Here is a 42064-nt window from a genome sequence, read left to right as displayed (position 1 = left end):
TTTATCTCCTTATTATTATTTACTACTGACTCTATTATATAACATCTTTTTATGAAAATCAAAAATAACCTAACGGTAGGCTTACATCCTCCACCTCCTACGGTGAGGAAGAGGAATTTCGCCTTATTAGGTTAAAATTGTTTATATTACATAATTAATAGTTAATATAAACAATTTTAATAAGATATTAGTTATTTATTTTATAGAAACTATATAAGAAAAAGGATACTGTTTAAAATCAGTATCCTTTCGTATTTTTAAATGGTGGAGACGATTCACAATAACCATACCCACTATTAAGCTACTTTATTTAAGTTGTTTTTTATTTTATTTTCTAATAAACTCATTTATTTCCATATAGCTATTACACTACTGACCGTTTACATTCAAATGTTTTAGACATATATATTTCATAGGTAATTAGGCTAAAAAACTAGTGGATTTACGCCTTAATTATTTAAAACACTCTATCAATATAAAAACATAATAATATTAACAGTAGTAATAACGTATAAAATACAACTGCCCTTCTAATATCCTTCATTAAATCACCTCTCTATCCTTTTGGTATATTTTTATTCCACCAAATATGTGATAGTTCATGTTCTATAAATTTAAAGTACTCGATTTAATTTGCATAATCATCATCAGGAGTTACTACTATAAGATTTGGTCTACTAATACCCACCACCCTCTTCTATTGGAATACTTATCTAGTCTATGTTAAAATACAATAGAAATTACAATCTAAGAGTGATGATTTCTGTACTAAGAATTAAACCTACTTCCAATCAGGAAGGAGGTGGAAGTATTGAAATATTAAAATTATTATTAAGTAACTCTGATGCTCTATTAATTAGCATATTTGGAGCTTTTATTTACGATAAATTAAAAATCACTCATACTGGCAATAAGAGTGATTCTAATAAAAAATAATTCAGTTATTTATACATAGAAATCACACTCTCTAGTAAAAGATTATAATTTCTTTTTTTATATCTATATACTTATATTATACTACTTTTCATTGAAAAATAAACCTTGAATTCATTAATCTATGAACATTATTTTTTAATATGAAGTTTATATCTAATTAAATAAGATAATTGAGCCTAATTATAACCTATCCACCATTCATTTTTTAAACTCATCAAATTTTCAAAAACTTCTTTATTTTATCATTTAGAACATCTAACGTTATAGAGTAGTTTATGTCTTCTTCCATATTATTACTTTCCTTTATAGATATAATCTTATCCCAAAGATATCCATTTCTTACAAATGACCTTAGTTGTTGTCTTAAAGTACTTTTATTTTTAGTCATATTTCCCCCTCATCAACAAAACCGTATTGCTTAAAGCAATACGGTTTTCGTGGATTTCAATGGTGGAGACGAGGGGAGTCGAACCCCTGTCCGCAAGTCTTTTCCTCGTTGCATCTACGTGTGTAGCCAACTATATTAGTATCTCATCTCTCACATCGCCCAGTGGCAGGCTATGTAATCGACCAGTCCCAATTAATCCGCTCTCGGTCGAGACAATCCCGAAAGTAGTTCCCTGCATAGATGACGTCCAGGCCTAGCCGGCAGGAGGGCTGAGGCGGGACGAGCAGAACTAAGCTGCTATTGCGTAATTATCGTTTGCGTTTGTTTTAAGTCCCCAGTTTTTACGTGACCCAGAGTAACACGACACGCAGCCCCAAGTGCCAAACCCACGTCGAAACCTTTACGCCCCCGTGATAGTTTATAGTCTTTGAGACTTTCTTCGCAAACTTTTTTCACCATTTGTTCTATTCAGTTGTAAGTGTATATATAATATAATACTTTTCAGTATTAAAATCAATGTAATTAATTGGCTTAACCTAAATAGTTTACCAATGTTATTAGTATCTAACTTTCATTTCTCTTTCTACATTTCTTTGAGCGTCTTTTTTAGCTATATCTTGACGCTTGTCGTATAGCTTTTTACCTTTTGCTAAAGCTATTTCTACTTTCACTTTACCATTTTTAAGGTATACACTTAAAGGAATTAATGAGTATCCTTTTATAGTAGTTGCCCCTATAAGCTTTCTTATTTCATGCTTATGAAGTAATAACTTTCTTGTTCTAAGAGGATCTGCATTAAATCTGTTGCCTTGCTCGTATGGGCTAATATGAACCTGTTTTAAAAATACTTCGCTATTATCTACAGATGCAAATCCATCACTTAGGTTTAATTTACCTTGTCTTATAGACTTTACTTCTGTACCTTTTAGTTCTATTCCACATTCATAAGTTTCTTCTATAAAATACTCATGTCTTGCTTTTCTATTTGTAGCTAATACTTTTGTTCCTGCCATACTTTTCACCTTCTTACAATATTATTAGTAAAAATATACCATATATTTCTTTATTAGTCAATACTACTAAGGTAATCCTTCGTATGTATTTATGGGAGGTCGCTCTTTGGACCTCCTTATATAATACCCTGCGTCATATTTGCTAACCATGGGTAAAACTTCAACTTAAATAATTATTCCTCTGTATTTTCTATTACTACATCATCTTCTAACTTATAAAGTAACTCAAAGTCAATTTCTCTAAAGTCTACATTTACATTATCAACTTTAATTCTAACAGGATCGCCTATTCTAAAGCTCTTTTTGGTTCTTTCTCCTCTTATTGTGTAAGTTGTTTCATCGTAAATGTAATAGTCATCTCTCATGTTAGCAAGTCTAGTTAATCCTTCAACAGTATTAGGTAACTCAATAAACATCCCAAATGATGTTACACTTGATACGACACCATCGAATTCTTCACCTATTCTATCTAACATATACATTGCTTTGTAGAAATCATGAACATCTCTTTCTGCTAATTCTGCTGCTCTTTCTCTCTCTGAAGATTGAGTAGAAGAATATTCTACTAGTGTTGCAAGTTGTTCTTGTCTCTTTTGATTTATCTTGTTGTTTAATTGTTCTTTTATTATTCTGTGTATTTGAAGGTCTGGATATCTTCTTATTGGAGAAGTAAAGTGGCTGTAATACTGTGCTGCAAGACCAAAGTGTCCAGTACAATTTGGTGAGTATCTTGCTTGCTTTAGAGAACGCAGCATTATTGTACTTATAGCTTCTTCTTCTCTCTTACCATGTATTTTTTCTATTATTGCTTGTAGTGCTTTTGGATGTACTTCTTCCATGTCGCCCTTTATAGTGTAACCAAAAGTAGCTACAAACTTACTTAACTCTTCCATTTTTTCGCTAGATGGAGTCTCATGAATTCTGTAAACAAATGGTAGGTTCATCCAGAAGTAATGTTCCGCTATTGTTTCATTACTTATTAACATGAATTCTTCTATCATTTTGTTTGAGATTCTTCTTTCGTAGTGTTTAATATCCACTACTTCTCCTTCTTTGTTTAAGATTATTTTTGCTTCAGGGAAATCAAAGTCTAGCGCTCCTCTTCTTTCTCTTCTACCCATTAACATTCTAGCTAGTTTTTCTGCAATTTTAAATTCTTCTACTAAGTTAGCAAAAGTTTCTTTTAGTTTTTCATCATCTTTTTCTAATATGTCCGATACTTCTGTGTATGTCATTCTAGCTTTTGAGTTTATTACTGTTTCTTTTATATCGTATTTAGCTACATTACCATTAGAGTCTATTTCCATAAATATTGATAATGTAAGCTTATCTTCAAACGGATTTAAACTACACACTCCATTAGATAATGTTCTTGGTAACATTGGTATTACCTTGTCTACTAAATATACTGATGTTGCTCTTTTTAAAGCTTCTTTGTCTAGTTTACTTTTTTCTTTTACGTAGTGTGTAACATCTGCTATATGAACTCCTAATTTGTAGTTTCCATTATCAAGCACTTCTATAGATATAGCATCATCTAAGTCCTTAGCATCTTCTCCATCTATTGTAAATGTTTTTAAATCTCTTATATCTAGTCTTCTATCTATTTCTTCTGATGGTATTTCTACAGCTACGTTTTCAGCTTCATCTAATACCTTCTTAGGGAATTCTTCTGGTAGTCCATGTGCTCTTACTATAGAGTCTATTTCTACGCCTCTTTCACCCTTTTGACCTAGTATTTCAATTACTTTACCTTCTGGCTTTCTATCTTCTTGTGGCCATACTGTAATTTCAACAACTACCTTGTCATTTTCTCTAGCACCACTAAAAAATTTTTTAGGTATATATATATCCTTGTTGAATTTTTTATTGTCTGGCACTACAAATCCGAAATTTTTACTTGGTTGGAAGGTTCCTACTACTGTACTTATTTCTCTTTTTATTATTTTTACTATTCTACCTTCTGCTCTTTTATCTTCTTTTGCTGGCGTTACTATTTCTGCCATAACTCTATCATTGTGCATAGCACCGTTTATATCACATGCAGGTATAAATAAATCTTGAGTGTATTCTTCATCAGATTCTACAAATCCAAATCCTTTTCTGTGTGATACAAATTTACCTGCATAGTATCCCATTTGATTTGGTGAAATTATTTTTCCTTTTTTAGTTTTGCATATATAACCGTCTTGCTCTAATTCATCTAAAAAATTATAGAACATAGGCATCTCTGTGTGATGTATATCAAATATCAATGCTAGTTCTTCTTTTTTTAAAGGATTGTACGCCGATTCGCTTATTAAGCCTATTACACGTTCTTTAAGTCCTGGTAACATACGAAGTCCTCCTAATTTTATTTTCTATATTAAGCTTGTTTGTGAGCTAATTAAATCCTTATTTATTATAGATATTCATTATTTTATCTATTATTGCTATGAATAATACATTTATCCATTATATAATAATAACATAATTATACATTTTAGTAATTACATGGTCAAAAAAATATAAGAGCGCCCTTTAAAGCGCCTTTATATTTAATCATATAATCCGTTTAATACTCTACTTATTGTAGCTTTACTCCATCTAGTTTTATTGGAAATTTCACTATAACTTAATCCGTTGTCTCTGAAATCTTTTATGCTTTTAATATCTTGGTCTGTAATTTGTTTTTCTTTTGGCTTGAGGTTACTTCTAGATTCTTTTAGGGTCTGTATTTCTGATTTTAGCATATCTATTTCTTGCTGCTTTTTTCTTAGTTTTTCTTCATAAGCGTCTCTCATTTCATTGAATTCTAATATGTAACCTTTTTTCCATTCACTTTCTGTTTTTACCTTAAACATTGCCATAAAATTACCTCCCTTGTTTCCTTAGTATCTTAACTACTTAAAATTTAAAATTCTTTAAATCCTCTTCTAAATCCTTTTAAATATGATTTAATTTTTCCATAAAATTAACCTGTTTTTCGATAAAAAAAACAACTACGTTACACGTAGTTGCTGTTTAAAAACTAAATTTAATTTTTAAATGTCAAAATTTATTAAATAATGGCCAATTATTTAATATTACTTAATTAAAAGCATTACTAATGCATTTATAAAGAATAACACTGCTGTTATTTTAGTTACTCTCGCTAAGAAAGCTTGCTTACCTTTTGGTTTAAAGTAACTTTGGTTACCTTCCCCACCATATTGTGAAGGAACAGCGCTTTTAGTATCTTGAGGCATTATGCTTCCTATAAGAACTACTCCTAGTACTACTTGTACTCCCATTAATATCATTCCTATATCCATATGTACCCCTCCTATCTATTGGTTTATTGTCAAAATTTACTCACACTTTAATATATCACAATAAACTAGCTAATTCAAGGTATTAGCTTAAATTCTAAATATATCAAAAGCTATCTTGTTATCAAGATAGCTTCACTGTTTTGAATTTAATTTTATTATAATTTAGTTATTTCATCTGTAGCTTTTTGAGCAAATTCATTTGCTTTTGTTGATGCATTGTATAGCACTTGATTTTTTTGATAATTCTTATCATTTAAGTTTTCTATTTTTATTTTATATTATAGGTAATAAGTCTTAGGATACGTTTAGATAAAGATTAAAATTAGATTAAAAAATCGAAGTATTTGCTCCTATACCTTTAGTTCTTAATATATTAATAATGCAAATTTAAGTCATCTTTGATACCATATAAATAAACACCTCCTTTGCGGGCTACATATAAAGAAAAAAAAATCACATCTAAAAATCTTACGATTTCAGATGTGATTTTATTAATTTAAAATTATTTCTTTAAGTTATAGAAAGAATTCATTCCACAGTATCTAGCTGTGTCACCTATCATATCTTCTATTCTTAATAATTGGTTGTACTTAGCAACTCTATCAGTTCTTGATGGAGCACCAGTCTTTATTTGACCAGCATTTACAGCTACTGCTAAATCAGCTATTGTAGAATCCTCAGATTCTCCTGATCTATGAGATATAACTGCAGTGTATCCAGCTCTTTTCGCCATTTCTATAGCATCTAAAGTTTCAGTTAAAGTACCTATTTGGTTAACTTTTACTAATATAGAGTTAGCAACACCTGACTCTATACCTCTTTCTAATCTTTCAGTGTTAGTAACAAATAAGTCATCTCCAACTAATTGTAACTTATGTCCTAATCTTTCAGTTAATACTTTCCATCCATCCCAGTCTTCTTCATCTAATCCATCTTCTATAGTAACTATTGGGAAGTTGTTAGCCCAATCTTCATATAAGTCAACCATTTCCTTAGCAGTTAACTCTTTACCTTCTCCAGCTAGTACATATTTCTTAGTTTCTTTGTTGTAAATTTCTGTAGCAGCAACGTCAAGTCCTAATCTTATGTCATCTCCTGGCTTGTATCCAGCTTTTTTAATAGCTTCAACTATTAATTCTAAAGCAGCTCTGTTTGAAGTTAAGTTTGGAGCGAATCCACCTTCATCACCTACACCACAAGCTAATCCGTTGGCAGCTAATACTGACTTTAATGCATGGAATACTTCTGAACCCATTCTTAAAGCTTCTTTAAAAGTCTTAGCTCCTACTGGTAGTATCATGAACTCTTGAACATCAACATTGTTATCAGCATGCTCTCCACCGTTTATTATATTCATCATTGGTACTGGTAATTGCTTAGCATTAACTCCACCTATATATTGGAATAATGGTAATCCAACTTCATCAGCAGCAGCTCTAGCTACAGCCATAGAAACAGCTAGTATAGCGTTAGCTCCTAACTTACCTTTGTTTGGAGTTCCGTCTAATTCTATCATTAATGCATCTAATCCTGGTTGGTCAAATGCATCCATTCCTTCTAATTCAGGTGCTATTATTTCATTTACGTTGTTAACTGCATTTTCAACACCTTTTCCTAAGTATCTTTCTTTGTCACCATCTCTTAATTCAACAGCTTCAAAAGCTCCTGTAGAAGCTCCTGATGGAACTATCGCTCTACCTTGAGATCCACTTTCTAATGTTACTTCAACCTCTACAGTTGGGTTTCCTCTTGAGTCTAATACTTCTCTTGCGTATACTAATTCGATTACTGACATAATATATCTCCTCTCGACTTTTAGTAGGTGACTTTATCACCTAGATTTTTTATTTTTTAATATAGAAAAGTCATCTAAGATAACTCTTCTATATTAACCATTTTATTTTAAACTTATAATGTGTGAATCTTTATTAAGTTAGTAGTTCCACTTACTCCAGCAGGTACTCCAGCTGTTATTACAACTAAATCTTCAGCTTTTAAATAGTTCTTATCTTTAGCTACAGCTATTGATTTTTCTATTATATCATCTGTACTACCTACATTAGATGTTTTAACTGGGTATACTCCCCAAGTTAATGCAAGTCTTCTCATTACACCTTCATCTACTGTTGTTGCTATTATTGGGCACTTAGGTCTAAATTTAGAAACCATTCTTGATGTGTGTCCACTTGTAGTAAATGTTATTATTGCTGATGCATTTAAATCACTTGCTGTGCTACAAGTAGCATGACTTATCGCGTTAGTTACTGTTATCTCTGACATTTTTCTTTGATCTAATAGTTCTTTGTAATCTAGCGTTTCTTCTGCTCTTTTAGCTATTGTTGACATAATTTTTACAGCTTCTACTGGATATTTACCAGCAGCAGTTTCTCCTGATAACATTATTGCATCCGTTCCATCATATATAGCATTTGCAACATCTGTTACTTCTGCTCTTGTTGGTCTTGGATTTCTCATCATAGAGTCTAACATTTGTGTAGCTGTTATAACTGGCTTTCCTACTTGATTACATTTTCTTATCATCATTTTTTGTGCTATTGGAATTTCTTCTGTTGGTATTTCAACTCCTAAATCTCCTCTAGCAACCATTATTCCATCAGAAACTTTTATTATATCATCTATATTTTCTACACCTTCTTGATTTTCTATTTTCGAAATTATTTGTATATGTGTAGCATTGTTTTTTTCTAATATTTCTTTTATAGCTAATACATCTTCCGATTTTCTTACAAATGATGCTGCTATATAATCTATCCCTTGAGATATACCAAATTCTATATCACTTATATCTTTATCTGTTAATGCTGGTAAGTTTATTTTTACTCCTGGTACGTTAACTCCTTTATGATTTTTAACGATTCCTGAATTTTCTACCTTACAATGTATATCTTCACCATTAACTTCTTCAACTCTTAATCCTACTAATCCGTCATCTATTAGAATAAGGTCTCCTTTTACAACATCTTTAGCTAATCCTTTGTAGCTTACCGTACACATTTCTTTAGTTCCTACAACATCTTTCATTGTTATAGTAAACTTTGTTCCTTCTTCTAATAATACTTCTGGATCTGCAAAGTTTCCAGTTCTTATTTCTGGACCTTTAGTATCTAATAATATTGCTATTGGTTTGTCTAAATCCGTTCTAACTTTTTTTACTAAATCCATTCTTTGCTTATGTTCTTCATGTGATCCATGAGAAAAGTTGAATCTACATACATTTAATCCGTTAACTACAAGTTCTCTTAATACTTCCTCTTTATCTGTTGCAGGTCCTAATGTACATACTATTTTAGTTCTTTTTATATTATTTAACATGATTACCTCCTAAGTATCGCGCTTTATTTGATGTCTATTTTTTATAATTTTGCTCTTTACTAAACAATTATTCCCCATATTATTGTAGATACTATTGTCATTGAAAGTCCTACTAAAGTTTCATATGGTATTAATTTTAAACGTTGTTCGATGCTCATGTTTGTCGCTCCTGCTGTTGCATGGAAGAATGATCCATGTGGTAAATGGTCAATTACTGTTGATCCTGCATGTACCATTGCTGCTCCTGCTAATGGAGATACTCCAGATGCTATTATAGCTGGTGCAAATGTTGCTGATGCTATAGTTGCTCCTGCTGTTGTTGATGCTGTTGCTGCTCCCATCAATGCTCCTGCTATTGGTGCTAATAAAAATGCTGGCATATTCATTGCATCAAGTAAACTTATTGTTGTTGCTTGTAATGTTGATGCTTTTATTATACCTGCTACTGTTCCTGTTCCTATTAAAAGTATTGCAACTGGCATCATTTTAGAAAGTCCAAATGTTATATATTCATTAAGATTTTTAAATTTACCCATTGCTATGGCTCCAACTATACCACCAACTGGTAGTGCTATAAGTGGATCTATTGCTATTCCTGCAATTGGTCTTAATGCAAGTAATGCTATTGCTACTATTGGACCTATTATTGATGCAAAGAATGAGGGTAATTGTACATTTTCATCTTTTTCTTTTGCTTGTTCTACCTTTGCTACTTTATATTTTTTAGCTAACATCTTTGCTAAGAATATTGCAACTGTCAAACCTACTATAGAAGATATTACGTTGGCTGCCATTACAGAAGATAAATCTACTCCAAAATTTTCTGCTACTGATATAGTATTTGGATTTGGTGACATTATATTACCAGCTTTTCCTCCACCTATCATTGCTAAAAGTATTACAATTGGTGCATATCCTAATTTCTTAGCTATTGCTAATGCTATTGGTGCAACTGTTATTACTGCAACGTCAACAAACACTCCTACTGAAGTTAATATCATTGTTGATAATGCCAGTGCAAATAGTGCTCTTTTTTCACCTAAGGTTTTTATAATTTGATCTGCGATTTTAGCTGCAGCTCCTGTTTGTATAAGTACTCCTGCTAAAACCCCTGATGTTACTATTCTAAGTATTGCTGGCATTATATCCTTAGCTCCACTCATCATTACATCAACTGTACCAGTAAGTCCCGCTCCACCAACTAACCCTCCCACTACAGCTCCTAATATCAAACTGTAAGCTGGATGTATTTTTTTGATGATTAAAACTATTGCTACTGCAAGACCTAATAGGGCTCCTAATGTTGTTATTTGTACATCCATTTTTTCCACCGCCTATTTTATTTCTAAGTAATTAACTAATCTAACGATACTATTTTTAACTTTTTATTGTAGAGCTTTTATTAAGTTAAATATTTGAGTAGTTGTTTGTATCATATTTTTAGATGCATTATCTTTATTCATAGCTTCATCTAATGACATCGATCTATTTACTATTGAGAAATATGCATCTATTCCTTCTTCGTTACATTTAACTGCATCATCTGTTGTACATCCAGCTATTGCTATAACTTTAGCTCCATATTTTTTAGCAAGTTTTGCAACTCCTATAGGTGCTTTACCCATAGCTGTTTGATTATCTAATCTACCTTCTCCTGTTATAACAATGTCTGCATCTTTTATTACATCTTCTAATTTTATTTCATCTAATATTATCTTTATTCCTGATTCTAATTTTGAATTTAAGAATGCTAAGAATGCAAATCCTAATCCTCCAGCTGCTCCAACTCCTGCTATATTCGCAATATCTTTGCCTAAGTCTTTTTTAACTACTTCTGCAAAGTTTATAAGGCCTCTATCTAGTTCTTCAACTATTTCTGGTGTTGCTCCTTTTTGAGGTCCATATATATGAGCCGCGCCATTAGTTCCGAATAACGGATTATTAACATCACATGCTATTTTGAAATTACATTCATCTAATTCTTTTAATCTATTATCTATTTTTATACTTTTTATTTGGTTTAGTACTTTTCCACCTAATCCAACTAAGTTGTTGTTTTCATCGTAAAACTCAAATCCTAATGCTTGTAGCATTCCTATACCACCATCATTAGTTGCACTTCCACCTATACCAACTATGAAGTTTCTGCATCCTTTGTCTATTGCTTCTTTTATTATTTCTCCAACTCCATAAGTTGTAGTATTTAAAGGATTTCTAAGTTCTGTTGGTACTAATGGTAATCCTGATGCTTGAGCCATTTCTATTATTGCTGTATTTGTTTCTTTTAATATTCCATATGTTGCATTTACTTTTTCATTTATTGGTCCTGTAACAGAGATTATTCCTTCTTCTCCATTCATTCCTTCTACTAAGGCCTCTACAGTACCCTCTCCACCATCTGCTAATGGCATTATCTTTATGTCTGCTGTATTGTATACATTTGTTATTCCTGTTTTTATTGCGTTAGCCGCTTCTATTGAAGATAAACTTCCTTTGAATGAATCTATTGAAATTACTACTTTCATGTTCATCGCCTCCCTTTGTTAACATTATACCAAATACAAATTTCGACATATATGTTACATGTACCATAATTAACATATTTTTAATAGTTTTTTTTATTATGTGTAACATTGATAAATATTATGTTTTGTTAAATCAAATACTTTTTTATAAAAGTATATTAAAAATAAGTTTATTTTTAGTTATTTTTTATACTGATAGCCTTATAGCTATTGCTATATATAATATTACGGAGTCATTAAAAGCCCTAGGATTTAATCCACATTTTTGTTGTATTTTTTCTAACTTATATTGTAGTGTGTTTTTATGAATATATAAATCCTCTGATGTTTGCTTTAATGACATATCATTTTTGTAATAAATATCTAATAATTCAATTTCACTTTCATCTAAAGATTTTAAGGTTTTATCTATATATTGATTTTTTATATCTATGTCTATACTTTCTAAAATCAACTCTAAATGCAGTGAATCTATATAAGTTAAAATTGTTTGATTTTTAGTTGAATGTTTAAGTGCTATTCTTGCTTCTTGATAAGACCTATGACTTTCATATAAATTTTTAAGTCTACCAACTCCACCACTTAAATTACCTTTATATTTTTTTAGAATATCTCTATATACATCCTTTAATTTTTCATATCTTTCTTCATTTACAAGTGCTATAAACTCATTTGGATAAATGTATATTTTGAATACATTTCCAATAGTATCAAAAACCTTTTTTATATCATTTTCTATTATTTCTACTTCTGATGTAGCATGAGTCTTGTTTATTTTCATAATTACTATTGCAAATTTTTGATTAGTTGAGATATTAAAATCCTGCAAAATACTTTCTATTTCATTTTTATCTTCTACATTGTCATAACTTAAAGATTTTACTACATAGTTTATTCTTTGCTTGTCTGCTTCATGTTTATAATTTAATTGCTGTTCTTTTATAAATATTTCAGTTATTTTTGTTACTAAAAATCCATATTTACTTATTTCACTAGGTTCTCCAGTAATACCTATTGATCCTATTGCTATTCCATTCATTTTGATTGGATAGTTTATTCCTTTTTTACTTCCTTTGTATTCATCGTTGCCTTCAACTACTATATTGTTTGAACTTTTTATTGATTCATATCCAGCCTCGTGAAAAGTATTTATTCTATTTTTATCTGTGCTTCCTATTATAATTCCATTTTTATCAATAAAGTTTATATTTTTATCTACTACTTCTTTTACAGCATTTACTATCTCTTGAGCTAAATTAGGATTTATTGTAACTGTTGGCATATATTTATATCCTTTCTTTTGTTTATTTTATATTTTATGATATAAACTGATTTTTAACAAAAAAAAATCACATCTAGAAATCTTACGATTTCAGATGTGATTTTATTAATCTTAAATTATTTCTTTAAATTGTAGAAAGAGTTCATTCCACAGTATCTAGCTGTGTCACCTATCATATCTTCTATTCTTAATAATTGGTTGTACTTAGCAACTCTATCAGTTCTTGATGGAGCACCAGTCTTTATTTGACCAGCATTTACAGCTACTGCTAAGTCAGCTATTGTAGAATCTTCAGATTCTCCTGATCTATGAGATATAACTGCCGTGTATCCAGCTCTTTTCGCCATTTCTATAGCATCTAAAGTTTCAGTTAAAGTACCTATTTGGTTAACTTTTACTAATATAGAGTTAGCAATTCCACCTTCGATTCCTCTTTCTAATCTTTCAGTGTTAGTAACGAATAAGTCATCTCCAACTAATTGTAACTTATGTCCTAATCTTTCAGTTAATAATTTCCATCCAGCCCAGTCTTCTTCATCTAAACCGTCTTCTATAGTAACTATTGGGAAGTTGTTAGCCCAATCTTCGTATAAATCAACCATTTCAGCAGCAGTTAATTCTTTTCCTTCTCCAGCTAAAACATATTTTTTAGTTTCTTTGTTGTACATTTCTGTAGCAGCAACATCAAGTCCTAATCTTATGTCATCTCCTGGCTTGTATCCAGCTTTTTCTATAGCTTCAACTATTAATTCTAAAGCAGCTCTGTTTGAAGTTAAGTTTGGAGCGAATCCACCTTCGTCACCTACACCACAAGATAATCCGTTAGCACCTAAAACTGACTTTAATGCGTGGAATACTTCTGCACCCATTCTTAAAGCTTCTTTGAAAGTCTTAGCTCCTACTGGTAATATCATGAACTCTTGAACGTCAACGTTGTTATCAGCATGCTCTCCACCGTTTATTATGTTCATCATTGGTACTGGTAATTGCTTAGCGTTAACTCCACCTATGTATTGGAATAATGGTAATCCAACTTCATCAGCAGCTGCTCTAGCTACAGCTATAGAAACAGCAAGTATTGCATTAGCTCCTAATTTACTTTTATTTGGAGTTCCGTCTAATTCTATCATTAATGCATCTAATCCTGGTTGGTCAAATGCGTCCATTCCTTCTAATTCAGGTGCTATTATTTCGTTCACGTTAGCAACAGCAGTTTCAACACCTTTTCCTAAGTATCTTCCTTTGTCACCGTCTCTTAATTCAACAGCTTCGAAAGCTCCTGTAGAAGCTCCTGATGGAACTATTGCTCTACCTTGAGATCCACTTTCTAATACTACTTCAACCTCTACTGTTGGGTTTCCTCTTGAGTCTAATACTTCTCTAGCGTATACTAATTCGATTACTGACATTTTATATATCTCCTCTCGATTTTTGTTTTTTTATTATAATTAATTTAATAACTACAAATAGGTAAAATTTATTGATGGGTAAATTTCAAAACGCATGTAATTATTATTTTATTATTAGAGAGTCCCCAGTCATTTGTTCTGGTTTCTCTAAATTCATCATACCTAAAATTGTAGGTGCTATATCACTTAATCTTCCATCTTCTCTTAGCTTAGCAGTCTTTAATTCTTCTCCAACTACTATGAAAGGTACTGGATTAGTTGAGTGAGCAGTTATAGTTGTTTTAGTTTCAGGGTCTTGCATAAGTTCTGCATTCCCATGGTCAGCAGTTATTAATGCGCAACCACCCTTAGCAAGTATTTTTTCAACTATTTTACCTACACAAGTATCAACTGTTTCAACAGCCTTAACAGCTGCTTCTACAACTCCTGTATGTCCTACCATATCAGGGTTAGCATAGTTTAATACGATAAAGTCAAATTTATCTTCATCTATTCTAGCTAATACTTTTTCTGTTAATTCATTAGCATTCATCTCTGGTTGTAAATCATAGGTTGCAACCTTTGGAGATGGTACTAGTAATCTTTCTTCACCTTTATTCGGCTCTTCTACTCCACCGTTAAAGAAGAATGTAACGTGAGCATACTTCTCAGTTTCTGCTGTTCTTAGCTGAGTTTTTCCATTTTGCGCTAAGTATTCTCCTAAAGTTTTTTCTAAGCTTTGTGGTTTGAAAGCTACATGTACATTTTTTATAGTTATATCATATGTTGTTAAACATACGAAGAACGTCTTCATGCATGGTCTTTCAAATCCAACAAATTCATCACATACTAAAGCTCTAGTTATTTCTCTAGCTCTATCTGGTCTAAAGTTACCAAATATGATTGAATCATTTTCTTTTATAAGACCTACTGGTTGACCATTTTCTTCAACTATTACTGTTGGTACTACGAATTCATCTACCTTATCATCAGCATAAGATTTTTCTATTGCTTCTTTAGCACTAGTTGCAGTATTTCCTTTTCCAGCAACCATTGCATCATATGCAAGTTGAACTCTTTCCCATCTCTTATCTCTATCCATAGCGTAGTATCTACCAGAAACTGAAGCAAATTTACCTACTCCAACTTCTTTCATGTAGTTTTCTACATCTTCTATGAATCCTAAAGCACTAGTTGGTGCAACGTCTCTTCCATCTGTGAAAGCATGAACAAATACATTTTCTACACCTTGTTCTTTTGCCATTTTTATAAGAGCTTTTAAATGTTCTATGTGAGAGTGAACTCCACCATTAGATAATAATCCTATTACGTGAAGAGCACTGTTTTTAGCGTTGTTCATTGCTTCTACTAATATTTCATTAGTGAAGAAATCTCCATCAGCTATAGACTTACTAACTCTAGTTAAGTCTTGGTATACTATTCTACCAGCACCTATGTTAGTGTGTCCTACTTCTGAGTTACCCATTTGACCTTCTGGAAGGCCTACATCAAGTCCACTTGCGTTTATTAATGTATGAGGATATTCAGCTACTATTTTATCTATGTTAGGAGTGTTGGCATTTAAAATAGCATTTCCTTCTACTATCTTACTTTCACCAAATCCATCCATTATTATTAATGCTATTGGTTTTTTCATGTATAATTCTCCTTAGTAGTTAACTAATTGAGTGTAGTCACTAGCAGCTAAACTAGCTCCACCAACTAAAGCTCCATCTATATCACTTTGACCCATTATTTCAGCTACATTTGAAGGCTTAACACTTCCACCGTATTGTATTCTAACGTCATTAGCTAATTCTCCGTAAAGACCAGCTATAACTTCTCTTATATATTTTATTACATCATTAGCTTCTTCACTAGTTGCAGTTTTTCCAGTTCCTATAGCCCATATTGGTTCGTAAGCTATAACAACCTTAGCTAAATCTTCATCTGATACATCTTTTAAACCAGCTTCAACTTGTACTTTACAAACATTCTTAGTTTCTGAAGCTTCTCTTTGCTCTAGAGTTTCTCCACAGCATAATATTGGATCTATTCCAACTTCTAGAGCTTTTAAAACTTTTTTGTTACAAGTTTCATCAGTTTCATTGAAGTATTCTCTTCTTTCAGAATGTCCTATTACTACATAGTCCATGTCTAATTCTTTTAACATTGATGCAGAAACTTCACCTGTAAAAGCTCCACTTTCTGCAAAGTGCATATTTTGTGCAGCAACTTTTATGTTAGTTCCTTTAGTTGCTTCTTTTAAATCTCTTAATAATGTAAAAGGTGCACATATTACTGCTTCTACCTTATCATTATTTACTTTATCTTTAACTTCATTCACAAATTCTACAGCTTCAGCTATAGTTTTGTTCATTTTCCAGTTTCCTGCTATTATTGGTTTTCTCATTATTTTTCCTCCCACTTTGAGTAAAAATTACTTATTATCTAAAGCTACTATTCCTGGTAACTCTTTACCTTCTAAGAACTCTAATGAAGCTCCTCCACCAGTTGAAACGTGAGTCATATTGTCTCCGAATCCTAATTGGTTAACAGCCGCCGCTGAATCTCCACCACCTATTACAGTAGTAGCATTTTCTAATGCAGCCATTGCTTTAGCAACTGCAAATGTACCTTTGTTAAAGTTTTCGAATTCAAATACTCCCATTGGTCCATTCCATACTATTGTCTTAGACTCATTTACAGTGTTTAAGTATAATTCTATAGTCTTAGGTCCTATGTCTAATCCCATGAATCCTACTGGTATATCAGCACCTTCAGTTATAACCGGCTCAACGTCAGCAAACTTGTCAGAAACAGCATTGTCTATTGGTAATAAGAATTTAACACCCTTAGCTTTTGCTTTAACCATCATTTCTTTAGCATACTCTACTCTATCTTCTTCAACTAAAGAAGTTCCTATTTCGTGACCTAAAGCTTTTAAGAATGTATAAGACATTCCTCCACCTATTATGATGTTATCTACTTTTTCTAATAACTGTTCTATAACAGCTATTTTATCCGATACTTTTGCTCCACCTAATATTGCAGTGAAAGGTCTTACAGGATTAGCTACTGCTTCTCCTAAGAACTTTAACTCTTTTTGTATTAAGTATCCGCAAACTCTCTCATTTAAGAATTCTCCAGCACCTACTGTTGAACAGTGAGCTCTATGAGCAGTTCCGAATGCATCATTTACATATACATCTGCTAATGAAGCTAATTCTTTAGAGAAGCTTTCTTCGTTCTTAGTTTCTTCTTTTCTGTATCTAGTGTTTTGTAGTAATACTACATCACCATTTTCCATTTTTTCTACAGCTGTCTTTGCATTTTCACCAACAACGTTGTCATCTGCTGCAAATACTACTTCTTTGTTTAACATTTCTGATAATCTCTTAGCTACTGGGGCTAAAGATAATTCAGGCTTAGCTTCTCCCTTTGGCTTTCCTAAGTGAGAACATAATATTACTTTTGCTCCATTTTCTATCAAGTACTTTATAGTTGGTAGAGCACCATTTAATCTATTTTCATCAGTTATTGCACCATCTTTTAATGGTACATTGAAGTCACATCTTACTAAAACCTTTTTCCCGTTCACGTTTATATCTTCTATTGTTTTTTTATTAAGCATTGACATTGTCATCTCTCCTCTCAAAAAGAAACTCTTAGTTATAATTTATATATTTTATACTCTTCTAAAAAAGTCCGTAGTTTGTAGCTAAGAACTACAAACTCGGACTTATATGAAATTACTTAGCTAATGAAGCGAAGTATCCTAATGTTCTTATTAATTGAGCAGTATAAGACATTTCGTTATCATACCAAGAAACAACCTTAACTAATTGCTCTCCGTTAACTTCCATAACTTTTGTTTGAGTTGCATCAAATAATGATCCGAAATCTATTCCTATTATATCAGAAGATACTAATTCTTCTTCAGTGTATCCAAATGATTCAGTTGAAGCAGCTTTCATAGCAGCATTTACTTCTTCTACTGTAGTTTTCTTTCCTAATGTACAAACCACTTCAGTTAAAGAACCAGTTATAACTGGAACTCTTTGAGCTCCTCCGTCTAATTTACCTTTTAATTCAGGTATAACTAAACCTATAGCTTTTGCAGCTCCTGTAGTATTAGGAACTATGTTTGCAGCAGCAGCTCTACCTCTTCTTAAATCGTTCTTCCCGTGAGGACCATCTAATGTATTTTGATCATTAGTATAAGCATGTATAGTAGTCATGAATCCTTTTTGTAATTCAAATTTATCATTTAATACTTTAGCCATTGGCGCTAAACAGTTAGTTGTACAAGAAGCTCCTGATATAACTGTTTCAGACCCATCTAATATATCATGGTTTACGTTGAATACTACTGTCTTTAAATCTCCTGTAGCTGGTGCAGATATAACAACTTTTTTAGCTCCAGCTTCTAAATGTAATCCAGCCTTCTCTTGAGAAGTGAAGAATCCAGTACATTCTAATACTATATCTACCCCTAATTCAGCCCATGGTAAGTCAGCTGGGTTTCTTTCAGCAGTAACTTTTATTTCTTGTCCATTAACTACGAAACCACTATCTTTAACTTCTATTTGTCCATTGAATCTACCTTGTGCAGAGTCATACTTAAATAAGTGAGCTAATGTTTTAGCATCCGTTAAATCATTTATAGCAACTACTTCAAACTTATCTGTTTGTTCCATTAATTTTCTTAGGGCTAATCTACCTATTCTCCCGAAACCGTTTATAGCAACTTTAACCATTGTGTTACCTCCTATTTTATGTAAAATATATATATTATGACTAGCAATGCTAGTTATTAACCTTTGTTGTTATTGTTTTAATTCTAAAATTTTACGAGCACTGTCTTCATCTGTTACGAGAACAATATTTTTATTTATCTTAGTCATAGCTATTAGTGCATTTACTTTTCTGCTTCCTGCAAATATGGCAATGTTTTCTTTAAGATTTTTAAAAGTTTCTAAATCAATACCTACTGTATTTAATTTAAATACTATTTCACCTTTTTCATTAAAGTAATGACCAAAAGCCTCTCCTATTGCACCTTTTTCTTTAATCTGTGATACTTGTTCTTTGGTAAACTTTCTTCTAGTAGCCATTTCATCAGCTTTACCTATTCCAAATACTAATACATCTGTCTTTTTAATATAGTCTAAAGTCTTTTTTATTTCCGGCTCTTGAGTAAGTGTTTTCATAGCTTTTTCGCCTAATGCATCTGGTACATTTAATAACTTGTACTTTGCATTTAATTTTTTGCTAGTTATTGCGACAATATTATTCGACTGAGTTTCAACATCTTTCCCCATACTTCCTCTAGCAGGCGCTACAGTTACACGGTTATATTTCTTATCAGTTTTTATATTATTAGCAAACTCTAACATTGTACTTCCACCAGTAATTGAAACTGTATCTCCATCTTTTAAGATATTTAGGAAATATTCTGCTCCACACCTTGCTACATCCTTTAGTAAACTTTCGTTGTCATCAAAGCTTCCCTGAACTACTAAAACTTTTTTAATTCCTAGCTTTTCTTTCACTTTATCTTGAAGTGTTGACAATCCCATAATATCATCCATGATATCTTTAAGTTGTTCTAAAAGTAAACTACCTTCTTTAGTTATGGTCATTCCAGATACTGCTACATCTATAAGCTGTTGATCTTTTAAGAATTCAGTTTCTGACCTTACTATTCTCTCGCTAATTCCCAGAAGATTAGATAAAGTTCTTCTACCTACAGGCTCACTTAAAGATATTTGTCTTAATATAGAGTATCTTCTTTCCATAAGATCAATAACTTGTGGAATTAACTTTTGCTGAATTTTTAATAAGTTTTTCATTGTCTACTCCTTATTATTTCATATAGGGGACACTTTGAGTCCCTATTGTTTTTTTTGTTCCCACAAGATAATTTTATTGTATATTAATTACATCTTTTTTTCAATAGTTTTTATAATATTTTTATTTTTATTTTCTTTTTTATAGTATATTTTAAAAAGTTTTTCTTCTACTAGACGACAATATCCCTAATTCTTCCCTATACTTTGCAATCGTTCTCCTAGCTACATTAATACCTCTATCCTTAAGCATCTTAGCTATATTGTCGTCACTAAGGGGTTTTTTCTTATTTTCCATGTTTATTATTTCCTCTATTATCATTTTTATGCTAGTGCTAGAGGTAGTGCTATTATCACTGTTTTCTAATGCACTACTAAAGAAATATTTAAATTCAAACATACCTAATGGAGTTAGCATGTATTTCCCATTTACAGTCCTACTTATAGTAGATTCGTGAAACTCTAATGTTTCTGCAATATCTTTCATTCTCATTGGTTTTATGTGTTTTTTCCCTTTTATGAAAAAATCATTTTGGAACTTTACTATTTCCTCTGCAACTCTTAATACAGTTGTTTTTCTATTTTCTATATTTTTCATTAAACCTGCCGCTGAGTTTAATTTTTCTTTTATAAAGTTTTTCGCACTTTCATCTGATTGAGAGTTTTTTAATATTTCTTTATAGAAATTATTTATTCTCAATTTAAAACCATCATTTTCATTTATATATACTATAAATTCATTGTCAATTTTTTCTACTATAGCGTCTGGATTTACATACACACTTTTTTCTATAGAACAACATCTTCCTGGCTTAGGATCTAAGCTTTTTATTAATCTTATTAGGTTTGAACACTGTTCTATAGATATGTTATATTTTTTGCTTATATCCTTATATTTATTATTAGCTATTAACTCTAAATCATTAAATACTATATTTTCTAATATGTCATTGTATAGCCCTAATTGATTCATTTGTATTATTAAACATTCTGATAAAGTTCTTGCACATACTCCACTAGGCTCTAATTGTTGTATATTTGCCATACAATCTTCAAACATATCTTTATCTATATCTAACTGTTTAATTATTTCCTTTTCATCTACTCTTAAGTATCCATCCTCATCTAAGCTGTCAATTATATATTCGCAAACTTCCATTTCTTTTTTATTAAGTTTATATAGACTAATTTGTAAATGTAAATGTTCATATATATTATTTGATTCTTTTATTATATTTTCTAAATCAATATCATTATCAGGATTATAGTTTACTTCCATTCTATTTTTTTGATTATAGTTATCCATATCTTTAATATATGCTTCCCAATCTATTTCACTAGTCTTTTCATATTCTAACAAAGGATTTTCTTCAGCTTCTCTTTTTATTTCTTCTTCAACCTCTAGCCTATTCATATTTAATAAACTTAGAGACTGCTTTAATTGAGTTGTCATTACCAGCTTTTGAGATTGAGTCAATTCTAAGTTTTGATTAAAGTTCATACCAAAAACCCCCTACTAATTATCATTGTGGAATTTATATAAAACCCCCTTTTAACAAGTCTATTTTAACATTTTTAGGTAAACTTGTCTAAAAGGGGGTTTAAAATTATAATTTATTGAATTACATTTCTTTTAGCATTTCTAAAAGTTCTTCTTCAGTGTAAGTATATTTAGAGTTGCAGAATTGACACCCAATCTCTGCTTTTTTATCTTCTTCTACTACTGCAGCTAGTTCATGCTTGCCTATCGATACTAAAACTTCTTTTCCTTTTTCATGAGAGCACTCACATTCAAATCCAACATTTGCTTTATCTAGTATTTTAGGATTTAATCCTTCTAGTACAATATTTAAAATATCTTCAGGTGTTTTGCCCTCTTTCATCATATTTGTTACAGATGTTAATTGACTTACATTTTTCTCTAACTGACATATTGTCTCTTCTGTTGCGTCAGGCATTAGCTGTACTATAAGTCCTCCTGCATGTTCTACTTTAAACTTAGATAAGTCTATTTCATACTCTTCATCCTCAGCTATCTCTTCTCCATTATTATCTAATTCAATCGGCGTTGTAAGCACACCTAAAGCCACTATTGAAGGTGTTTGCTCAGATAGTGCAAAGTAGTGTGTGAAGTCTTCTGCTATTTCACCACTTACTAATGGATATGCTCCATTATAAGGTTCTCTTAGACCTAAATCCTTAATTACCTTTACCACTCCATCATTTCCTACTGCCGCTGCTACATTCAGTTTTCCATTTTCATAGTTAGGTACTTCTACATTAGGTTTTTCAACATATCCTTTTACTGTTCCCTTTACATTTGATGTTGCTAATATTGTACCTATCGGTCCGCCACCTTTTATAATAACCGTTACTTTATCTCCTTGATTTTTCATCATAAGACCCATAATCGATGTTGCTGTTAATGTTCTTCCAAGTGCTGCCGTTGCAACCTTAGATGTACTATGTAGTCTTCTTGATTCTTCTACCATTTCTGTAGTTGTAGCTATAAAAGCTCTTACTTGTCCTTCTCCACCTGTTGCTCTTATTACATAATCCGTCATAGCTATTCCTCCGAAATCTTGTTATTTTTTGCAGACAAAGAATATTCTTTGACTATCTTTTTTAGGTTTTTCAAAAGTAAAGTCTCCATAAGACTTTATATCTGTAAATCCTGCTATTTGTAAGCTTTCTATTATTTCCTCTTCTGTGTAAGCTCTTTGGTGATGCACTTCTTCAAATTTATTATATCTTCCATCTTCACCTTTTACAAAGAAAGCTAATTCCATTTCAACTAAGTTTTGTTCTTCATCAAAATCATTTTGCCACATGTAAGTTATGTCATCTCTATTTTCTCCATACATGTTGTTTCCAAGTATTTTTGATAACTTGTAGTGTGAACTTATATCAAATATAAATAATCCACCTGACTTTAATAATTCATGCGTTTTTTTAAATGCATTTTCTAAATCATCATCGTAAGTTACGTAGTTAAACCCATCACAAGCACATAGTACACAGTCTAAATTTGTTACATCAAAGTCTAACTCAGCTATATCTTGTTGAAGCAATACTAATTCTACGCCTTGTTTTTCTGCTTTTTCTCTAGCTACACTAAGCATTTCTTCTGATATATCAATACCTGCTATATCATAGTTTTTCTTAGTTAAAGGTATTGTTAAATTACCTGTTCCACAAGCTAATTCTAGTATATTTTGTACCTGTGTATTTTCACTTTTTATTACGTCTTCTATATATTTAACCCATCCATTATAATCAACTTCATTCATAAGTTCATCATAAATGAACGCAAAATCACTATACTGTTCCATCGTCTTTATTTATTTCCTCCATCATCTTTTTCTTTTGTTTTTTACGTGATGTAAGTGTACCACCAATTCTTCCAGCTTCCTTAGCTGTAAGACCTGCCCATCCGAACTCACTTACCTTATCTAGTAAGCCTAATTCTGATGCTATTTCATATTTCATTATATCATTATCTGTCAATATTTTCTTTTTGTTATTGTTATTTGCTTTACTCTTTTTTCCTGGTTTATTTAAAAGCTCATTATTCATAAAAACACCCCTTCTAATTTGTATTTTTATCATATAGATAAAATTTATACAAAAACTTAAGGGGTATAGATTCTTATTCTATAGATTTTTTGTATTTTAACAAGTCAATGTATATATTTAAACCGCTTATTAAAGTTTCTTCGTCAAAGTTAAAGTTTATATTATGAAGTCCGTCTACAAATCCTTTTTCTTCATTTTTTGAACCTAACATGAAAAATAATCCTGGTACTTCTTTTTGATAATATGAAAAATCTTCTGATATCATTAAAGGTTCTAGTTCAAATATTTTTTCATCATCTATAGCCTTCATAAATTCCTTATATAGATTCTTATCGTTTTTAACAGCTGGGTAGTCATCTTTTACATGTAAATTGATTTTACAATTGTAAGAAATCTCTATCCCTTTACATATCTCAGACATTCTAAGCTTTAGGTTATCATAAACTTCTGGAGCAAAAGCTCTTATTGTACCTTCTAGTCTTATATTTTCTGCTATTATATTTCTTCTTGAGCCGCCTTCAATTTTTCCTATTGTTAAAACTGCATTATCTATTGGACTTGTGTTTCTTGATATTATAGTTTGTAAGTTGTTTATAAGATTGGAGGCTACTACTATGCCATCTATTCCATTTTGAGGCATTGCTCCATGACCACTTTTTGCTATTATATCTATATCAAAATCTCCTACATGTGCCATAAAATATCCTGATTTTAATCCAACAGTACCTTGAGGTAATTCTGGATAAATATGTAGTCCATAAATTTCATCTATTTTATAAATTTCCATTATGCCTTCATTTATTAAATCTTCAGCTCCACCAGGCCCCTCTTCTGCTGGTTGAAAAATAAATACTATATTATCATTTAAACATTCTTTGTTACTATTTATAAATTCTACTAATCCAAGAAGTACGCTCATATGCCCATCATGTCCACATAAATGTTTTACTCCATCCTCTGTTGTTAATCCGTCCATATCTGCTCTAAAAGCTATAGTCTTCTTTCCAACTCTACCTCTAATTTTTCCAACTATACCTGTTTCTAAATAAGTTTCATACTTTACATTTATTGATTCTAGATAGTTCTTTATATATGAATATGTATTAAATTCTTTTCTTCCAATCTCTGCTATACCATTTAATTTTTTTCTATGATTATATACTTTACCCCTAAGTTCATGAACTTGTATCATCTCTATCTCCTCCTTATTTTTTTGTCGAAATTTTCTTATATTTAACCTATATTATATATTTTTATTTTTTTATTTCAACTATTTATTTTTAATTGGCTTTATATAATTAACTTATTTTTTTAAATTTTTTAAATTTTAAATTGATTTTCACCTTATCTTGTACTAGAATTATAATAATTAAATTTAAATATCCTATTTTTAACCTATGGTAGAGGTGCCATAATTAATAGTACTCATTTGGAGCTGACGGGCTTTGATATTTGAAGAAAGGAATTATGGCCGAAGATAATATCTTGGTAAAGTTATTATCTGGGCTTGCATAAAATATATGTAAGACTGTCATTTATTTTATATAAATGGTGAGCTACAAGGTTTACTTAATGTACTCTAATTTAGACGTGCCAAAGTATACCTTTGCACGTCTAATTTTGTAATATTTTAATATTATTAGAAATAAGCTTTACAAATAATGATTATAACTAAATTAATTGGGGGGATTTTTAATGAAAAAAGTAAATTTAGCAATAGTTGGTGCTACAGGAATGGTAGGCAGAACATTCCTTAAAGTATTGGAAGAAAGACAATTTCCAATAGATAATTTATATTTATTCTCATCTGCTAAGTCTGCAGGTTCTAATGTTTCTTTTAATGGTAAAGATTATATAGTAGAAGAATTAACTGAGCAAGTATTTGATAGAGATATACAAATAGCTTTATTCTCTGCTGGTGGAGAAATAAGTGCACAGTTTGCTCCTATAGCTGCTTCTAAAGGTGTAATAGTAGTAGATAACTCTAGTCATTGGAGAATGGAATCTGAAGTTCCGCTAGTAGTTCCTGAAGTTAATCCTGAGGCTGTAAAAGCTCACAAAGGTATAATTGCTAATCCTAACTGCTCTACAATTCAAGCTGTGGTTCCACTAAGACCACTTAATGATAAATACAAAATAAAAAGAATAGTTTACTCTACTTATCAAGCAGTATCTGGATCAGGTGTTAGAGGTATACAAGACTTAGAAACTGGTGTAGAAGGCGGAGCTAATAGCTTCTATCCACACCCTATAGCTTTCAACTGTCTTCCTCATATAGATGTATTTACTGACAATGGTTATACAAAAGAAGAACTAAAAATGATAAATGAAACTATGAAAATCTTCAATAACTATAATATGAAAGTAACTGCTACTACGGTAAGAGTTCCTGTTAAAAATAGCCATAGTGAATCTATAAACATAGAGTTTGAAAATCCATTTGAGCTAGAGGATGTAGTAAATGAATTGAAGAATGCAAATGGTGTTGTTGTTGTAGATAATCCTCAAGCTAATGAATACCCTACAGCTATATCTTGTGATGGTAAGGATGAAGTATTTGTAGGAAGAATTAGAAGAGATTTCAGTATAGATAATGGACTAAATATATGGGTCGTTGCTGATAACATCAGAAAAGGTGCAGCTACTAATGCAGTTCAAATAGCAGAATTATTATTAGCTTATAATTTAGTTTAATAATTAGCCAAGTATTAGTAACTATACGTTTATTATTCTCATACAATTTAGTATCAAATTATTTAATCATAATAAATAAATTATATAAGGGGGATTTTTTCATGATATTTAAAGGGGCTGCTGTAGCTTTAGTTACGCCATTCACCCAAAAAGGTGTTGATTTTGAAAAATTAGGTCAATTAGTTGAATACCATATTGAAAACCATACAGATGCATTAGTAGTTTGCGGTACTACAGGTGAAGCAACTACTATGAGTGATGATGAGCAACTTTCTGTTATTAAATATGTAGTTGATAAAGTAAAGAAAAGAATACCTGTTATAGCTGGTACTGGTTCTAATGATACTATGCATTCTGTTCATTTAAGCCAAAAGGCTGAAAGATTAGGTGCTGATGCTCTATTAATAATAACACCTTACTATAACAAAGCTAATGCAAAAGGGCTTAAGTTACACTTCGAAACAATCGCTAATAGTGTAAACTTACCAATCATACTTTACAATGTTCCTGGAAGAACTTGCGTGAATTTAAAACCAAGCCTTGTTGCTGAATTAGCTAAAATAGAAAATATAGTAGCTCTTAAAGAAGCTAGCGGTGACTTAGCTCAAGTTGCTGAAGTTTGCAGATTAGTTCCAGACGGATTTGCTGTGTACTCAGGAAATGATGATTCTATACTTCAATTACTATCTGTAGGTGGAAGTGGAGTTATCTCTGTACTTGGTAATGTATGCCCTAAAGAAACTCATGATTTAGTTCAAAAGTTCTTTGATGGAGATATTGAAGGTTCTAGAAAAATACAATTAGAACTAAAACCATTAATAGATGCTTTATTTATAGAAGTAAATCCAATTCCAGTAAAAACTGCTATGAATTTATTAGGATTTGAAGTTGGAAATTTAAGACTTCCTCTTGCAGAAATGGATGAGAAAAATTTAGAAGTGTTAAAACAAGAATTAGTTAATGCAGGTTTAAAATTAGCGGAGGATTTATGCTAAAAGTAATAGTAAACGGATGTCTAGGTAATGTAGGAAAAATATTAACTAGATTAATTATAGAAGATGATGAATTAAAATTAGTATGTGGTGTTTCTAAACATCCAACTGATAATAATCACTTTAAAATATATCCTAAAATGGTTGATGTAATAGAAGATGTTGATGTAATAATAGATTTTTCTCATCATTCTTGCTTAGATGATGTTTTAAACTTTGCTCTTAATACTAAAACACCATTAGTAATTGCCACTACTGGCTATAATGATGATGAATTAAATAAAATAAAAGAAGCGTCTAAACTTATCCCCATTTTCCACTCTTATAACATGTCTTTGGGGATAAATGTTCTTCTTAAATTAGTAAAAGAAGCTACTAAAATGCTTGCTAACTTTGATATTGAAGTTATAGAAAAACATCATAATAAAAAAGTAGATGCTCCAAGTGGAACTGCTGTTATGATAGCTAATGCCGTAAAAGAAGTTTTACCTAATATAGAATATAATTATGGAAGGTACGGTCGTGAAGCTAAGAGAAGTGACAATGAAATAGGTATTCATGCTGTAAGAGGTGGCACTATAGTTGGTGAACACAATGTTATATATGCAGGTCATGATGAAGTTGTTGAATTAAAACATATAGCTCAATCTAAAGATATATTTGCTAAAGGTGCTATAGCTGCTGCTAAATATTTGGTACACCAAAATATTGGATATTATAATATGGACAATATGCTAAGTTAATCAAAAGGGAGGGACTGTCAAATGATAAATCTAAACGATGCTTATGAAATTGCAAAATTCATAAAAGATTCTAAAAAGAATACACCTGTTAAAGTGTATGTAAATGGAAAACTATTAAATATAAAAAGAAATGAAAGTTTTAAGGTATTTGGAACACAAGGTTCTTATACTTTAATAGGTGACTACGAAGAAATAATGAAAGAACTTGATGATAAGAAACATCATATTGATGAAATTCATATTGAATATGATAGAAGAAATTCAGCTATTCCTTTATACAACTACTTGCATGAGCATGCAAGAATAGAACCTGGCGCTATAATAAGAGACATGGTTACTATAGGTAAAAATGCCGTAGTAATGATGGGAGCTGTTATAAATATTGGAGCTATAGTTGGTGATAATTCTATGGTAGATATGAACGCTGTCATTGGTGCTAGAGGTATTATAGGTAAAAACGTACATCTAGGTGCAGGTGCCGTAGTTGCTGGCGTTTTAGAACCACCTTCTGCAACTCCTGTCATTATAGAAGATGATGTTCTAATAGGTGCTAATGCCGTAATACTAGAAGGTGTAAAAGTTGGAAAAGGTTCCGTTGTTGCTGCTGGAGCAATTGTTACACATGATGTTGATCCGGGTACTGTAGTAGCTGGTTCTCCTGCTAGAGTAATAAAGCTAAAGGATGCAAAAACTAGCGATAAAACAAAACTAATGGAAGGTCTAAGGGACTTAGACTAAGCTTATATAAAAATAAAGCATCTATACCTCAATATAGATGCTTTATTTTTATGTTTTTTTATATTTTTTCCAACCTAGTTCTTAATAGAAATGTTTACTTATATATAGATTCTGAGCGAAGATGGTTAATTATATAAGTTGCACCGACATTGCGAATGCCTGGAGGAAAACTTATATAATTAACCCTCGAGCGGACTATATATAACTAAACATCTAAATTAAGAACGTCGCTCCATCTACAGACTGTATAACATCAAAATTCGGTGCATCTCCTAGAGCATAAAAGGTATATATTCTATTTGGATTTACCTTTATTTTGTCGCTATTTATCAACATATTATTTTCAGATACCGCTACGTCAACCTTATATTCCTTCGGTTCAACTTCTAAATATGGTGTTGCCTCTCTAAATTCCACATTGCAAAATTCTGTTTTATTATCTAATAATATGTTCACTTCCCTTCCATTAGGCACTAGATGTACAAATCTTATTTTTGATTTTTTTCCATCAGCTAATTCTTTAGCCTCTTTTATTGGCAATAACTTTATATTATTTACATTTCCAGCTATTGCTATTGTAGAAAGTTCATCTTTAGTTACTTCTATTTGCTGGCTTATAATAGGCTTCTCTACTTCCCCCTGAGGATAAATTGTTAATGTATATTTTCCTTCTGGAACATAAATATATGGAGTAAATTCAGTAAAATCAAGTTCTTTAAAAAATGGTTTATCATTTAAATATATATCTACATCATCTCCATCTGGAACAGCATGCAAAACTCTTACAAGAGAATAATTTTCATTAAATTTTCTCAATTTAAATCCCCCTTTAAAAGTATATTTAACTCTACTACTATAATATTGATGTAGACACTATTTTGATACTCCTTCAACCTATAATTTCTTGTCACATATATTGAATGCTCTATTCATCTATACTTGAAAACTTATTTATCTCAACCCAACCTTTTTTATTAGCTACAATGTTGACAGGAAATTTTTTAATTCCTTTGTTAAATGACTTTGTATATATTTCATTATGTTCCTCCATAATCCCGTGTACAAGATTATCTAGTCCTTCTATATTCATAATTTCATTAGATATATTCATATTCTTTTTCATATTTTCATCATTATTGTATATATCTATCATTTTGTCAATTTCTTCATTTAATAAATCTAATTGTGCTAGGTTAGCATTTAATTTGCTTTCATCCTTATAGTTATTTAGCTCTAAGTCTGCTATTATTGCATCTATTTTTATTGTTTTAGCCTTGTCTTCATTTAACTTCATCATATTGTTTTGAAGTGATAATAATTCCGTTTTACTATCTAATATATTATTCTTAATATTGTATTGAACAGATTCAATTGAAGAGTAATCATTTTGTGCTGTATTTACTTTTGAATATAATACGTTTATTACTATAACTGTCGCTACAACTATACCAGCTATTGCTAATCTAACCTTTTTTTCTTTTAAGTTTATTTTCATTTTTAATCTCTCCCTATTTTATAAATTTAAATATCTTACATACATATATTCGTTTCTCCAAATTGTATATCTATCATTTTTTTATAACTTTTTATTTATTTTTATCCCTGTATAGCTTTTATTGGGTCTAATTTAGCAGCTTTTGATGCTGGTATAGCTCCAAATATAGCTCCTGTAAGTATCGATACTACTAATGCTTTCATATATATTCCTGGACTTGGTACAGCCGGTATTCCTAAGTATGGAGCTACTTGTCCTGCTGCTATTGTTCCAACTATCATACCAACTATACCTCCTAGTATTGTTATTACTATTGTTTCTATTAAAAATTGTATAAGTATATCCTTCGGCTGCGCTCCTATTGCTCTTCTTATACCTATTTCTCTTTTCCTTTCAGATACTGACATATACATTATGTTCATTATACCTATACCACCTATTACTAAAGATACGTTAGATAGTATGGATGTAAATCTATTTATAGTGTCTCTCATACTCAATAACTCAAAATCTCCTGAGTCATCTCCTCCTAGTCCATACTCACCGTTTTCTTTATCCTTGCTTTCTTGAATTTTCTTTAAAACTTTTTGAGAAACTTCATCTTTATTATAATTTTTTTTAACCAAAACTTCTAATCCTGTTACAGTTCCTCCAAATGATTTTCTGTTTTCTATTTCAGTAAGTGCTTTTTTAGGTAGATAACTTTCTGATTCTCTGTAGCTACTACCAAACTTTTCAGTTGATTTAACTTCTTTCAATACACCTATAACTTCAAATGCCTCACCCTCAATATCAATCTTTTTGCCTACTGCATTTTGAGGTATAGAATCAGCTAACGAATAAGCTATATGATAATCTAGAACTATAGTTTTTCTTTCTAAGTCTTCTATAGAAAATTTTCTACCATATACTATATCTATATCGCTATCTTCTTTATACTCTGAAGTTTTCATAAATGTATAACTTCCGCCAGCATATACACTTACCCCATAACTTCCACCACTAACATCTCCATATTTTGGTGTAACTCTCTCTATCTCTGGTATTCCAGATAATATACCTATATCTTGTTGAGTAAATGGTTCATAAAATGTTGAGTCTTGCTTACTTGTATAATCTGGTGTAAATACTATAGTACTTTTTCTATACTCTTCTTTTTCACTAGTTTTTTTGCCTTGTTCTTCTATTCCATTTCCAATACTAGATACAACTATTACTGATGTAATTCCAAGAACTATCCATATCATTGCAACTGCTACACGCAGCTTATTAGTTTTTATATTTTCTAAAGCATTATTTATCATTACTAACATGATTACATCTCCTCTACTACAATACCATCATTCAACCTAATTACTTTTGTTGCATATTTTAAAAGACCTGTTTCATGTGTAACCATTATTATTGTTTTACCTTGCTGACTTAGCTCTTTTAATAATTCCATTATATCTTTTGTTGTATTTATATCTAATGCCCCTGTTGGCTCATCAGCAAATATAATATCCGGGTCATTAACAAGAGCCCTTGCTATTGTTATTCTTTGTTGTTGTCCACCAGATAGTTCTAGTGGTTTTTGATGTATCTTATCTAACAAACCTACTTTTTTTAATCTTTCTTTTATTCTCTTATCTTTTTCTTCCTTTGAGTATCTATTATTGTATATCATTGGAAGTTCAATATTTTTGTATATATCTAACGTTGGTATTAAATTAAACTGTTGAAAAACAAATCCTATGTTAGTATTTCTAAATTTTGATCTTTCTTTCTCACTTAGATTTGTTACATCCTCACCTTTATAAAAATAATTTCCTTCATCAAATTTATCCAAAAAACCTAATATGTTAAGTAATGTAGTTTTTCCACTTCCCGATTGTCCAACAATCATTATAAAGTCACCTTTTTTTATTTCTAAATCTATAGATTTTAGTACATGTAGTCTACTATCTTTCATTGGATAGTATTTTTGTATATTTTTAAGTTTTATTATATTTTCACTCAATTATCTTTCCTCACCTTCTAATTTAACATGTTTTCTCCTGTGTAAACTTTGTCCCTATCTTTTATATCTCTACCATAAATATCTTTTATTATTTTATCATTTTCATTTATTCCGTCTTCAACTAAGTAATAATCATCTTTCTTTTCTTTTACTTTTATTTCTGTTTTGTATGCTATGTCATTTTTTACTTTAAATACATAATATTTATTTGATTCTTCTAATACTGATACGTTTGGTACTTTTTTGTCTGTTGTTCCACTTAAAGCAACTATTTGAGCATTTAGTCCATTCTTTAAATTTTCTTGACTATCTAAGCTCATTTTTACTTCATATTTAGTCATTCCTGAATCTGAACCCATATTTTGACCTAAGTCTTCACCTTCATAAGGTCTATCACTTATCTCTATTATTTTACCGTTATACTTATCACTAGTCGCTAAAGCTGTAATTTCTACACCTTGATTTAATCCTATTTTATATGAATCTCTTTCATTTATTTGACCTTTTACATAAAACTCTGCTGTTTCTAATATCATTACATAAGCTTTCTCGTCACTATTTTCATTTAAGTACACATTTCCACTAAAAGGTGCATATACTGTTGAATATGCAGTTTTATTTAGTTCTGCTATTTGTTTATTCAATTGCTTTATTTCTTTATCTATCCCTAGTTTAGTTTCTTCATCTGGTGCATTTGCCTTTTCTTCAGTTTTATCTGATACTTGTGACTTTAGTGACTCTATTTCTTTTATTTGTGAGCTATTTTTACATGTAAAAAGTGGTGCTCCTTTTTCTACATAAGAATTATTTTCTACTTTTATTTGACTTAGTTCACCCTGTTCTTGGTTTATTACTATTTTTTCCGATTTTATTGGTAGTATCTTTCCATTCATATATATTTTTTCTCTACCTGGTATTTGATATATCTCTACTACACTTTCTTCAAGTTTTTTCTCTTGAATATAGTGGCTTATAGTACTAAATCCATATATTCCTCCTCCAAGTAAAGCTACTACTGTTATACCTATTATAATCTTTTGTTTTTTCCCTAATTTATTTTTAAAACTTATTTTCTTCATACTAAAATTCCTCCAATTGTTCATCACTATTATCATAATTTTATTTATTTCACTTTATACTTCGTAATAGGATTTGCTATATCTATCATTTTTACATTTTTTTTATATCAAGTTTTATTGTTGTTGAAATATACACAAACATAGACATAAAAACAAGATTATTTTTTAATAATCTTGTTTTTATGCCTATTTCGTATTTAAAGGTAAATATTATTTACTAACAGTAGTTAAGTCTATTTTAATATCTTTTTCAATTTCTTCTAGCTTCTGTTCAGTACCACCATCCTCTTTGAATATATAACTTCTTTTATATGCTGTAAGAGTTAGATATTTTGCAGATTTATCAACTTGTTTTCCACTTAGATTAGTAATTAAAGTTCCTGTTCCATTACCCTCAATATTTCGCTCAAATATTACTTCATTACCTAATTCATCAACACCTTTTAATACTAACTCTATTTCATTATTAAATTCCTCTTTATTTTTTGTGTAGTATACCTTTTGAGTTAAAGGTGTATATACAAATTTATCTAAACTAATTTTTTGATTATTACCAAGGTCTATTTCCTTATTCATATCTACATTTTTTATATTTTTACTTATTTTACTAGTATCAAAGTCAAATTCAAACACAAAAGGACCTTTTACCGTTTTTTCTTTTATAAGTTGATTATTTATCTCCCTATATATAGTTAAATCTTCTAATTCTATTTTAATATCTATTACACTGCTGTATTTTGATGTATCTACGTTAAAAAATAATACTTCATCTATATTTTTTTTACTTGCATCTATTCCAGAACTTGAATTTGCATTATCTATAAATTCTCCATTTATATATAGTTTTTGCTTAAGCTCTCCTTCTATTCTAATATCTCTTGGAATTTTTTCTTTTGATTTAGTTGTCATTGATACAATAAGTTCACCATCATTTAATACTGCTTCATTTAATCTTAGAGTTACATCATCTTTTGTTATAGACTGATTGATAACCTTTATATAATTACCATCATCCACCTCTAGATTTAATACTGATTTTATATCAAATACTAAATCTGAAATCATTTTAGATGCATATGTTCCAAGTGGTGTAACTGATACTATTGCAATACTCAGTATAGCTACTGAAGCCACCGATATATATTTTTTGTAATTACTATTTGTATTTTTTTTTCCTATAGACTGTCTAAATTTTTTCTTTATTTTTATCTTTTCTATATCATTGAAATCTTCTCTCTCATATTCACTCAAGTCTACTTCAATGTCATTTAACATATTATATATATTTTTATCATTGTTATCTTTCATAATGACCCTCTACCTTTCTCCAGTTTTAAATATATCTCTTAACTTTTTCTTACTTCTTGATACTCTGTTGTAGATTACATCTCTATTCATTCCTGTTTCTTCACTTATGGTGTCAATATCCTTTTCTTCTACATACAGCTTTAGAAATAATTCTTTGTCTTTGTCTTTTAAGTGACTTAACATATTTTCTAATTCCTGGCTAATCTCGTTTTCAATAAGCTCTTTACATGTGTTATCTTCTGTTTTTATTTCCATATTGTCTATGTCTTCATATTGTAAATTTTTTAGGTATTTTCTTCTATAGTCAATGGTTTTATATTTAGATATACCTGCTATCCAGTTTTTAAAAGTACTTCTTTCTTCATCAAAACTTTCTATATTATTCCATAAACCTAGAAGAATATCATTAATACATTCATCTTGGTACATTTCAAGATTATATAGATTTTTTTTAACTATAGACTTTATTATCCATCCATAGTTATCTATTACATATTCTAAAGCCTTATCATCCCTTTGTTTTAGTTTTAGAATAAAATTTTCTTCTGTTATTTTCATTTAATTTCCTCCAATAGGCCAATTCCTTAAACTTTATTCCTATATATTACTTCGTAGTATTTATATGGTTATCTATCAAAATGGAGATATATTTTATTAATTTATACTGTTTTTTTATTCATATGCTCCACACACCTTTATATTATTAAAGGTAAGCTAAACTACTATCTTACAAATTTATCTGTAAACGCTTAAAAGGAGTCGTATTTTATAACGACTCCTTTTCTTTATTATCTGTCTTCATTTGTTACGTTAAATACGTAAGGTATATTTCTGTAATAATCTCCAAAGTTTAATCCATATCCTACGACAAATTTGTCTTCTATTTCAAATCCACAGTAGTCTGGTACTAACTCAACTTTTCTTCTGCTTGGTTTATCAAGTAATACACAAGATTTTACGCTATTTGGATTTTTGGCTTTTAAGTGTTCAACAACATGACTCATAGTGAAAGCTGTATCTGTTATGTCATCTACTATTAATACATCGTATCCTTGTAAGTCACTATTTACATCAGAAACCACTTTTACCATACCTGAACTTTGTTCTCCGTGTCCATAGCTTGAAGTAGTCATGAATTCAATTTTAACTGGTACAGTTATGTTTCTTACTAGGTCTGCACAGAATATAAAACTTCCTTTTAGTAAAGATATTACTAAAAGATTTTTTCCTTCGTAATCTTTAGATATTTGAGCTCCTAATTCTTTTAGCTTACTGGCTATTTGCTCTTCGGAACATAAGATTTCCCATTTTTTAGTTTCTATATTCATAGTTTAATCCTCCACTTTATATAATGATACTTTCAATTTTATAGGAGATTAACTTCTTTTGCAAGGAGAATTAGTCGACCTTGTTCATATCATCCATTACACTTATTATAACCTCATCTGTAACAGACATTCCTTTGTCGCTTACCTTACCTAAGTTTTGTATACTTTGCTCTACTTTTGCTCCAACTATACCGTTCATCGGAGGTACAAAACACTCATGTTTAGCTATTATTGCACTTTGTACTGCTGCTGATGCTGCTGATGCTAGTTTTAAAGCACATCCAGCTTTTGCTCCATCACAAATCATACCACTTAAGTTTGCTATCATATTTTCTATAGCACCCTCTATTTGTCTTTCATCTCCACTCATTAACCATGATATACCTGCTGTTGCTCCAATAGATGCAGCAACTCCACATCCACAAACTGCAGATAATCTTCCTGTGTAGTTTTTAACATATGCTGTTACTAAGTGAGATATTGCTAATGCTTTTACTAATTTTTCATCAGTTTGAGGGAATTTTTTATTGTAAGCTACTATTGGAAGTATAGCTGTTATACCGTGGTTTCCACTACCATTAGAGCTCATAACTGGCATCTTAACTCCAGCCATTCTAGCATCTGAAGCTGCTGCTGTTATCATCATTGCGTAGTTCATTAAGTCATCTCCTAATAAACCTTCTTCCATTGATTTTTTGATTCCGTAACCAACACCTATACCAGTTTTTTGTTGTAATCCGTAGTTAGCTATTTCTTCATTCATAGCTATTCCTTCTAATAAAAATTCTATATCTTTAAGTTCTAATGCTTCTATATTTTGAACTAACTCTTTTATTGTTACTGTATCCATTAGATTTTCTTGATGAGTTGCTATTGTATTATCTACTTTTAGTTCTTCATTTAATAATACTTCTCCATTAGATTCTAAGTACACAAAGTTATCATGTTTAGTTCTTATAGCTACTTTAGATGTTCTAGTAGTTCCTTTTAAAGTTACTTCTATATATACTTTTTCTTTAGTATCTGCTGGTGAAATTGATATTGGATTTTCATCCATATATTTTTCAGCTATTTTAACTTCTTCTGGTGTTAATGTTTCTAGAACTCTTAAACCATTTTCAGAGTGGCCACCAATAAATCCTAAGGCTGCTGATATTTTAAGCCCTAATCTTTCAGTTCCTGGTATTCCAACACACATTCCATTTTTATATACATTCGGACTTACAAGTATTGTATTTTTTACTACTTCTTCACCTAGTAATTCTTTTGCTTTAGCACAAGCTAATGCTACTGCTACTGGTTCTGTACATCCTAGTGCTGGTTTTACTTCTGCTTTCAATATATCTATTAATTGTTTTCTTATATCCATCATATTCGTTACCTCCAAAGTGTTTTTATATACTTTATAGAAGCAACTATTATGCCAACTTTTATTTTTATATACATTTTTTTATTTTTATATACAAATAAGCTATTCTCTATATTTTTTATATTTTCTTTCTTATTTATTCTATATATAATAATTGTTTTTTATAATAGCTTCAAATATTATCTCAAATTGATACAATATTATCTCAAAATGACATTTAGTATCATTTTGAGATAATATTGTACTTTTCCAATTTTCTATATAAAGTAGCTCTAGATATTCCTAGAATTTTAGCTGCTAAATCTTTATCCTTTTTATAATTCTTGTATTTATTAAGTGCTTTTATTATTTCTATTTTTTCTAATTCTTCTAAGGTTCTAATCTGTGAATCATTTTCTATACTTTTTTCTATTTCTATATTTTGTAGTCTATTTGGTATTACATCTAAGGTTATAGTAGGCATTGAAGACATATTAATTCCATACTCTATAACATTTTGTAGTTCTCTTATATTACCTGGCCATTTGTAATCAATAAATGTTTTTATAACACTTTCATCTACATCAACTACTGGCTTATCTAATTTCTTAGCATATTCATTTACCATAAATTTAGTCAATAAAGGTATATCATCTTTACGTTGTCTTAAACTAGGTAAATTTATTGGTATTACATTTAACCTATAATATAAATCTTCTCTGAAAGTTCCTTTTTTAATCATACTTTCCAGGTCTTTGTTTGTTGCTGCTATCACTCTTACATCAATTGATATATTTGATTTAGAACCAATTTTATTTAATTCTTTTTCTTGTAGTGCTCTTAGTAGTTTAGCTTGAAGATGAAGGCTCATATCTCCTATTTCATCTAAGAAAATACTCCCCTTATGTGCCAATTCAAATTTACCTAAATTCCCACCTTTTTTAGCTCCTGTAAATGCCCCTTCTTCATATCCAAACAATTCACTTTCTAGTAGATTATCAGGAATAGCTGCACAGTTTATAGCTACAAAAGGTTGTTCACTTCTATTGCTATGATTATGTATTGCTCTAGCAAATAATTCTTTTCCTGTTCCGCTTTCACCAGTTATTAAAACCGTAGAAGTAGACCTAGATGCTATAAATGCTTCTTTTTTTACATTTTTTATAGGTTTACTTTCTCCAATAATATTTTCTAAAGTTATTTTATATTCTTTATTAATCTTATTGTAGTTTTTTATTGCATCTCTTTTATCTATAAAGTCTATAACATATCCTTTTAACTCACCATTTAGAACTATTTGATTTATATTGTATATACCTCTTAAACTATACCCCTCTTTTTTATAATAAAAACTATGAGATTTTTCATTTTTAGTTTCAAATATTAAAGTTTTTTTTATAAAGTTAAGTATTTCAAATATATTTTTATTATAAAGTTCCCCATTCAGCTTAAAACTTTCTTTGAATTTAGAGTTGAATTTATCAATTTTACCATTTATATCTATTGATACTATAGCTTTGTCTATACTGTCTACCAGTGTTTCAAGTTTTTTCTTTTCTAACTCCAATTCATAAGCTTTAATTTGAGCTTTTAATTTACTTGAAATTAAGTCCGCCATTTTACCTAAAAAATTTATAAGATTGTCTTTTCCCTTTTTTATAATTTCAGCTTGTCCTTCATTAAAAGCTATTAATCCAATTACTCCATAGGTTTCTCCATCGCACACTATAGGGCAACACATCTCTGCGAATTCTTTGCATTCTTTCTTAGAATAACATTCCTTACAAATACTATTGCAACTTGGGTCATCTATAAGTATTGTACTTTGTTCTATCATAGATTTTTTGAAAGCAGAGTATCCTTTTACTTTTTGACCTATTTTATCTATATATATTCCTGTTCCAGCAGTTCTGATTAGTTCTTCATCTACTATAGTTACATCTATACCTAAAACTGCTTCTATTGCCTCTGCAATCTTTTGTATATCCTCTTTTATATATTCTAAACTTATCATATTTATCAATCCTTAATTTTTTTTAGATTAAGTATTTCTTTTATTTCTTTTAAAGTAACATATATTTTATTCAGTGTAAATTGAATAGACATTAATATAATAAATAGCATAACTACTATAATAATAGTATAATTTATACCCATCTCTATTTTCTCCTTTTTATATATTTTTAAGTAAATATAATTTCCTTAAGCGTAAAAAAGACCAGGCATAACCTAGTCTTCTATATTTGTTTCATATTCTTAAATTATTACTTTCTTTTCCCAATATAAATGTATCTTTTACTCTCAAATTCTTTAATATTTCCATCAAAGTTTAATTTTGAAAATAAACTTATAATTTCATCAGGATAGTAATAATTCACATTTTCACCTAAAAGCTTCTGCTTAAAATTCTTTAACTTTACTTTTAAATTCTTTAAATTTAAGTCTTCTAATACAACTTCACCATCTTCTTTTAAAACTCTAGTTATTTCCCTTAAAGCTTTTTTACAATTGTTAGTATTATTAAAGTGATCTAATATTATTACTTTGTCAAAGTGTTCATCTTCAAATGGTAATAACTCTAGGCATCCTTTTATAACATTACAATTTGAATTGTGTATTAGAGAGTAACATACATCTTCATAGTGGCTATTCTCTAATATTGTAACGTACACACCGAGCATTCTCAATCTATTTCCTAAGTTGCCTATGTTTCCTACAAGTAGTATCTTATTTCCTACATCATACTTGATTGTATCCAAAAAACATGTTACATCATCAGATTTATACGTCAAGTCAGCATTAGGTTCGTAGTCATGATATAATACGCTTTTCATAGTGCTCCCCCTCTTGTTCTTTACATTATAATAATTGCATCATAAGGTAGATTATAATAAATCTTAGGCAACTATTCAATGACAATTTATAGATATTAACATAGAAAATCCTATTCCTCGATATTTTCTATGTTTTTTTTGATTTTTGATATAGATACTTCATAAGCTACTTTCTTTGTTGCTTCTCCATCCTCTGATTTTTTTTCATATTCTCTACTTTGTACTCTACCCCATATTTGTATTCTATCCCCTACATTTAAGTTTTTTGCAAACTTAGCATTTCTTCCCCATACTATAGAAGGTATATAATCGGATTTATTATACGGTCTATTTATAGCTACTAATAAATCAGTTATCTCTCTTCCTAAAGGAGTCTTTCTATATACTGGGTTTTTGCATATATACCCATCTAAGAATATACTATTAGGATCTTTATTATCTTCATCTTCATCTATAACTTTTAATTCTCTCACAAAAATCGTAAGTACTAATCTATTTTTATTATTAATACTTTTATTATATGATCTTAATTGGCCCACTATCTTTACAAACTTATTATTTTCAAAATCTACTTCCTGTAAAAGTCTATCTGATACAGTTATAGGCAGTATATCGTATGAGTTACTTAGCCTATTTATTTTTATCTTGGTATTATAGAATTGCTCTCCAAAAATTTCATGGCTAAATTCTAACTCACTGTCTAATTCTCCCCTTAAATTTACTACATTAGTATCATCCTTAACAGTTATCATCTTTTATCCCCCCATAATTGTTAATTCATCAGCTTTATCTTAATTTATAAACTTATATAATAAATATATTTATGTTATTATTCTTTTATTACAGTTTATTGATTTATCTTTTGAATCCCATTATTATCTATAGTATAATTTTCTTTGTAAATCAGCTCTGATACTGGAACTATTTTATATTTTTTATTTTCTAAATCATTAAGTATATCATCTAAATAATACTTCACACCATTTATATTTGAATGAAATAACACTATAGATCCTGGTGATGAATTTCTAATTACTCTTTCTCTAACATAATATGGTCCTATTTCCTTCCAATCTAAAGAATCAATACTCCATCTTATAACTTTATATCCTAGCGATGAACAAACTTCCATAGTTTTATTATCTATTTTCCCAAAAGGAGGTCTATATAAACTTGTTTTTTCACCTATTAATTTATATATCTTATTTGATGTTATATTTATCTCATCTGTTATAGCTTTCTTTGATAATTCTTTAGTATCAGCATGAGTATTAGAGTGGTTTCCTATTTCATGCCCTCTTTTATGTATTTTTTTTACTAATTCACTATTATCATCTATCCAACTACCCACTAAAAAGAATGTTGCTTTTACATTATGTTTATCTAATATATCTAAAATTTCATCTATATTATTTGATCCCCATGCAACATCAAAACTTAAACTTATTTTTTTATCATCTGTTTGGACTTCATATATAGGCATATTTTTATTTTCCTGCCTATAACATATGTATTTTATTCCATAAATAGAACCAAATAAAATTCCTATTGAAAATATCAAAATCAAAACTCTTGATATTAAGAATTTATTTTTCCTAGGCCTATAATTCATGTCACATCCCCCCTTAATAAATTTCTACTTACTTATAGATTTATTTTTTTCCGGGTCAAAAAATTACTATAAAATCAAATTTATTATTTTAAGAACTCAAAAATTATAAAAAAACTTCCTTTTAAGCGCGGAAGTTTTTATTTTAACTATCCACCATAAAGGAAGTATCTTGTATTGTATATTTATTACTTAACTTCTTCTGATACTTTGTTAGCTTTATATACAGCTTTTAACATTGTAACTGATGTATACGCTATAACTACTATAACTAAAGCCTTTAATAACTCCATAGGCATCGATTTTACCCA

39 protein-coding genes, 1 other RNA gene, 1 pseudogene and 1 riboswitch are annotated in these 42064 nt (G+C 30.0%); of the genes and pseudogenes, 5 read left to right on the top strand and 36 right to left on the bottom strand.

The annotated features are described in order from the left end of the window. Positions 1-720 precede the first annotated feature (720 nt). Positions 721-936: a hypothetical protein gene (locus tag ACRC03_RS04085; protein ID WP_438651278.1), complete on the top strand. Its 216-nt coding sequence runs from the start codon at positions 721-723 to the stop codon at positions 934-936. 214 nt (positions 937-1150) lie between these two features. Here the strand turns inward: ACRC03_RS04085 and ACRC03_RS04080 are convergent, their stop codons facing one another. From ACRC03_RS04080 to ACRC03_RS03975, 22 genes and pseudogenes are all read right to left on the bottom strand, one after another. After that, complete coding sequence (locus tag ACRC03_RS04080) at positions 1151-1324, bottom strand: hypothetical protein (protein WP_438651277.1); 174 nt, start codon at positions 1322-1324, stop codon at positions 1151-1153. A gap of 60 nt (positions 1325-1384) precedes the next feature. Next, positions 1385-1734: a transfer-messenger RNA gene (gene ssrA / locus ACRC03_RS04075) on the bottom strand. 147 nt (positions 1735-1881) lie between these two features. After that, complete coding sequence (gene smpB / locus ACRC03_RS04070) at positions 1882-2337, bottom strand: SsrA-binding protein SmpB (protein WP_438651276.1); 456 nt, start codon at positions 2335-2337, stop codon at positions 1882-1884. A gap of 173 nt (positions 2338-2510) precedes the next feature. After that, positions 2511-4673 carry a ribonuclease R gene (rnr, locus tag ACRC03_RS04065; protein WP_438651275.1) on the bottom strand — a complete coding sequence of 721 codons (2163 nt, stop codon included), beginning with the start codon at positions 4671-4673 and terminating at the stop codon, positions 2511-2513. Positions 4674-4874: 201 nt separating this feature from the next. After that, positions 4875-5186 (bottom strand): helix-turn-helix domain-containing protein, encoded by a 312-nt coding sequence (locus ACRC03_RS04060; protein ID WP_438651274.1) that lies wholly within the window; start codon positions 5184-5186, stop codon positions 4875-4877. Positions 5187-5402: 216 nt separating this feature from the next. Then, positions 5403-5630, bottom strand: a complete 228-nt coding sequence (gene secG / locus ACRC03_RS04055) for a preprotein translocase subunit SecG (RefSeq protein ID WP_438651273.1) — start codon at positions 5628-5630, stop codon at positions 5403-5405. Between the two features lie 502 nt (positions 5631-6132). Next, on the bottom strand, positions 6133-7425 hold the full coding sequence (gene eno, locus ACRC03_RS04050; RefSeq protein WP_438651272.1) for a phosphopyruvate hydratase: 1293 nt from the start codon (positions 7423-7425) through the stop codon (positions 6133-6135). 116 nt (positions 7426-7541) lie between these two features. Then, a pseudogene (gene pyk / locus ACRC03_RS04045) lies at positions 7542-8963 on the bottom strand (pyruvate kinase); the annotation flags it as partial. A gap of 59 nt (positions 8964-9022) precedes the next feature. Continuing rightward, positions 9023-10285: a GntP family permease gene (locus ACRC03_RS04040; protein ID WP_438651271.1), complete on the bottom strand. Its 1263-nt coding sequence runs from the start codon at positions 10283-10285 to the stop codon at positions 9023-9025. A 63-nt stretch (positions 10286-10348) separates the two neighbouring features. Beyond that, positions 10349-11488 carry a glycerate kinase family protein gene (locus ACRC03_RS04035; protein ID WP_438651270.1) on the bottom strand — a complete coding sequence of 380 codons (1140 nt, stop codon included), beginning with the start codon at positions 11486-11488 and terminating at the stop codon, positions 10349-10351. Between the two features lie 187 nt (positions 11489-11675). After that, entirely contained in the window at positions 11676-12770 is a 1095-nt protein-coding gene (locus tag ACRC03_RS04030; protein WP_438651269.1) for a CdaR family transcriptional regulator, read from the bottom strand. 116 nt (positions 12771-12886) lie between these two features. After that, the gene (gene eno / locus ACRC03_RS04025) at positions 12887-14179 is read right to left on the bottom strand and encodes a phosphopyruvate hydratase (protein ID WP_438651268.1); all 1293 of its coding nucleotides are present in this window, start codon (positions 14177-14179) and stop codon (positions 12887-12889) included. 103 nt (positions 14180-14282) lie between these two features. Continuing rightward, a complete protein-coding gene (gpmI, locus tag ACRC03_RS04020; RefSeq protein WP_438651267.1) occupies positions 14283-15815 on the bottom strand; it encodes a 2,3-bisphosphoglycerate-independent phosphoglycerate mutase in 1533 nt (510 codons plus the stop codon). Positions 15816-15827: 12 nt separating this feature from the next. Then, complete coding sequence (gene tpiA / locus ACRC03_RS04015) at positions 15828-16571, bottom strand: triose-phosphate isomerase (protein ID WP_438651266.1); 744 nt, start codon at positions 16569-16571, stop codon at positions 15828-15830. 27 nt (positions 16572-16598) lie between these two features. Next, complete coding sequence (locus tag ACRC03_RS04010; protein WP_438651265.1) at positions 16599-17798, bottom strand: phosphoglycerate kinase; 1200 nt, start codon at positions 17796-17798, stop codon at positions 16599-16601. Positions 17799-17910: 112 nt separating this feature from the next. Continuing rightward, a complete protein-coding gene (gap, locus tag ACRC03_RS04005; protein ID WP_438651264.1) occupies positions 17911-18918 on the bottom strand; it encodes a type I glyceraldehyde-3-phosphate dehydrogenase in 1008 nt (335 codons plus the stop codon). Between the two features lie 69 nt (positions 18919-18987). Continuing rightward, complete coding sequence (locus ACRC03_RS04000) at positions 18988-20013, bottom strand: sugar-binding transcriptional regulator (RefSeq protein ID WP_438651263.1); 1026 nt, start codon at positions 20011-20013, stop codon at positions 18988-18990. Positions 20014-20164: 151 nt separating this feature from the next. Continuing rightward, positions 20165-21511, bottom strand: coding sequence for an RNA polymerase factor sigma-54 (gene rpoN / locus ACRC03_RS03995; RefSeq protein ID WP_438651262.1), 1347 nt, complete (start codon positions 21509-21511; stop codon positions 20165-20167). Positions 21512-21632: 121 nt separating this feature from the next. Then, positions 21633-22574, bottom strand: coding sequence for an Hsp33 family molecular chaperone HslO (locus ACRC03_RS03990; RefSeq protein ID WP_438651261.1), 942 nt, complete (start codon positions 22572-22574; stop codon positions 21633-21635). Between the two features lie 21 nt (positions 22575-22595). Further along, positions 22596-23342 carry a class I SAM-dependent DNA methyltransferase gene (locus ACRC03_RS03985; RefSeq protein WP_438651260.1) on the bottom strand — a complete coding sequence of 249 codons (747 nt, stop codon included), beginning with the start codon at positions 23340-23342 and terminating at the stop codon, positions 22596-22598. After that, on the bottom strand, positions 23329-23586 hold the full coding sequence (locus ACRC03_RS03980) for a small, acid-soluble spore protein, alpha/beta type (RefSeq protein ID WP_438651259.1): 258 nt from the start codon (positions 23584-23586) through the stop codon (positions 23329-23331). Before ACRC03_RS03980 ends, ACRC03_RS03985 begins: the two co-directional genes overlap by 14 nt. Before the next feature lie 73 nt (positions 23587-23659). After that, entirely contained in the window at positions 23660-24778 is a 1119-nt protein-coding gene (locus tag ACRC03_RS03975; protein WP_438651258.1) for an amidohydrolase, read from the bottom strand. 201 nt (positions 24779-24979) lie between these two features. Further along, a riboswitch (Lysine riboswitch) is annotated at positions 24980-25153 on the top strand. A gap of 128 nt (positions 25154-25281) precedes the next feature. Between ACRC03_RS03975 and ACRC03_RS03970 the strand changes: the two genes are divergently transcribed. From ACRC03_RS03970 to dapD, 4 genes are all read left to right on the top strand, one after another. Then, the gene (locus ACRC03_RS03970; RefSeq protein ID WP_438651257.1) at positions 25282-26280 is read left to right on the top strand and encodes an aspartate-semialdehyde dehydrogenase; all 999 of its coding nucleotides are present in this window, start codon (positions 25282-25284) and stop codon (positions 26278-26280) included. Positions 26281-26381: 101 nt separating this feature from the next. Further along, complete coding sequence (dapA, locus tag ACRC03_RS03965; RefSeq protein ID WP_438651256.1) at positions 26382-27275, top strand: 4-hydroxy-tetrahydrodipicolinate synthase; 894 nt, start codon at positions 26382-26384, stop codon at positions 27273-27275. Continuing rightward, a complete protein-coding gene (dapB, locus tag ACRC03_RS03960) occupies positions 27269-28015 on the top strand; it encodes a 4-hydroxy-tetrahydrodipicolinate reductase (protein ID WP_438651255.1) in 747 nt (248 codons plus the stop codon). Before dapA ends, dapB begins: the two co-directional genes overlap by 7 nt. 21 nt (positions 28016-28036) lie before the next feature. Continuing rightward, entirely contained in the window at positions 28037-28753 is a 717-nt protein-coding gene (gene dapD / locus ACRC03_RS03955; RefSeq protein WP_438651254.1) for a 2,3,4,5-tetrahydropyridine-2,6-dicarboxylate N-acetyltransferase, read from the top strand. Positions 28754-28966: 213 nt separating this feature from the next. Here the strand turns inward: dapD and ACRC03_RS03950 are convergent, their stop codons facing one another. The 14 genes from ACRC03_RS03950 to ACRC03_RS03885 form a co-directional block, all read right to left on the bottom strand. After that, complete coding sequence (locus ACRC03_RS03950; RefSeq protein WP_438651253.1) at positions 28967-29569, bottom strand: DUF4397 domain-containing protein; 603 nt, start codon at positions 29567-29569, stop codon at positions 28967-28969. A gap of 109 nt (positions 29570-29678) precedes the next feature. Next, the gene (locus ACRC03_RS03945) at positions 29679-30248 is read right to left on the bottom strand and encodes a hypothetical protein (protein ID WP_438651252.1); all 570 of its coding nucleotides are present in this window, start codon (positions 30246-30248) and stop codon (positions 29679-29681) included. Positions 30249-30349: 101 nt separating this feature from the next. After that, positions 30350-31561 carry an ABC transporter permease gene (locus ACRC03_RS03940; RefSeq protein ID WP_438651251.1) on the bottom strand — a complete coding sequence of 404 codons (1212 nt, stop codon included), beginning with the start codon at positions 31559-31561 and terminating at the stop codon, positions 30350-30352. A 2-nt stretch (positions 31562-31563) separates the two neighbouring features. Continuing rightward, on the bottom strand, positions 31564-32247 hold the full coding sequence (locus ACRC03_RS03935; RefSeq protein ID WP_438651250.1) for an ABC transporter ATP-binding protein: 684 nt from the start codon (positions 32245-32247) through the stop codon (positions 31564-31566). A 17-nt stretch (positions 32248-32264) separates the two neighbouring features. After that, positions 32265-33326 carry an efflux RND transporter periplasmic adaptor subunit gene (locus tag ACRC03_RS03930; RefSeq protein WP_438651249.1) on the bottom strand — a complete coding sequence of 354 codons (1062 nt, stop codon included), beginning with the start codon at positions 33324-33326 and terminating at the stop codon, positions 32265-32267. Positions 33327-33536: 210 nt separating this feature from the next. Then, positions 33537-34634 carry a DUF4179 domain-containing protein gene (locus tag ACRC03_RS03925; RefSeq protein WP_438651248.1) on the bottom strand — a complete coding sequence of 366 codons (1098 nt, stop codon included), beginning with the start codon at positions 34632-34634 and terminating at the stop codon, positions 33537-33539. Positions 34635-34643: 9 nt separating this feature from the next. Continuing rightward, entirely contained in the window at positions 34644-35192 is a 549-nt protein-coding gene (locus tag ACRC03_RS03920) for a sigma-70 family RNA polymerase sigma factor (protein ID WP_438651247.1), read from the bottom strand. A gap of 230 nt (positions 35193-35422) precedes the next feature. After that, positions 35423-35962 (bottom strand): hypoxanthine phosphoribosyltransferase, encoded by a 540-nt coding sequence (hpt, locus tag ACRC03_RS03915; protein WP_438651246.1) that lies wholly within the window; start codon positions 35960-35962, stop codon positions 35423-35425. 70 nt (positions 35963-36032) lie between these two features. Continuing rightward, positions 36033-37334, bottom strand: a complete 1302-nt coding sequence (locus tag ACRC03_RS03910) for an L-cysteine desulfidase family protein (protein WP_438651245.1) — start codon at positions 37332-37334, stop codon at positions 36033-36035. A 220-nt stretch (positions 37335-37554) separates the two neighbouring features. Beyond that, a complete protein-coding gene (locus ACRC03_RS03905; protein ID WP_438651244.1) occupies positions 37555-39324 on the bottom strand; it encodes a sigma 54-interacting transcriptional regulator in 1770 nt (589 codons plus the stop codon). 5 nt (positions 39325-39329) lie between these two features. Further along, positions 39330-39467: a hypothetical protein gene (locus ACRC03_RS03900; RefSeq protein WP_438651243.1), complete on the bottom strand. Its 138-nt coding sequence runs from the start codon at positions 39465-39467 to the stop codon at positions 39330-39332. A gap of 107 nt (positions 39468-39574) precedes the next feature. Continuing rightward, the gene (locus tag ACRC03_RS03895) at positions 39575-40144 is read right to left on the bottom strand and encodes a class I SAM-dependent methyltransferase (protein ID WP_438651242.1); all 570 of its coding nucleotides are present in this window, start codon (positions 40142-40144) and stop codon (positions 39575-39577) included. A 110-nt stretch (positions 40145-40254) separates the two neighbouring features. Continuing rightward, a complete protein-coding gene (locus ACRC03_RS03890; RefSeq protein WP_438651241.1) occupies positions 40255-40896 on the bottom strand; it encodes a single-stranded DNA-binding protein in 642 nt (213 codons plus the stop codon). A 95-nt stretch (positions 40897-40991) separates the two neighbouring features. Then, the gene (locus tag ACRC03_RS03885; protein ID WP_438651240.1) at positions 40992-41756 is read right to left on the bottom strand and encodes a polysaccharide deacetylase family protein; all 765 of its coding nucleotides are present in this window, start codon (positions 41754-41756) and stop codon (positions 40992-40994) included. Between the last annotated feature and the right edge of the window lie 308 nt (positions 41757-42064).

The sequence above is a fragment of the Romboutsia sp. genome (assembly GCF_051659545.1).
In the GTDB taxonomy this organism is placed as follows: domain Bacteria; phylum Bacillota; class Clostridia; order Peptostreptococcales; family Peptostreptococcaceae; genus JBOFOR01.
Note: the sequence above shows the minus strand (reverse complement) of the source record. Positions and strands in the feature narration are given on the sequence as shown.

Coding starts and splice junctions, on each gene's coding strand:
- ACRC03_RS04085 (WP_438651278.1), top strand. CDS start 721: ATGTTAAAATACAATAGAAATTACAATCTAAGAGTGATGATTTCTGTA.
- ACRC03_RS04080 (WP_438651277.1), bottom strand. CDS start 1,324: ATGACTAAAAATAAAAGTACTTTAAGACAACAACTAAGGTCATTTGTA.
- smpB (WP_438651276.1), bottom strand. CDS start 2,337: ATGGCAGGAACAAAAGTATTAGCTACAAATAGAAAAGCAAGACATGAG.
- rnr (WP_438651275.1), bottom strand. CDS start 4,673: ATGTTACCAGGACTTAAAGAACGTGTAATAGGCTTAATAAGCGAATCG.
- ACRC03_RS04060 (WP_438651274.1), bottom strand. CDS start 5,186: ATGGCAATGTTTAAGGTAAAAACAGAAAGTGAATGGAAAAAAGGTTAC.
- secG (WP_438651273.1), bottom strand. CDS start 5,630: ATGGATATAGGAATGATATTAATGGGAGTACAAGTAGTACTAGGAGTA.
- eno (WP_438651272.1), bottom strand. CDS start 7,425: ATGTCAGTAATCGAATTAGTATACGCAAGAGAAGTATTAGACTCAAGA.
- ACRC03_RS04040 (WP_438651271.1), bottom strand. CDS start 10,285: ATGGATGTACAAATAACAACATTAGGAGCCCTATTAGGTCTTGCAGTA.
- ACRC03_RS04035 (WP_438651270.1), bottom strand. CDS start 11,488: ATGAAAGTAGTAATTTCAATAGATTCATTCAAAGGAAGTTTATCTTCA.
- ACRC03_RS04030 (WP_438651269.1), bottom strand. CDS start 12,770: ATGCCAACAGTTACAATAAATCCTAATTTAGCTCAAGAGATAGTAAAT.
- eno (WP_438651268.1), bottom strand. CDS start 14,179: ATGTCAGTAATCGAATTAGTATACGCTAGAGAAGTATTAGACTCAAGA.
- gpmI (WP_438651267.1), bottom strand. CDS start 15,815: ATGAAAAAACCAATAGCATTAATAATAATGGATGGATTTGGTGAAAGT.
- tpiA (WP_438651266.1), bottom strand. CDS start 16,571: ATGAGAAAACCAATAATAGCAGGAAACTGGAAAATGAACAAAACTATA.
- ACRC03_RS04010 (WP_438651265.1), bottom strand. CDS start 17,798: ATGTCAATGCTTAATAAAAAAACAATAGAAGATATAAACGTGAACGGG.
- gap (WP_438651264.1), bottom strand. CDS start 18,918: ATGGTTAAAGTTGCTATAAACGGTTTCGGGAGAATAGGTAGATTAGCC.
- ACRC03_RS04000 (WP_438651263.1), bottom strand. CDS start 20,013: ATGAAAAACTTATTAAAAATTCAGCAAAAGTTAATTCCACAAGTTATT.
- rpoN (WP_438651262.1), bottom strand. CDS start 21,511: ATGAACTTTAATCAAAACTTAGAATTGACTCAATCTCAAAAGCTGGTA.
- ACRC03_RS03990 (WP_438651261.1), bottom strand. CDS start 22,574: ATGACGGATTATGTAATAAGAGCAACAGGTGGAGAAGGACAAGTAAGA.
- ACRC03_RS03985 (WP_438651260.1), bottom strand. CDS start 23,342: ATGGAACAGTATAGTGATTTTGCGTTCATTTATGATGAACTTATGAAT.
- ACRC03_RS03980 (WP_438651259.1), bottom strand. CDS start 23,586: ATGAATAATGAGCTTTTAAATAAACCAGGAAAAAAGAGTAAAGCAAAT.
- ACRC03_RS03975 (WP_438651258.1), bottom strand. CDS start 24,778: ATGATACAAGTTCATGAACTTAGGGGTAAAGTATATAATCATAGAAAA.
- ACRC03_RS03970 (WP_438651257.1), top strand. CDS start 25,282: ATGAAAAAAGTAAATTTAGCAATAGTTGGTGCTACAGGAATGGTAGGC.
- dapA (WP_438651256.1), top strand. CDS start 26,382: ATGATATTTAAAGGGGCTGCTGTAGCTTTAGTTACGCCATTCACCCAA.
- dapB (WP_438651255.1), top strand. CDS start 27,269: ATGCTAAAAGTAATAGTAAACGGATGTCTAGGTAATGTAGGAAAAATA.
- dapD (WP_438651254.1), top strand. CDS start 28,037: ATGATAAATCTAAACGATGCTTATGAAATTGCAAAATTCATAAAAGAT.
- ACRC03_RS03945 (WP_438651252.1), bottom strand. CDS start 30,248: ATGAAAATAAACTTAAAAGAAAAAAAGGTTAGATTAGCAATAGCTGGT.
- ACRC03_RS03940 (WP_438651251.1), bottom strand. CDS start 31,561: ATGTTAGTAATGATAAATAATGCTTTAGAAAATATAAAAACTAATAAG.
- ACRC03_RS03930 (WP_438651249.1), bottom strand. CDS start 33,326: ATGAAGAAAATAAGTTTTAAAAATAAATTAGGGAAAAAACAAAAGATT.
- ACRC03_RS03925 (WP_438651248.1), bottom strand. CDS start 34,634: ATGAAAGATAACAATGATAAAAATATATATAATATGTTAAATGACATT.
- ACRC03_RS03920 (WP_438651247.1), bottom strand. CDS start 35,192: ATGAAAATAACAGAAGAAAATTTTATTCTAAAACTAAAACAAAGGGAT.
- hpt (WP_438651246.1), bottom strand. CDS start 35,962: ATGAATATAGAAACTAAAAAATGGGAAATCTTATGTTCCGAAGAGCAA.
- ACRC03_RS03910 (WP_438651245.1), bottom strand. CDS start 37,334: ATGATGGATATAAGAAAACAATTAATAGATATATTGAAAGCAGAAGTA.
- ACRC03_RS03905 (WP_438651244.1), bottom strand. CDS start 39,324: ATGATAAGTTTAGAATATATAAAAGAGGATATACAAAAGATTGCAGAG.
- ACRC03_RS03900 (WP_438651243.1), bottom strand. CDS start 39,467: ATGGGTATAAATTATACTATTATTATAGTAGTTATGCTATTTATTATA.
- ACRC03_RS03895 (WP_438651242.1), bottom strand. CDS start 40,144: ATGAAAAGCGTATTATATCATGACTACGAACCTAATGCTGACTTGACG.
- ACRC03_RS03890 (WP_438651241.1), bottom strand. CDS start 40,896: ATGATAACTGTTAAGGATGATACTAATGTAGTAAATTTAAGGGGAGAA.
- ACRC03_RS03885 (WP_438651240.1), bottom strand. CDS start 41,756: ATGAATTATAGGCCTAGGAAAAATAAATTCTTAATATCAAGAGTTTTG.